The organism is Streptomyces sp. CB00316 (assembly GCF_001905595.1).
GTDB lineage: Bacteria > Actinomycetota > Actinomycetes > Streptomycetales > Streptomycetaceae > Streptomyces.
On sequence record NZ_LIXI01000002.1, the window covers coordinates 169,757 to 226,568 of the forward strand.

The following is a 56,812-nucleotide window of genomic DNA, read 5'->3' on the forward strand; positions in this document are numbered from 1 at the left end:
ATCCTCTACACCTCGGGCACCACGGGTAAGCCGAAGGGCATCCTGCACACCTCCGGCGGCTACCTCACCCAGGCGGCCTACACCCACCACGCGGTCTTCGACCTCAAGCCCGAGACCGACGTCTACTGGTGCACCGCCGACGTCGGCTGGGTCACCGGCCACTCGTACATCGTCTACGGGCCGCTGGCCAACGGCGCGACCCAGGTCATGTACGAGGGCACCCCGGACACCCCGCACCAGGGCCGCTTCTGGGAGATCGTGCAGAAGTACGGCGTCACGATCCTCTACACCGCGCCGACCGCGATCCGTACGTTCATGAAGTGGGGTGACGACATCCCCGCCAAGTTCGACCTGAGCAGCCTCCGCGTCCTCGGTTCGGTCGGTGAACCGATCAACCCCGAGGCGTGGATGTGGTACCGCAAGAACATCGGCGCCGACAAGTGCCCCATCGTGGACACCTGGTGGCAGACCGAGACCGGTGCCATGATGATCTCGCCGCTGCCGGGCGTCACCGAGACCAAGCCGGGCAGCGCCCAGCGCGCCCTGCCGGGCATCGCCGCCACCGTCGTGGACGACGAGGCGAACGAGGTGCCGAACGGCGGGGGCGGCTACCTCGTCCTCACCGAGCCGTGGCCCTCCATGCTCCGCACCATCTGGGGCGACGACCAGCGGTTCCTCGACACCTACTGGTCGCGCTTCGAGGGCAAGTACTTCGCGGGCGACGGCGCCAAGAAGGACGAGGACGGCGACGTCTGGCTGCTCGGCCGGGTCGACGACGTGATGCTCGTCTCCGGGCACAACATCTCGACCACCGAGGTCGAGTCGGCCCTCGTCTCCCACCCGTCGGTCGCCGAGGCGGCCGTGGTCGGGGCGAACGACGAGACGACCGGCCAGGCCATCGTCGCCTTCGTGATCCTGCGCGGCACCGCGACCACCTCCGACGAGCTGGTCGCGGAGCTGCGCGACCATGTCGGCACGACGCTCGGCCCGATCGCCAAGCCCAAGCGCGTCCTGCCGGTAGCCGAGCTGCCCAAGACCCGCTCCGGCAAGATCATGCGCCGCCTGCTGCGCGACGTCGCCGAGAACCGTGAGCTGGGCGACGTCACCACGCTCACCGACTCCTCGGTGATGGACCTGATCACCACCCAGCTGCCGTCCTCGTCCTCCGAGGACTGAGAACACCCTCTGTGACGGTGCCGATGGGCACCCGGCGACATGCCGGGTGCCCATCGGCGTCTACCGGGATGATCAACGGGTAAGGGTTGAAGCACCCCAGGTAGAGTGAGCACTTCCAGTCATAACTTCATACAGATCTCCACAGGGGCGCCGGGAAGTCTGGTCGGCACGTGTCATCACTCATGCCATTTTCGCCGTACAGATCCGGAGGACTCCCTCGTGGCCCCGCCCACCCCCACTCCTTCCCCGCCCAACCGCACCCTCCTGGGACGGCTCCCGCTTCCGGAGCGGAGTTACGTCGCCGAAGCACTGCGCACCGAGACCGTGGGCGGTGTGCTTCTCCTGGTCGCGGCAGTCGCGGCACTCATCTGGGCGAACGCCTTCGGCGGCTCGTACGACTCCGTGAGCGACTTCCACTTCGGTCCGGGCTTTCTCGGCCTGGACCTTTCTGTGGCGCACTGGGCGGCTGACGGACTGCTCGCCGTGTTCTTCTTCGTCGCGGGCGTCGAGCTCAAGCGAGAACTGGTCGCCGGCGAGCTCCGTGACCCCAAGGCCGCCGCCCTGCCGGTGGTGGCGGCCCTGTGCGGCATGGCGGTGCCCGCCCTCGTCTACACACTCACCGTGGTCGTCGGTGGAGGCTCCCTTGCCGGCTGGGCCGTGCCGACCGCCACGGACATCGCCTTCGCGCTCGCCGTCCTCGCGGTGATCGGTGCCTCGCTGCCGTCCGCGCTGCGGGCCTTCCTGCTCACCCTGGCCGTCGTCGACGACTTGTTCGCCATCCTGATCATCGCGGTCTTCTTCACGTCGGACCTGAACTTCCTGGCTCTCGGAGGGGCTGTCGTCGGCCTGGCCGCCTTCTATCTGCTGCTCCGCTTCGAGGTCCGGGGCTGGTACGTGTACGTCCCCCTGGCCCTGACGATCTGGGGTCTGATGTACAACAGCGGCGTCCACGCCACCATCGCCGGTGTCACCATGGGTCTGATGCTGCGCTGCAGCCGCCGCGAGGGCGAATCCCACTCCCCCGGAGAGCACATCGAACACCTCGTCCGCCCGGTGTCGGCCGGGATCGCCGTCCCGCTCTTCGCCCTGTTCGCGGCCGGGGTGACCATGAGCGGAGAAGCTCTGGCGGGCGTATTCACCCGGCCGGAGACCCTCGGTGTCGTCCTCGGGCTGGTCCTCGGCAAGACCTTCGGCATCTTCGGCGGTACGTATCTCGCAGCCCGCTTCACCAAGGCGGAGCTGAACAAGGACCTGGCCTGGGCGGACGTCCTCGCACTCGCCTCTCTGGCGGGCATCGGTTTCACCGTCTCCCTCCTCATCGGCGAACTCGCCTTCTCGGACGATGCGGAAATGACCAACGAGATCAAGGCTGCTGTCCTGATCGGTTCGCTGGTCGCGGCCCTGCTCGCCTGCGTGCTGCTCAGGATGCGCGTACGCCGGTACCGCGCCCTCTTCGACGCCGAGGAGCTGGACGAGGACGGGTCCGGGGTCCCCGATGTCTATGAACAGGACGATCCGGGGTACCACCTGCGGATGGCCGCGATATACGAGGAGAAGGCGGCCAAACACCGCCGCCAAGCCGAAGAGGCGGGCGCAGCGCGCAACAAGCCGGACAGTCCGGCATGATCTGACATCGGATGTGTCGAAGACGGAGAGGGAGTCAGGGATGAGCGACCCCGGCAACTACGTGGGCAGCGCGGACCGCAGCATCGGGCAGTTGGTCGCGTCGGCGACGGCCGAGATGTCCGCGCTGGTGCACGACGAGATCGCCCTGGCGAAGGCGGAGGTGCGCCAGGACGTCAAGCGCGGGGTGATCGGCAGCGTCGCGTTCATCGTGGCGGGCGTGCTGCTCCTGTTCACGATGCCGATGCTGAGCTTCGCGGCCGCTTACGGCATCCACAACCTGGGTCTCGGCCTGGCCTGGTCGTTCCTGATCGTGGCCGGCGGGTTCGTCCTTCTGGCGGCACTGCTCGGGCTGGTCGGCTGGCTGAAGTTCAAGAAGGTCAAGCCGCCGGAGAAGTCCATCGCCTCCGCCAAGCAGACCGCCGCCGTCCTGCAGAAGGCGAAGCCGCACCCCCGCCCGGCCATCGAGGCCGACGCGATCCTCAAGCGCTCCGGCTCCAGCCTCGCGGCGGGTTCGGGCGTCGAGAGCCTTCCCGGTAAGGACAAGCCCGCCGCTGTGGCACGCTCGTCCACATGACGGTTCCCGATTCCAGCACATCCGGCCCGGCGGGCTCGGCGAGCCCGGCCGGCGCCGGAGGCCCCGTACGGCTCGACGGCCCCTGGACCCACCGCGACGTGGCGGCCAACGGGGCACGGTTCCACATCGCCGAGATGGGCGAGGGGCCGCTGGTCCTCCTGCTGCACGGGTTCCCGCAGTTCTGGTGGACCTGGCGCCACCAACTGCCCGCGCTCGCGGAGGCGGGCTTCCGGGCCGTCGCGATGGACCTGCGCGGGGTGGGCGGCAGCGACCGGACGCCGCGCGGTTACGACCCCGCCAACCTGGCCCTCGACGTCACCGGGGTGATCCGCTCCCTCGGTGAACCGGACGCGGCCCTGGTCGGCCACGATCTGGGCGGCTACCTCGCCTGGACGGCCGCCGTGATGCGGCCCAAGCTGGTGCGCCGGCTCGCCGTCTCGTCCATGCCGCACCCGCGCCGCTGGCGCTCCTCGATGCTGTCCGACTTCGCGCAGTCGCGGGCGGGCTCGTACATCTGGGGCTTCCAGCGCCCCTGGCTGCCGGAGCGTCAGCTTCTCGCGGACGGCGCCGCCCTGGTGGGCCGACTGGTCCAGGACTGGGCCGGGCCCCGCACGCCGGAGTTCCCCGACGAGGAGACCCTGGCCGTCTACCGGCGGGCGATGAGCATCCCCTCGACAGCGCACTGCTCGATCGAGCCGTACCGCTGGATGGTCCGTTCGATGGCGCGTCCGGACGGGGTCCAGTTCAACCGGCGGATGAAGCGGCCCGTGCGCGTGCCCACCCTGCACCTGCACGGATCACTCGATCCGGCGGTCCGGACCCGGAGTTCGGCGGGGTCCGGCGAGTACGTCGAGGCGCCCTACCGGTGGCGACTTTTCGACGGTGTCGGTCACTTCCCCCATGAGGAGGATCCGATCGCCTTCTCCACCGAACTCATCAACTGGCTCAAGGATCCTGAGCCCGACCGGTAGCCGCGCAGCCCCCAGGGGCACAGCCGTGCGACGAACAGCCACTTGCCTGCCGCATAAGCCGATTGGCTGACGCGCGCACGATTACCGACCTTGGGTCACGGGCAGACGTCGGGGTATGGGCTGGACGCACGACTTCACTGACGAAGCACGCAACCGCCGCTCCACCGCGACAGCAGGTGCGAGCACTCATGAGGGGGGCGGCCCCCTGGGCCGGGTGCACGATGTGCAGGACCTTCATCATCACCGACTCGGGAATCACCGCCTCGGGATCTCGCGCATCCTCCGCCGTCGGGCCCGCTGGGTCTCGGCGCGGCTGCGCCACCCCCGTAGCTGATCTCTCCGGTATCTCCTGACAACCCCGCCCCCGCCGATCCGCGTGGTGCTGACCGGCGGGGGTCCTTCAGCTCCTGACCGCCTCAGGGCTTCACCCGCCTCAGAGGGCGCAGCCCTGGCTGTCGACCTGCTGGTTGGCCGTGCGGCCGATCTCGATGTCCTCGCGGATCTCGTCGGCCGTCAGCGCGTATCCGGTGTCCGGGTCATCGAGCGACTTGGCGAACACCACTCCGTACACCTTTCCGTCCGGAGTGAGCAGCGGGCCGCCCGAGTTGCCCTGGCGCACGGTCGCGTAGAGGGAGTAGACGTCGCGCAGGACGGTGCCCCGCTGGTAGATGTCGGGGCCGTTGGCGTCGATACGGGCGCGGACCCGGGCGGAGCGTACGTCGTAGGCGCCGTTCTCCGGGAAGCCGGCGACGATCGCGCTGTCGCCGCTCTGCGCGTCGTCGTTCGTGCCGGTGAACTCCAGCGGTGTGGCCTGGAGGTCGGGGACGTCCAGGACCGCGATGTCGCGCTGCCAGTCGTAGAGGACCACCTTGGCGTCGTAGAGACGGCCCTCGCCGCCGATCTGGACGGTCGGCTCGCTGACGCCGCCGACGACGTGGGCGTTGGTCATCACACGGCGGTCGGAGAAGACGAAACCCGTGCCTTCGAGGACCTTGCCGCAGCTCGGGGCCGTACCCACGACCTTGACGATCGACTTCTTGGCGCGGGCGGCCACCGGGCTGCCCACCAGGGCCGGGTCCGGGGGCTTGACCTCGGTGATCGGCTCGTTGGCGAAGGGGCTGAAGACCTGAGGGAAGCCGTTCTGCGCGAGAACGGAGGAGAAGTCCCGGAACCAGGGCGGCGCCTGTTGGGGCATCACCCGGGAGATCCCGAGGAGGACCGAGGAGTTACGGACCTCCTTGCCGAGGGTCGGCAGCGAGGTGCGGGCCAGCGGCAGGGCGATCAGCCAGGCGACCAGCAGCATGGCCACCACATTGACCAGGGCCCCACCGGTGGCGTCCAGCGCGCGGGCGGGCGACCAGGTGATGTGTCTGCGGAGCTTGTTGCCCAGGTGGGTGGTGAAGGCCTGGCCGACCGAGGCGCAGACGATGACGATGACGACCGCGCCGATGGCGGTCGCGGTGGAGACCTCCGCCCCCTCGGTCACCCGGTCCCAGATGATCGGCAGCAGATAGACGGCGACGAGACCGCCCCCGAGGAAGCCGATCACCGACAGGATGCCGACGACGAAACCCTGTCGGTAGCCGATGACCGCGAACCATACGGCGGCGAGCAGCAGCAGGATGTCCAGCACGTTCACCGTCGATAGCCTCGCAGTTTCGTCACCTGGCCCGTCGGGGGTGACGGGGTCCGGGCCGGGCCCGGTACAGCGCAGCAGGACAGCCAGCCTGTCATGCGCGCCAGTCGAGCGGCACCTGTCTGGCCCGGTCCCACGGGCGTTCCCAGCCCGCGTAGTGCAGGATCCGGTCGATCACTCCGGCCGTGAATCCCCAGACCAGGGCCGATTCGACCAGGAAGGCCGGGCCGCTGTGGCCGCTCGGATGGACGGCCGTGGCCCGGTTGGCCGGGTCCGTGAGATCCGCCACGGGAACAGTGAAGACCCGGGCCGTCTCGGCCGGATCGACCACTCCGACCGGGCTGGGCGCACGCCACCAGCCGAGGACGGGCGTCACGACGAAGCTGCTGACGGGGATGTACAGCCGGGGCAGCACGCCGAAGAGCTGGACGCCTCGGGGGTCGAGTCCGGTCTCCTCCTCGGCCTCGCGCAACGCGGCGCGCAGCGGCCCGGTGGTGGCCTGGTCGCCGTCGTCGGGGTCGAGGGAGCCGCCGGGGAAGGACGGCTGGCCGGGGTGCGAGCGCAGGGTGCCGGCGCGCTCCATCAGCAGCAGCTCGGGGCCGCGCACCCCTTCGCCGAAGAGGATCAGGACGGCGGACTGCCTGCCCGCCCCGCTCTCGGGCGGGAGGAATCGACTGAGCTGGTGCGGGCGGACGCTGCGGGCGGCCCGGGCCACGGGGTCGAGCCAGGCGGGCAGGCCCGCGGTGGTCACGTCGACCGCCGTGCGGTCGAGCGCCGCGCGGGTATCCGCGTCCGCGTCTGCCTCCGTGTGCATGTGTGCGTGCGTGTGCGTCATCGGCACCCCCCTCGTTCCCCTGGTCTCACAACGCCTGTCGTCGGCCATTTCGTTCCGAGCCATTCCGTGGTTCGTCGTGGTTCGTCGGGAGGGTGCTCGATGCGGCACTTACTCATACGGCTCCGAGCGCGGGAGCGGGCTTGCCCGGGAAGTCGGGGGGCGGGCTGAGCCGCTGGCCCGGATGACCGCCCATCTCGTACTTCAGGAGCTTCCTGGCCTTCTCGGGGTCGGTCTCCCCCTCACCGTACGAAGGACACAGGGGGGCGATGGGGCAGGCGCCACAGGCCGGTTTCCGGGCGTGGCAGATGCGGCGGCCGTGGAAGATCACCCGGTGGGAGAGCATCGTCCACTCGCTCTTCGGGAAGATGTCGGCGATCACCGCCTCGACCTTCACCGGGTCCTCCTCGTCCGTCCACTTCCAGCGCCGGACCAGGCGGCCGAAGTGCGTGTCCACGGTGATGCCGGGGACCCCGAAGGCGTTGCCCAGCACCACGTTGGCGGTCTTGCGGCCGACGCCGGGGAGCTTGACCAGGTCCTCCAGACGGCCGGGGACCTCGCCGCCGAAGTCGTCCCTCAGGGCGGCGGAGAGGCCGAGGAGCGACTTGGTCTTGGCCCGGAAGAAGCCGGTCGGCCGGATCAGCTCCTCCATCTCCTCCGGGACGGCCGCCGCCATGTCCTCGGGCGTCGGATAGGCGGCGAAGAGCGCGGGGGTGGTCTGGTTGACCCTCAGGTCGGTGGTCTGGGCGGAGAGGACCGTGGCGACGAGCAGCTCGAAGGGGTTGCGGAAGTCCAGCTCGGGGTGGGCGTACGGATAGACCTCGGCGAGCTCCCGGTTGATGCGGCGGGCGCGGCGGACCAGCGCGAGGCGCGATTCGCCCTTCGGGATCTCGGGCGCCTTGAGGCTCTTCGACGCCCTGGACGCTCCGGACGCTGTGGATGCCGCGGTCGCCTTCGAGGCCTTCGGGACCTTCGAGGCCTTCGGCGGTGTCGTTCCGGGCTCTGACGATGTCACTGAGAACCTCCTGGCCGACTTCGAGGCCGGCGTCCCCGGCCCTCCCAGGGAGCCATTTGCGGCACTCTCCGGGCGAACCGGGGAGTGTTCGCCCACAGCGGAATCACGCCTTCCCGACACCCCATCAGCCCCCTCGGCCCGTGTACTCCCCGGCATTCTGGACACCCGGCCAGCCTAGAGCCAGCCACTGACAACCGCCCCGGTCACCGCGGATCCACCCCCGATCGGCCCCCTGCCGTAGGGACCGGCACGCCCGTGCGTCAAACTGGTTTGTGATTGATCGCACTGTTTTACCGTCCGGCATGATGGGGACCACGGTTCCCTGAACAGGCCGACAAGGAGAGAACTCGTGGACGACGTTCTGCGGCGCGCCCCGCTTTTCGCGGCGCTCGATGATGAGCAGGCCGCGGAGCTCCGCGCCTCGATGAGTGAGGTGACCCTCGCGCGCGGCGACGCGCTTTTCCACGAGGGCGACCAGGGTGACCGCCTGTACGTGGTCACCGAGGGCAAGGTGAAGCTCCACCGCACCTCGCCCGACGGGCGCGAGAACATGCTGGCCGTGCTCGGTCCCGGCGAGCTGATCGGTGAGCTCTCGCTCTTCGACCCCGGCCCGCGTACGGCGACCGCCTCCGCGCTGACCGAGGTCAAGCTCCTCGGCCTCGGCCACGGCGACCTGCAGCCCTGGCTCAACGCCCGGCCCGAGGTCGCCACCGCGCTGCTGCGCGCGGTCGCCCGGCGCCTGCGCAAGACCAACGACCAGATGTCCGACCTGGTCTTCTCCGACGTGCCGGGCCGTGTCGCCCGCGCCCTCCTGGACCTGTCGCGCCGCTTCGGCGTCCAGTCGGAGGAGGGCATCCACGTCGTGCACGACCTCACCCAGGAGGAGCTGGCCCAGCTGGTCGGCGCCTCTCGCGAGACGGTCAACAAGGCCCTCGCGGACTTCGCGGGCCGCGGCTGGCTGCGCCTGGAGGCCCGCGCGGTCATCCTGCTGGACGTGGAGCGCCTCGCGAAGCGTTCGCGCTGACCCGGTGATGTGACTGACGCGAAGGGCCCCGCGCCGACCGGAGTACGTCCGGTCGGCGCGGGGCCTTTCCGTTCACGCGGCTCCCTGTACGTTCACGCGGGCGGCTTCAGATGAGCCCGTGCCCCGCGAGGTACTCCAGCTGGGCCCGTACCGACAGCTCGGCAGCCGGCCACAGGGAGCGTTCCACATCGGCGTACACCCGGGCCACCACCTCCGACGGCGTACGGTGTCCCGCCTCCACCGCCGTCTCGACCTGGGCCAGTCGGTGCGCGCGGTGGGCCAGGTAGAACTCCACGGCCCCCTGGGCGTCCTCCAGCACCGGCCCGTGGCCCGGCAGCACCGTGTGCACGCCGTCGTCGACCGTCAGCGAGCGCAGCAGCCGCAGCGAGTCCAGGTAGTCGCCGAGCCGCCCGTCCGGGTGCGCGACCACCGTCGTACCGCGGCCCAGGATCGTGTCGCCCGTCAGCACCGCCCGGTCGGCGGGCAGATGGAACGAGAGCGAGTCGGCGGTGTGGCCCGGCGTCGGGACCACCCTCAGCTCCAGGCCGCCGGTGGTGATCACATCGCCCGCCCCGAGACCCTCGTCCCCCAGCCGCAGGGCCGGATCCAGGGCCCGTACCTTCGTCCGTGTCAGCTCGGCGAACCGCCCCGCGCCCTCCGCGTGATCGGGGTGGCCGTGCGTGAGCAAAGTAAGGGCCACGCGACGACCGGACCGCTCCACCGCGTCGATCACGGTCCTCAGGTGTACGTCGTCGAGCGGCCCCGGGTCGATGACGACGGCGAGATCGGAGCCGGGCTCGGCGACGATCCAGGTGTTCGTGCCGTCGAGCGTCATCGCGGACGGGTTCGGCGCGAGGACGTTGACCGTACGGGCGGTCGCGGGCCCGGAAGCCACCACTCCGCGCGGCTGTCCCGGGAGGGCGGCTGCGTCGCTCATCCCGCTCCACCGCTCGCGCCCGCCGTGGGCACGTGCTTGGTGAACTCGTCGTGCCCCGGCCAGCTCAGCACCAGCTCATCCCCCTCCAGGCGGGCCTGCGCGAGTACGGGAGTCATGTCCTGGACGTCCGCCGCCCCGAGCGCCTCGGCGGCCGTCCTGAACGGCGTCAGGGCCCGCAGCGTCGAGACGGTGGGCGGCATCATCAGCAGCTCGCCCAGATCGTAGCGGCGGGCCGCATCGGCCGGGGCGATCCACACCGTGCGGTCCGCCTCCGTGGAGACGGCCCGGGTGCGCTGCCCTTCGGGGAGCGCGGCGACGAAGAACCAGGTGTCGTACCGCCTCGGTTCGAACTCCGGGGTGATCCAGCGGGCCCAGGCGCCCAGCAGGTCCGAGCGGAGCAGCAGCCCGCGCCGGTCCAGGAACTCCGCGAAGGACAGATCGCGGGCGACCAGCGCCTCACGCTCGGCTTCCCAGTCGGCCCCGGTCGTATCGCCGACCACCGTCCCGGCGGTCTCCCCGGCGAGCAGGACGCCCGCCTCCTCGAAGGTCTCGCGGACCGCCGCACAGACGATGGCCTGCGCCTCGGTGACCGTCGCCACGCCGAGCCGGGCGGCCCAGTGCTCCAGCGAGGGCCCGGCCCACCCGATCAGCCGGTCGTCGTCGCGCGGATCGACGCCTCCACCCGGATAGGCGTACGCGCCTCCGGCGAACGCCATGGAGGTCCGCCGGCGCAGCATGTGCACCACGGGGCCGGGCGTCGCGCCCTGAGGCCCCGGATCGCGGAGCAGCATCACGGTGGCCGCCCGCCGGGGTGCCACGGCCGTCAGCTCACCGGCGGCGAGCGCCCGGATCCGGTCGGGCCATTCCGGGGGGTACCACTGACCTTGGGACATGGCCGGAGGCTATCCGGAACCGCGCCGTTGTTCGAGAGGCTCCGTGTTCATCACAGGGCCCCCACACGCCACGTACACGCCCGGTCCCGCCCGTCATACACCCGATCCCGCCCGGTCGCGGGGACCGGGCGGGATCGGGAGGAAGATCGAAAAGGGCGGGTACGGCTTACGGCTCAGGCCTCGACGAGCTCGACCTGGACCTCGACCTCGACCGGGGCGTCCAGCGGCAGCACGGCGACGCCCACGGCGCTGCGTGCGTGCACACCCTTGTCGCCCAGGACCGCGCCCAGCAGCTCGCTCGCACCGTTGATCACGGCGGGCTGCCCGGTGAAGTCGGAGGCCGAGGCGACGAAGCCCACGACCTTCACGACGCGCTTGATCCGGTCCAGGTCACCGGCGACCGACTTCACGGCGGCCAGGGCGTTGAGCGCGCAGGTCCTCGCGAGCTCCTTCGCCTCGTCCGGCGTGACCTCGGCGCCGACCTTGCCGGTGACGGCGAGCTTGCCGTCCACCATCGGGAGCTGGCCGGAGGTGTACACGTACACCCCGGACTGCACGGCCGGCTGGTACGAGGCCAGCGGCGGCACGACGGCGGGCAGGGTCAGGCCGAGCTCGGCGAGCTGAGCCTCGACGGCGCCCGCCACTAGCCCTTCTCCCGCTTCAGGTAGGCCACGAGCTGCTCGGGGTTGTTCGGGCCGGGAACGACCTGGACCAGCTCCCAGCCGTCCTCGCCCCAGGTGTCCAGAATCTGCTTGGTCGCGTGCACGAGAAGGGGCACGGTCGCGTATTCCCACTTGGTCATGGGCCTGACTGTAACGCCTGGCACCCATGGTCCCGTGCGTAGCCCGGGGCCGGACTGGTTAGGCTCGAATACGTGAGCAGGTTCCAGGTCGTCAGCGGCAAGGGCGGTACCGGTAAGACCACGGTCGCCGCCGCCCTCGCGCTCGCCCTCGCGACCGAGGGCAGGCGCACCCTCCTGGTCGAGGTCGAGGGCAGACAGGGCATCGCCCAGCTCTTCGATTCCGACACGCTTCCCTATGAGGAGCGGAAGATCGCCGTCGCGCCGGGTGGCGGCGAGGTGCACGCGCTGGCGATCGACGCCGAGCAGGCGCTCCTCGACTACCTCCAGATGTTCTACAAGCTCGGCGGCGCGGGCCGGGCGCTCAAGAAGCTCGGCGCGATCGACTTCGCCACCACCATCGCGCCCGGGGTCCGGGACGTCCTGCTGACAGGCAAGGCCTGCGAAGCCGTACGCCGCAAGGACAGGCAGGGCCGGTTCGTCTACGACTACGTGATCATGGACGCCCCGCCGACCGGCCGCATCACTCGCTTCCTGAACGTCAACGACGAGGTCGCCGGGCTGGCCAGGATCGGCCCGATACACAACCAGGCCCAGGCCGTGATGCGGGTCCTGAAGTCCCCGCAGACCGCGGTCCACCTGGTGACCCTGCTGGAGGAGATGCCGGTCCAGGAGACCGCGGACGGCATCGCCGAACTGCGCGCCGCCGACCTGCCCGTGGGCCGCGTCATCGTGAACATGGTGCGCCCGCACCTGGTCGACGAGGAGACCCTGCGCACCGGCGCGACCGGCCGCCGCAAGGAGATCGCCAAGGCGCTGACCCGCGCCGGGGTGGCCGGCTCCGCCGCCCTCGTACGGCCCCTGATCGAGCAGGCCTCCGAACACGCCCAGCGCGTCGGCCTGGAGCGCGAGCAGCGCGCCGTACTCGCCGGGCTCGGCCTGCCGACGGCCGAGCTGCCGCTGGTCGGCGACGGGGTGGATCCCGCCGCGCTGCACGACCTGGCCACGGAGCTCCGTAAACAGGGCGTTGGGGAAGGGGCGGACGCATGACGCGGGCCGCGGACCACATCACTGAGCCGGCCCTCGGGGCGGCCTCCGGGCTGGACACCGACGCGCTGCTCGACGACCCGGGCATCCGGATCATCGTCTGCTGCGGCTCCGGCGGCGTCGGCAAGACCACGACGGCCGCCGCCCTCGGCGTACGGGCGGCCGAGCGCGGCCGGAAAGCCGTGGTCCTCACCATCGACCCGGCCCGCCGGCTCGCGCAGTCCATGGGCATCGACCAGCTGGACAACGTCCCGCGCCGGGTCGAGGGGATCGCGGGCGAAGGCGAACTGCACGCCATGATGCTCGACATGAAGCGGACCTTCGACGAGACCGTGGAGGCGCACGCGGACGCGGAAAGAGCCCGCGCGATCCTGGAGAACCCCTTCTACCAGTCCCTGTCGGCCGGATTCGCCGGTACGCAGGAGTACATGGCGATGGAGAAGCTCGGGCAGCTGCGGGCGCGCGACGAGTGGGACCTGATCATCGTCGACACCCCTCCCTCGCGCTCCGCGCTGGACTTCCTGGACGCGCCGAAGCGGCTCGGCTCGTTCCTGGACGGGAAGTTCATCCGGCTGCTGATGGCGCCCGCGAAGGTGGGCGGCCGGGCCGGGATGAAGTTCCTCAATGTCGGTATGTCGATGATGACCGGGACGCTGGGCAAGCTGCTCGGCGGTGGGTTCCTGCGGGACGTGCAGACGTTCGTCGCCGCGATGGACACCATGTTCGGCGGCTTCCGCAGCCGTGCGGACGCCACGTACAAGCTGCTCCAGGCCCCCGGTACGGCCTTCCTCGTGGTCGCGACCCCGGAGCGGGACGCGCTGCGCGAGGCCGCCTACTTCGTGGAGCGGCTGGCGGCGGAGAACATGCCGCTGGCCGGTCTCGTCCTCAACCGGGCGCACGGCAGCGAGGCCTCCCGGCTCTCCGCCGAGCAGGCGCTGGCCGCCGCAGAAAATCTTGACGACGCCCGCATTGTGGATCAGACGGCCGGGAAGGCTGGCCTTGGTGACCGGGAGGCCCCCGACCCTGCGGTCACCGCCCCCGAAGCCAGCACGACGCCGCTCTCCCCCGACCACGAACCCGACCCCGACCCCGAGCCCGAGCCCGAGAACACCGAAGAACACGACCACGCCCACAAGGACCGGCACGAGCCGCATGCGAAGGGCACGACGGACGGCACCGCCGCAGTCCAGGTGGACATCGACGAACTGACGGCAGGTCTGCTGCGTCTGCACGCCGAGCGCATGCAGGTCGTCGCGCGCGAACAGCACACACGCGACCGCTTCACCGAGCTGCATCCCGAGGTCCTGGTGACCGCGGTGGCCGCACTGCCCGGCGATGTGCACGACCTGGACGGACTGCGGGCCATCGGCGACCGCCTGGCCTCCGGTTCCGCCCCGACTCCGGCCGGAGCGGCCTAGACATCCCGTAGCGCCCTGCCCGAGCGGCCCGAGCGCGCTACCCCACAGCGGCGTACGTCTCGTGCAGTTCGTCGTCCTCCAGCCCGATCACCGCGGGCAGAATGCCGGTGGACCGCTCGTACTCACTGCGTGCGGTCTCCAGCAAACGACGCCAGGACGTGACGGTGGGCCGGCGGCGCAGCAGTGCGCGGCGCTCCCGCTCCGTCATTCCGCCCCACACGCCGAACTCGACGCGATTGTCCAGCGCGTCGGCCAGGCACTCGGTCCGCACCGGGCATCCGGTGCACACCGCCTTGGCCCTGTTCTGCGCTGCCCCTTGTACGAACAGTTCATCCGGATCGGTAGTGCGGCAGGCTGCCTGCGCACTCCAGTCGGTTACCCAGCCCATGCCGGCGCCGTCCTCTCCCGAATCGAGGCTCCCCCACGGCGGTAGCGGCATATTCACCGCTGCCAGTTGAGGACGTTACGGAAGGTGGGGACAGCACAACACCCCCTTCGGGCCCAATCTTGAATGGTCCGAACGGACTATGCGTATGCGGCAGATCACCCAGGGGAGTGAGGGGAAGACATGCGCGACCAACTCCGCGAAAACGGGACAGCACGCCCGAATGGCAACGGACGTTCAGTGACACACGGGGCGATTTCGGGAGCGTCGCAGTGTGCGATTCATCTGTGCGTCGGCCGGGAGAAGAATGACCAGAAGAGGTGCATGGGGCTGCAGGGGGGTTGATACGGAACCGGACTGCTGTGACAGTTGAGAGCAGCTTAGGCCAAGGCCTGTCCGCCTGTCCGGCGAATGAGAACGTAAGCGCCTCATGTGGGTGTGCCCGTTCGCCGTGCCGCCCTGCGCACCCGGGGCCGCGAGCCCACCCGCACCCGGATGTCACGGTCTGGTACGCGAACGCTCCGAGAGGCCCCCGCTCCTACAGAACGCTCATAACTACGGATTAGGCTGCCCTCATGCCAAAGAAGCGCTCGGGCGGGGGTCTCACCACGACCCAGCAGGCCGCCAAGTTCCTCGGTGTCGCCGCACTCTCCGGAGCTGTCCTGGCAGGCATCGCGCTGCCCGCAGCCGGAGCGTTGGGGCTCGCCGCCAAGGGGACGGTCGAAGGGTTCGACGAGATCCCCTCCAACCTGAAGACTCCGCCGCTCAGCCAGCGGACCACGATCCTGGACCGCGACGGCGGGGCGATCGCGACGGTCTACTCGCGCGACCGCACGGTGGTCCCGCTCAAGGACATCTCCCCGTACATGCAGGACGCGATCATCGCGATCGAGGACTCCCGCTTCTACGAGCACGGGGCGGTCGACCTCAAGGGCATCCTGCGCGCGATGAACCGCAACGTACAGACGGGCGGGACCGCGCAGGGCGCGTCGACCCTCACCCAGCAGTACGTGAAGAACGTGTTCGTCGAGGAGGCGGGCGACGACCAGGAGAAGGTCGCGCAGGCCACCCAGCAGACGCTCGGCCGCAAGGTCCGTGAGCTGAAGTACGCGATCCAGGTCGAGGAAGAGCTCGGCAAGAAGAAGATCCTGGAGAACTACCTCAACATCACGTTCTTCGGCCAGCAGGCGTACGGCGTCGAGGCCGCGTCCCAGCGGTACTTCTCCAAGCACGCCAAGGACCTGAAGGTGGAGGAGGCCGCGCTGCTCGCCGGCATCGTCCAGTCGCCGACCCGCTACGACCCGGTCAACGACACGGAGGAGGCCACCAAGCGACGTAACACCGTGCTCGCCCGGATGGCCGCCACCCGCGCCATCACCCAGGCCGAGGCCGACAAGGCCATGGAGACCCCGATCAAGCTGAAGGTCCGCAAGCCGCAGAACGGCTGCATCACGGCCGTCAGCGGCTCCGGGTTCTTCTGCGACTACGTGCGCAAGACGATCCTGACCGACCCGGCGTTCGGGAAGACCGAGGAGGAGCGCTCCAAGCTCTGGAACCTCGGCGGGCTCACCATCAGGACCACACTCGACCCGCGCGCCCAGCGGGCCGCCAACGAGGCCGCGACCGCGAAGGTCAACAAGGACGACAAGTTCGCGGCCGCCGTGGTGCAGGTGCAGCCGGGCAGCGGCAAGATCCTCTCCATGGGCCAGTCCCGCCCGTACGGCCTGGACCAGAAGCAGAACGAGACCGTGCTCAACCTCGCCGTCAGCAACAAGATGGGCGGCAGCACGTACGGCTTCCAGGTCGGCTCCACGTTCAAGCCGTTCACCGCGGCGGCGGCGCTGGAGAAGGGCATCACCCCGGCGACGTCGTTCTCGACGGACTGGAAGATGACCCTGAAGGAACAGGACTTCCGGAACTGCACCGGCTCCCCGGCGGGCTACGCGGACTGGCCCCTGCAGAACGAGCTGGAGTCCGAGAAGGGCTCCTGGGACATGACCAGCGCGCTCGGCAAGTCCATCAACACCTACTTCGCGCTGCTGGAGCAGAAGGCCGGCCTCTGCGAGACCGTGGAGATGGCGAAGAAGGTCGGTTACGAGCGCGGTGACGGCAAGAAGATCGGCGAGTACCCCTCGATCACCCTCGGCGGTGAGGTGAGCACCCCGCTCTCCATGGCCGGCGCGTACGCCGCGTTCGCCAACCGGGGCACGTACTGCACGCCGATCGCCATCGAGTCGATCACCGACCCGAACGGCAGGAAGCTCAAGGTCCCGCAGTCGAAGTGCTCGCGGGCGATGAGCGAGAACACAGCGGACACCATCAACCAGATGCTCAAGGGCGTCGTCGAGGACGGCACCGGTACGCAGGCCGGGCTGAGCGACCGGGACAACGCGGGCAAGACCGGTACGACGAACGACCGCAAGGACGCCTGGTTCGTCGGGTACACGCCGAACCTCTCCACCGCGGTGTGGGTCGGTGACGACATCGGCGACAAGAGCTCGATGTTCAACGTCACCATCGGCGGCCAGTACTACGACAAGGTCTGCGGCGGCTGCCTCCCCGGACCGATCTGGCGGATCGCCATGACCGGCGCGCTCAACGCCTCCGAGACTCCGGCGTTCAACCACGTCTCCGTCCCCCGGGCGAAGGCCAAGGAGGAGAAGGAGGACGGCGACCGCGACGGCGACCGCGACGGTGACCGCGGCGGCGACGAGGACGGCAGGCCCGGCCGCGACCGGCCCGGCAACCAGCTCCCGCCCGGCCTGATCGGCGGCGGCGGCGATGACGACCAGCGGGGCGGCGGCAGGTCCGGCCCCTGATACGGCGGACATACATGAGGGTGGGGCGCCCCGGCCGATGATCGGACCGGGGCGCCCCACCCTTTTCTACATCCGCAGGGGGCTCAGCCCGCTTTTTTCCTCCGTACGGGGCTCAGCCCGCTCTGTACGTCCGTACGTCCGTACGTCTGTACGGGGCTCAGCCCGCGAGGAGCTTCTTCACCACAGCGGCGACCCGGCCGCCCTCGGCGAGGCCCGCCACCTTGGGGTTGACGATCTTCATGACGGCGCCCATGGCGCGCGGCCCCTCGGCTCCGGCGGCCTTCGCCTCCTCGACGGCGGACGCCACGACAGCGTTCAGCTCGTCGTCGGTGAGCTGCTTGGGGAGGTAACCGTCCAGCAGCTCGCCCTCCGCCTTCTCCCGCTCCGCCTGCTCGGTCCGGCCGCCCTGGGCGAACGCCTCGGCCGCCTCGCGGCGCTTCTTCGCCTCCTTGGCGATCACCTTCTGCACCTCGTCGTCGGAGAGCTCGCGCGCCGACTTGCCGCTGACCTCTTCCTTGGTGATCGCGGTGAGGGTGAGCCGAAGGGTGGACGAGGTCAGCTCGTCACGCGCCTTCATGGCTGTGTGGAGGTCTTCCTTGAGCTTGGACTTGAGCGTGGTCATGCCGTGATTGTGACAGGTGCGGGGTGCCCGCCGCCCTCCGGTTTTCCGCTCCAGGCACCGTGTCTGCGACGATGGACAGATGCGCGCACGCTACGGAGTACCCCTGAAAGTCACGGCAGTCGGTGCGGCGATCGGTGCCGCCGGCCTCGCCTACGCCGCCGGATTCGAGGCCCGCTCGTTCCGCCTGCGGCGGGTCACCGTTCCCGTACTCCCGCACGGCGCACGTCCGTTGCGCGTCCTCCAGGTGTCCGACATCCACATGGTGAGCGGCCAGCGCAAGAAGCGCGCCTGGCTCCAGTCGCTGGCGGGCCTGCGCCCGGACTTCGTCGTGAACACGGGCGACAACCTCTCCGACCCGGAGGCCGTGCCCGAGGTGCTGGACGCGCTCGGCCCGCTGATGGAGTTCCCGGGGGTGTACGTCTTCGGCTCCAACGACTACTACGGGCCCAAGCTGCGCAACCCGGGCCGCTACCTCCTGGAGAAGGTCCAGGGCAAGCACGGCCTCAACGGCAACGAGCCCGCGGTCGGTGTCGTGCACAACCCGTGGGAGCCGATGCGCGACGCCTTCGACGAGGCGGGCTGGCTGAACCTGACGAACACCCGGGGCCGGCTCAAGTTGGACGGCGCGGAGATCGCGTTCACGGGCCTGGACGACCCGCACATCAAGCGCGACCGCTACGCCGAGGTCCAGGGCGGCCCTACCAGCGGCGCCGACCTCTCGATCGGCGTGGTCCACGCCCCGTACCTGCGCTCACTGGACGCCTTCACGGCCGACGGCTACCCCCTGATCCTGGCGGGCCACACGCACGGCGGCCAGCTGTGCATCCCCTTCTACGGGGCCCTGGTCACCAACTGCGACCTGGACACCGACCGGGTCAAGGGCCTGTCCACCCACACGGCAGGCGACCACCGCGCCTACCTCCACGTCTCCGCGGGCTGCGGCACCAACCGCTACACCCCTGTCCGCTTCGCCTGCCCGCCGGAGGCCACGCTGCTGACGCTGGTGGGGCGGGACTGAGGGGCGGGGCCGGGGCGGGGGCCGGAGAAAGCGGATTTCGCCTCCGGCCGCAGGTGGGCTAAAGTAATCGATGTCGCCGGGAGACCGGTGGGCATCGGGGTGTAGCGCAGCTTGGCAGCGCGCTTCGTTCGGGACGAAGAGGTCGTGGGTTCAAATCCCGCCACCCCGACAGTTGAAATAGCAGGTCAGGGGCCTGATCCACTCAGTGGATCAGGCCCCTGACTCGTTTCTGGGGGCATCTTGGGAGCCGTTTGGGAGCCGATCTCGGAATCCGGCTCTCAAACGGCTGCTCCGCAAGATCCCATACATGGCCGCGCTGAGCGCTCAAAGCACCGCCGCCCTCGCCCCTGGCACCCTGTAGGCCGGGGGCCGCGCGAGCGTGCCTGCTGTCAGCCCAGCGCACCACGGCCACCGCGATTCGTGGCAGGCTGAAGGGCGGGGCGGTGACCGTTACCCGCGGTCACTGTCGGTGCCGGTAGCTGATCCGCATCGCGTAACGCCGACTGGCATCAGTCACAGGGGACCGTGCAGTTGAGTTCCCGGCAGGAACGCTAGACATGGAGGGCGTGGCGCCCTCACCTGCAGGGCGCGGACGCGCAGCGCAGTCTTGACGACATCCACGCGATGGCCGGTGGGGCTGCCCCCATCGGGCGGCGTCTCGCTCGGAGGGCCAGAGCATGGGGCGCCGTCACCGAAGAATTCGACGCAGCGGTCGAAGACAGCAGCGCCCTCCCGAACGGGGGCCCGGCTTCATCGCACGGGAGTACTGCTCAGCAGGCAGGGGCACACAGGAGCCGGTCCCGTGAGCTCTCCGGCAACACCCGGCGTAGAACCGGTGCGGTGGAGCTGAGCGAGGAGGCGAACGCGGCAACGAGGCCGTGCGGCACGCTGGAACTGAACGACGCAGCCCACAAGCACGGAGCGCCAGCGCCGAGCTCGGCCCACGCCTGCCAGCCCGCCACCCCTGGCACATCGCCCTCGACGATCAGGGCACAGGGATCGGCATCCTGGATGAGCGGTGGCAGCTCGCCAAGACCGAGGCGTGAGGTGAAGGTGGGATGCATCGCCGCCGCATGCGGTTGGTCGGCGTCGCGGAGCCAACCATGCGCGGACGCCGCATCGAGAACGGTCTCGGGACTGGCGGCCGCGTCGGTGGGATCACCGTATACATCAAGCGCGAGAAGGAAGTCGGCGATGGCCTCGCCGGGGATGCCGGAGGTGAAGTAGGCGGACCAGTCCGCGAGCGACCTGCTCGCATCCGAGCGGGCAGAGATCTGCCACGCGATCGGCAGCCCACCGAGGTGAAACGGCTCGTCCGACAGCGTCCACTGAGCCCACCGACGGGCGTCGGGACTGATGTACAGGACGGTGCTGCGCAGGACCTGGCGGTCCTCCAGCGACTCGTCGAGCTCACGCCGCCCGCAGACGGTTGTCAGGCACGTCCAGCCGAAGCCGGCGAGAGTGTCCGCGACGACGTCGTAGAGACATCCGTCATCGCTGGCCAGGTGCCGGGGACGGACCCAGTACGCAGGCAGAGCGCCCCGGTTCGGGGTGGGCGGGTTGAGCCGAGGGTTGGAATACAGGGCGCCTCCAAGGGCAGGGTGCGGGGCTACTGACAACGTCTTGCTTCCGGGCAGTCGGCTGCGGGCTCGGATCGCCACCCGTCCATGAGCCAGGCGGAGCCGAGTCGGCTGACGCCGACTGCCCTGCCTACCGAGAATGGGCGGTTTCCAGCACGCGCGTCACAGCGACGGCGACGATGTCGGCCGGCGTCTCGGCGTCGAAGGAGATGCTGTAGCCAGGCACCTTCGTGGTACCGGTGACGGCGATCTTCCAGCCTTCGCCGTCACCCCCGGGACGGCCGAGCGGAAACCAGCCCAAGTAGAACCGCCCGTCCTTCGAATTGACGTGGACGTCAGCGCGGTCGTCCACAACCATGTGGAAATCCTCGGCAGAGAACTGATCCATCACGAGCGTGGGCTGGCCCGGGCCAAGCTGCCAGGTGTGCACTTTCAGGGCCTCGGCGGCGGTGGAGAAACCGGAGCTCGTGGATGCGAAGATCACGGCAAATACCTCTCTGACCTGGGAATCCGGAAGGTCGTCTACGTTGACATCCGTCTGCGCTCGCTGGCCAGTCCTTCGCGACTCTTTCCTGTCTGCCCCCGGCGAACTTGTCCGGTGACATCGAACCCAGTCGTCTTGCCATCGAACCGAGCCCTGCCGAATCCGGCACGCCCCCACCGGCAAAGTACTGACGCCCCATAGACCGCTACGTCATCTCTATAGACAACCCAGGCCCCACTCCGTAACACTATCTATAGCGATCGATAGAGGTGACATAGAGTGCTGAGGGGGTTCTTGTGCGGCTCACCATTGAAGGCGCGAGCGAGGAGTTCGAGCGCAAACTCCTCGCCCTGCTCGCCGAGCACCGAGACGAACTGGCCGTGTCCGTCGACACCGCATGGGGTGCCGACCGGGCGATGGTCTTCCTGAACACACTCAATGAGGACGCCCGCCAGTTTGTGCGCCTGGTCGTCGAGTCCGACGGCAATCTGGAGGCCGCCGTGCTGCGCGAGGCATTCCCGCGCGGACTGCGCGGCCCCACCGTGGCCCTGACCTACGCCCTCAAGCGCGGCTACAAACACGGCTGGTGGCCCGAAGGCACCGAGGCGCCAGTCACAGTCGTTTACGGCGGCGGCCCGCAGGACGGATGGCGGCAGGCATCGGCCTACGAGATGTCCGGTGAGAATCTACCCGTCTTCCGCTCCGCCCTAGCTCACTACGCCGCCACCACATCCCGGCCCTCTTGGGACGAGGAGGCACCCTCCGCGTTCGCCGTGCATCCAGGCTGGGCGGCCGACGCTGACGCACCGAGGGCGCTGTACGACGATCCGCCGACCGCACCCAACTTCAGCAACGGAGGCGCAAAATGATCGGGGGTTGCGCGGCTAACCCCCGCCTGTCGCATCCTCGGCGCGGCCCGTCGCAGTGACGGGTCCTACCCGCCTCGCAGGAGTGATGCCGCCGTGTCCGCGCTTTTCGACAAGTTTCTGATCCCGACTGCAGTTGGCTTGGTCGTCACCGTTCTCGCTGCCGCAGCCAGCTGGCTCTACCGGCGTCGCCGGACCACCCCGACACCACCCCGCGTGCTGCGCCGCTTCAGTCTGCTTGGAACCGCCGGCGCCGACGGCACTCCCCTGCACTACGAGACCACCCGGGCTCCCGGCAGCGTCGTCACCCGCCGGGTCGGCAGCCTGCCCCAACGCTTCGAACTAACCGATGCCCCGCTCGGCGACGGCACGTACGCCGCCGAACCCCTCGACCACCTGTAGGACGGCCAGTGCATGGAGGGTGTGTGACCGCGATCGCCCTCGTCCTGAGCTGCCCAACAGCACTGTCACCGCACGCGATTCCGTTATGGCGTGGGTGGGCGACATGACGTGGGGATGGGACTTCGCGGCCCGATGTCTGCTCATCTCGGCGGCCTACGCAGTGACGGGCCCCTGGTAGCACGGTCTCGGTGGCATGCTGCGGAGCAGGATCGCCAGCACATGCGGGCCATCCGGGAAGCGCGGCGCGATCGGCACTGGCCCACAGCCTCGGGCCAACCAGTCGCGACTATCGCGGTCATGACGTCGATGACGAATGCCTTCCGCCATACCCTGCAGACTGCCAGCGGAGCGCAGACGCCAGACCTTCCAAGAGCACGGGCACTTCACCACGCATCGGCAGCCGCTCGCCGGAGATAGAACTGCATGTGCCTCAAGAAATCCCGGTGCGCACGGTGGACAGAATGCTGATAGTTGCTGCATGGATGCGATCGCCGCCGCGCGTGCCGTTGTAGAGGAATACCACCCTGCCGCTCAGGCTGCGTTCCTGGGAGGCAGCGCCGTGACGGCCCGCCGCACGCCGATGTCGGACCTCGACATCGTGGTGATCCTCCACGGATCCCCGGCCCCATACCGGTCGAGCTTCCGGAGCGGTGAGTGGCTGGTGGAGATGTTCGTGCACACCGAAGCGACGTGGCACTCGTACGTAGACCGCGAAGTACGCAAGCGCCGGTCGCCGCTGCTCTGGATGTGTTCTGCCGGGCTGTTGCTCTTCGACACCGATGGGGTCGGGGCGCGCATCGCCACGGAGGCTCGGGCACTGACCTCTGGGTCGGCTACAAGCGTGGTGGAACTCTGTGAACGAGGTCAGCACGCGGCAGCAGGGGCGCATCGGAAGGTCGAGCGCCGCGCATCCATGGCTCTGCCTCGCGGAGGGGGATCAGGAAGGCAGGACTGCATCAAGGTGTTCCTGCACCGGCTCGAACAGGCCGTAAGGCACGTACTGCGGGATGTCTCCGTGGGTTACCCAAGCCACCTCAGCTACCTCCTCGGTGGACGTGACGTGGGCGACTCCACCCTCCACTTCACAGGCCGTATAGGAGATCAGTCGGCCCGTCATGGGGTGAATCCGCTCACCGAGCAACTTCACCGCAGCCACGTGCAGTCCTGTCTCCTCACGGGCCTCCCGCACAGCGGCGTCCTCTCGCGACTCACCCGGCTCAACCTTGCCGGCCGGGAACTGCCAGGAGAGCTGGCCCTCCCCGACCCGGCGGCGCACCATGAGGACTCGTCCCTCTTGGACGATTACAGCTGCGGCGACGCTCGATACCTTCGTCATGCTCTGTGTCATCACGTTCCCCCTTCACGGACGCCAGGACTTTCATCACAGACGTGTCGAGTAGAGCCCTCGCTCAGCTGAGGGAAAGCAGCTCTCGAGTCACCTCGGCGCACCCCCACGACAGCGTGACGCCGGCGCCTCCATGCCCGTAGTTGTGTACGACCAGGACTCCGTCCTGTCGCTCCGCCTCCACGCGGACAACGGAACGAGTCGGCCGAGCACCGATCCGGTGCTCCAGAACCCGGGCAAGGACGAGGCGGGGTTCGACCTCGGTGCATCGGGCGAGGATGCGGGCCGCCGCTGTGTCGTCCGGGGCAAGGTCGCCTTCGTCGTCGATGGCTGTGCCGCCCAGGACGACGGTCTCTCCATGCGGATAGAAGCACAGCAGATCCGGCGAAGTGCCGGTGTCCTCGGAGAAGAACTCGGTCAGCCCCGGGTTGGCGACGACTACGTGCTGGCCACGAATCGGCCGCAGGTCTGAATCCACGGCCAGGTCACGGGCGCCCAAGCCCGCGCAATTGACGATCAGAGGGGCCGGGCCGACGTCCGCGAGCGAGGTCAGACGTCGCTGCTCGACCGTTCCGCCGCCCGCTCGCAGCCGTCGCAGGAGATAGTCGAGATAGGCGGGCATGTCGATCAGCGGCACCGTGAACCGGTAACCGGCCGTGAACCCGTCCGGCAGTTCGGTCGACTCGCACGGTCGGAACCCGGGCAGCGTGGTGGCCCAGTCCGGTGGGGCCTCGGCAGTACGGGATGCCTCGATGCCGCTGGTGAGCCGGACGCCTGTGGCCTGGTCCTGGGCCAACTCCCGGAAGACTTCCAGGGACCGCTGTCCCCACCGGTCGACCTCGTCCTTCGGCTCGACCAGGTACGAGCCCCACATCGCGCCGGCGGCCAGCGAGGTGACACCGGGCACCTGCTCGGCGATCACGTGCACCGATACCCCGGCCTCGGCGAGAACAACGGCGGAGGTCAGCCCTGCCACCCCAGCGCCGACAACGACAACGCGCTCCCCTGCGGTCATGATCTCGACCCTAACGGCCGGGTGGCGTCGACGGAGCATGTCGGGCGAGTGCGTCTTCGAGGACCGGCAGGAAGCTGCGGACGTGCGGGTTGCGCTGGCGGCGGCGGAGGTCCGCCGCAAGCTGGTGGAGCAGTGCCGCGCTCCTCGGCGAACGTACGGCGTCAAGGCGGTCAGCGGCGATCTGGCCGATCTCGCAAGCCGCCTCCAGGTCTCCGTGGGCGCTGTGTCCCAAGGCCAGCCAGGCCCCTTCGAACATGGCTCTGCGCTGGCTGGGGTCACCACGCGGAACGTAGTACGCCCCGGAACGGAGCATCTCGGTCCCTTGAGCGAGAAAGCGACGGCCCTTGTTACCGCCGTCCTCCTTCTGCCGGGCGCGCCCCATCTGAACGAGGCCATAGCCGGCTTGGCAGTCGAGGTGGTTGTCGGTGAGGAAGTACATCCAGCGGGGCTCCTCCTGGCTGCCGTCCCGACCCGCGATCAGTTCTCGCGCGGAGCCGCGGGTGTGGGCGAAGTCGTTGTCACGGCCGGCGGCCGCATACGCGTAGGCGAGCCGGGAAAGGACGGATGCCCGGGCGGCAGGCGGAGCGGCTTCGCTGGCGCGGCGGGCTGCCTCGCCGAGGGCGATGGCATCCGCTGGATGTCCCCGGCTCGCCGCCTGGAAGGAGAGGTCGCCGAGAATGTGCGCGCACAGGGGCAGGTCGTTGACCTGATGTGCGGCTCGCAGGGCAGTGGCGAAGTAGCGCTGGGCCAGACCGTGATCTGCCGCGTCGAAGGCCATCCAGCCGGCGAGCTGACCGATCTCCGCCAGCGCGCGGATGAGCCTGCTCGCCACAGCGGGCGGATGCCCGCCCTCGTGAATCAAGAGCCCCACAGCACGGAACTGGGCACCGACGTAGGGGAGATGTCTCGCACCTCCATGCTCGTCGTCGAGCAGCTGGAGCATGGGCAAGTGCTGCTCGACCTGGTCGACGAGCGGATCAGCGCCGAGCGGCGGGGCCATCCGGGACGTGTACTGGCCTCGCCCCGCGGTTCCGTCGAGGTACTGGGCGACGATCGCCAGAAGCCCCGCGCCTGAGATCGCGAGGAATCGACGCCGGTCGACAAGCCCTCCCATCACCCAGTCCTCCACGATCGCCTCCATGCCCTGCACGGTCCAGGGCCGTGCGAGATCCGTGTCCGCCGGGACGAGCGCCGAGGAGTCACCCGCGCGGCCCTGCCACAGTTCGGCTACGGAGACAGCTCTACCCAGTTCCTGGGAGAGCACATAGGCAGCCATCATCGGTAACGGCGAACGCGGCAGCGAGCCGCCGTCCCTCCAGTGGTACGGCGCCGACTCGGCGACGGTCCCCGCTCCGAACACCCTGTTGAGCTTTCGCGCGAGCGCCTTGGGGCTCCATCCGAGTTCGTCGAGGCACCGCGACAGCGCGGCGTTGGGTCCCCCTGCTTGTTGCCCCACGTGTGCCCACCTCACGTCCCCAGCGGTTTGTCGGCCGCCCCGCCCTCCTCATGGTGATGCAGACCGCAGCCGAATCACCTGCCTGTCAAAGAAGTTGACCGAGTTGACCGACTGATCGGGTGCTGCCCGACCGGCCTCCTCCGGTGTTCTTGAGTCACGACGGAAGGCGCCGCCTTCGACGCCGGCGGAGAAAGAGGTGGGCCTTGAGACACCACACGAGCACCTCCCGAGACCGTCCGGGCAGCGTGTTGGAGCGCGGCACCGGGAGCCCGGGCTCAGCGCCACCACCCAAGCACTCCGACTGCGGCGGCACGACCACGCTGATCACGGATCTGCCGTACGGACTGAGGGCGGCCGAGGTTACTCGGGAAGCCGTCGCGGTGGCACTCCACGGCACCGAGACTGATCTCCTCGACGACGCCCGACTCATCGGGTCGGAACTCGCAACGAACGCCTTCGCCTCGGGAAACCCACCTCTGGTCCTGTGCGTAGACGTCAAGACCTCGGCCGTCGACGGCCTGGAGGTCGAGATCACCGTCACCGACGGAGGCTGCCCTGACCTGGCACCTACGTCTCCCCCGGGTCCCCAGGAGGAAGCCGAATCGGGACGAGGCTTGGTCATCGTCGACGCACTGGCCGATGCCTGGTCCTTGAGCACCGGTACCCACGGAACCCGTGCCTGGTGCCGGCTGAAGCGCCAGGCCAGCCCGTCGCCTCCCAGTACGCACTGATGCTCACGCCCACGAGACCCGTCTTCCAAGGAGGCACCACACGGTGCGCATCGACCATGCGACCCCGCCCTCGCCCATTGACGCGCCGGCGGCCGGTCGCCAGCCCCGCATCGTCGTAGCTGTCCACGAGGGCGTCTACGGTGCCGCGTCGGGCACCGGCTTCAGCAACCGCGCCTTCCTGACAGCCCTCGCCCGCATCCTGCCGACGGGCCGCCTCTCCGTGATCACCCCGCACGTCCCCGAAACAGCGGGAACGCACGATCGGCGGTGGACCCGCGAGGTCCAGCAGATGCTGAAGAAGGCCCAAGCCCAGGTGATCACGATCCCTTGGGTCCCAGCGCCGCCGGGCTCGGTCCACGGCGCCATGCAACTGGGTGACCTGGCCGGCGAGGCTGCCTTACGCGTCGCCCATCGCACCAGCCGCTGCCTGCTCGTCGGCCTCGACGCCCCCCTCCTCGGCCTCGCCCCGTACACGTCCCCCACCATGGACCTGCTCCTCGTCCCGCGCTCTGCGGCGGCACTCACGCGGCCAGGAGACCGGTCGCGGATCCGCTGGGAACGGGAAGCCCTGCAAGCGGCGATCGCCCGGGGCGGGCGTATCGGCGCCATCTCCACCCACATGCGAGACCACCTCGTCACGAGCTGCGGTGTCCCTCGGGCGAGCATCGTGAACATCCCGAACGGACTGATCCGGGAGGAGCTGACCAGGCCGACGGTTGTTCGCCCCTTGCCGCTCAAGGCCCGAGGAGGATTCCTGCTTGCCATGGGGCGCGCGGTGCCCACCAAGGGCTTCGAAGACCTGCTGGAAGCACTGCACGTCCTGAAGGAGCGTGGGGTTCGTATTCCGCACTTGCTCCTGGCGGCCGTCACTTCGGAGGGGCACGAGCGCCTCACCTCTCATCAGAAGGACCTGGCAGCAGGCATCCGCGCCTACGGCTTGGACGCGACGCTCATCACCCGCTTCACCCCCTCCGTCCGCTCCTGGCTGCACAGTCCGGCGCTGCGCGCGGTCGTCATTCCCTCACGCGAGGAGCCTTTCGGCCGGATACCCCTGGAGGCGTTCGCGGCAGGCGCGGGGCCGGTGGTCGCGACCAGCGCCGGCGGACTGGCCCAGACCGTCATCGAGGGCGAGACCGGCTTCACCTCCGCACCCCGGGACGCCAAGTCTCTGGCATCCGCCCTGCACCGAGCCCTGACCGTGCTACCCCGAGAGCGCGAGCGACTCCGAAACGCCGGAGCGACTCTGGTGCGTTCGCGCCACGACTACGAGGCCAGCATCGGCTCCGTCATCGGCCGCATCGCCCCGTGGGCTCTGGCTACGTCGTCCGCCGGGGAAGGCAGGACCCGATGAGCAAGCCGGTAGTGCTCATCAGCTTGAATTCCCCTCACCCCTTTTGGCGGCTGTCCGCCGAGCACGAAAGTTCCCTACGTGCCGCCTTCCCAGGTGTCGTCTTCCGTACGGCCGCCGAGGAGGACGTGCCGTACCGGCTGGCCGAGGCACACGTCTACCTGGGCTGGCGGTTCGAACCGCCGTGGCTGACCAACGCGCCTTACCTGAACTGGATCGCTTCCCCGGCCGCCGGCACCGACCATCTGCCCGTCGCCGAGGCCCACTCCGCCGGAGTGGCGCTGACACGCTCGTACGGGTTCCACGGCCGTCCCATGGCCGAGCACGCCATGGGGCTGGTCCTTGGCTTCTCCCGCGGGTTGTTCATGAGCCAGCGCATCCAGCGAAACCGGACGTGGTGGAAGGACGACCTCGCCACAGAGTTCTTCGACCTTGCCGGGGCGACGATGACCATCGTCGGTTGCGGCAGCATCGGAGGCCATCTCGCTCGCGCCGCCCGCGCTTTCGGCATGAACGTGATCGGAGTGCGCCGGACACCGCCTGCGGCACCCAGGGCTGGGATCACCTGGATGCACGCCTCGGCCGTCCACCAAGCCGTCGCCGTCGCAGACGTGGTGGTCAACCTGCTGCCCGCCACCCGTGCCACGGGCCGCCTCTTCGACCACGGCCTCTTCACGGCCTGCAAGCCCGGAGCGCTGTTCCTCAACCTCGGTCGTGCGACGACCGTCGACCAGCAGGCCCTCTTGGCCGCCCTCAACGCCGACCACCTACGCGGCGCCGCCTTGGACGTCTCGGACCCGAAACCGCTGCCGGCTCGCCACCCACTCCGCCTCCACCCACGGGTCGTGCTCACACCGAAGAGCTCGACGCTCTGCCGCACGTACATGAACGAGGCGGTCGACTTCTTCGCCGCCAACCTGCGCCGGTACCTCGCCGGTCAGCCGCTCGACGGCCTGGCCGAAGTGCCCGACGCCCACTCTCCCCTCGACGGAGGCTGACCGATGCCCACCACCCGCCACGACCTGGCCGCCGCTTTCGCGGCGACCGGCCGCAACCACCCCTACCTGGCCTTCACCCTGAACTCGCTGTGCAACCTGGACTGCGTGTTCTGCAAGCCCCGTTGCATGCCGGACTACGGGCACAAGGACCGTCCTCTGACGATCACCGACTACGCGGCCATCGCCGCCGAAGCCGGCACCTGGAAGATCCGGAAGGCGCACTGCTCCGGAGGCGAGCCGACCCTGAGGGCGGACATCCTCGACGTGATCGCGGGACTCGCAGACGGCCTCGGGTCCGGTGCCGCGATCGGCATGACGAGCCACGGCAACCTGCGCCGCGGGCTGAGCGTCGAGAAGCTCCGTGACGCCGGCCTGACGTACCTCAACCTCAGCCTGCACAGCCTCGACCCGGAACGGTCCGCCACGATCATGGGAGGCGGCGACCCACGCACCACCCTGAGCACCCTCGACGACGCCCTCTCCCTCGGCCTGCAGGTGAAGATCAACTGCGTTCTCCAGCGCACCTACCTGGACGACGCCTTCGCCGTGGCCGAGCTCGCCCGCGAGCTTCCTGTCGCCGTCCGCCTGATCGAACTCCAGAACATAGGGCCCGCGCAGGCGCTGTTCGACACCGAGTTCATCAGCGAGGCGGACGTCCGCGACCGTCTCCACGAGTGGTTCGCGGGCGCGGGGGAGGTCTCTCGTGACCAGCTCGGGGTCCGTAGCCCCGGGCAGTACTTCCGCCCCGACGGCTGGGCGGGCTCGATCGGCTTCATCTCCAACTCCAGCTGCGCCACATGCTCCGACGCCAACCGGATCAAGATCACGCCCACCGGTGTGGCCCGCCCCTGCATCCTCCACAACCGCGACATCCCTCTGAAGTCCCACCTCGCCGACGACACCCTCGATGACGCCTTCGCCCACCTCTTCCAGGCCATGCTCGACCGCAACACGAACGACGCCTGGCAGGGCTTCCACTACGTCGACTACGACCTGCGCTGGGACCGGATGGAGCGCCCCGAGGGCGCCCCGGTCCTGCCCCTGCTCCCCGTCCTGACCACGGGCACGACTCAGTCCTCCTGCACCCGAGCCTCCGCTGGGGAGCAGTGATGGTCGTGGCCGAAGCGCCGCCCCTCTACCAAGGACTCGGAGCGCTGTACGAACGCGAGCTGGACGCCCACGGTGTCGGGGCTGTGATGCTCACCCACAAGTGGCAGTCGGCCGACCTGCTGAGTCCCCACTCGGACATCGACGTGCGTGTCCTCCTGCCGGAGGTGCCAGAGGACTGGGAGGAGTGGAACCACCACCTGGCCTCCGCGCACAGGTCCGCGGTCCGCCGGGAGGTCTCCCACGGACGGCTTCTGGAGCATCCGCCAGGATTCGCGTTCACCGTGGCCGAGGCGGACGGACGACTCATCTCCGCACCCGAGCTCGCAACCTGGTCGCGGATCAGCGGGAGCGCCCGGGACCTCCAACGCTGGAGGTCCCGGGCCCAGATGGCGCCCTGGTGCGAGGTCGACGAACGCTTTTACCGAGGGATCCTCCAGGCGCGGCTCAGCGGCCGGTACCAGCTGGCGGCGGACAGTACGGACAACGTGGTCGAGGACATCACGGCGTACCGGCGCCACTGCGTGGCCTGGCACTACCTCGCCCCCTGCTGGTTCGCCGCCGCCGCGCTCGCGACACGGACCCGCTGTCCCGGCAAGACAGCCGCGCTCACCCAGTGGCACCCGGACGGGCTGGACGCCTACGCCGAGCTGTTCCTCCGGCACTCAGAGAGCGGGCCCGACGGGCGACCCCGCAGCCCGCGCCACCTTCTCCGCGCGGCACATGTCTCCCTGGAAGCAGCCATGCGCCGCATTCCTGATGCGAGCCGCCCTCCCGACACGGGCAAGGAGTCCACGGGGACCGACTGGGTCATGACCGCCGGAATGCTCCGCGTACGCGTCGCCCGCTGGCTGTACTACCTCGATCCGCCGTCCGGCGTCGCGACTGAGTACTTGATCCGGCGGGAGGCGAAAGAGCTTCGCTCCGCCGCCCAGACCCTGTACACGCTCGCGGAGGACGGGACCAGTCCCGCCCAACGTCTGGCCGCCCGGATGGCCGGACTGATCCCCACCGGCCCCACGACCGCCGACACCCTGCGCGCCACCCTCGCCCACTGGCATAGGCAGAAGCCCATCGTGCGGGACTTCCTCAGCCTCACGCCCGATGACGTCAACCCCTGACACAAGGAGCCTCGCCATGCCCGCGCGCGCGTCTCAGCCCCGCGTCCTGAAAACGGCGAAGATCAAGATCACGACGAAATGCAACCGGTCCTGCGACTTCTGCATCTTCGCCGACGGCGCTCAGGGCGAGAACATGTCCCTGGATCTGTTCTCCACCATCCTGGCCCGGCTGGAGACCATTCCGTTCCAGCAGCTGCACATCAACGGCGGCGAGCCCACCGTGCACCGCGACTTCCCCGCGCTCAGCGACGCCGCCCGCACACGCCTGCCGGACAAGGTCATGGTCCTGGGCACAAACGCCATCACCCTTGCTCGCAACAAGCGGATCATGGAAGCCACCCTCCGCTCGTACGACCAGATCCTCATCGGCTGCGACGACGAGCACGAAAACTACGCCGAAGTACACGCCGTCGTACCCCGACTCCGCGAAGCCGGCAAGACCGTCGTCATCAACAGCGTTCTGGAAGGCATCAGCTCCTCCCGACTGGTGGAGCTCACGAGCCTGTGCGACGCGTACGGCGCGATCCACGTCACCAACCACGTGCACCACGTCGACGTCGGCCAGCCGTCGAACGACCTGCGCGGCATCTGCGACCGCTACCTCGACCAGCACCTCATGATCGAGATGGATGGGTCCTGCTACCGCTGCTTCAACGCCATGGCGAAGGACGACAGCGAGTTCAGCATCTGGGACCAGGACTTCGCGGCCAAAGTGTTCGCCCCCCGAGGCCACCACTTCCGGTTCTGCTTGCGCTGCCACGAGTACGCCGACTCCGGCGCCGCTCTCCTACCCGCCCGCATTCCGACCGCCTGACCCCAGACCGGAGGTACACGACCATGCCCGCAGTCCTCGGGCTGAACTTCCATCACGACACTGCCGCCGCCTTGATAGTCGACGGCCGCCTCTACGCGGCCGAAGAAGAACGCTGGAGCGGTGTCAAGCACAATCACCCCACCCGCAAGGGCACGCTCGCCGCACCGGTCCGCGCGCTTCAGTGGTGCCTGGAGGCAGCCAGCATCGAACCGCAAGACGTCGACGCCGTCTGGGCCGCCTCCATGCGCCCCAACCCTGCAGCTGGTTGGTGGCTCACCGAGGAGCGGGACGAACTCGCAGCTCTCCTACCTGCCCCGCTCGGTGACCATCTCCGCCTCCTCTCCCACCACACCGCCCATGTGCTCTCCGGGTACCTGCTCTCCGGACACGACCACGCAGCGGGCCTCGTCATTGACGCCGGCGGCTCCTCCCTCGGCTCCGACTTCGGTCCGGGGCGGGAACGCATCACCGGCTACGACCTGCGACCGGATCGCATCGACCGCGTCCACCAGAGCATGCCGACCGTGATTCCCGGCCCTGTCGGCCCTCGGCGCGTTCACTCCTCCCTCGGGCACTTCTACCGAAACCTCGCCCGCAGAGTGATCCCACCGGGCAACGAACCCGAGGGCAGCATGATGGCGCTTGCAGCGTTCGGGGACCCCCGGCGTTACGGGCCGCAGATCCGCGGACTCGTACAACTCGGCGACGACGGCGAGGTCCGAATCGGCCACCCCTGGGGCTCGGCGGATAGCAGCACACCGCTGATGCTCCGCAGCCATGTCTGGACCGCCGCCAACGTCTTGGAGCAGCCCGAACACGAACGGGCCGACCTGGCCGCCGCAGTCCAGGATGTCTTCTCCGAATCGGCCATCCACATCGCACGCCATCTACAACGGCTCACGAGGTCGTCGGCGTTGGTTTTCTCGGGCGGATGCGCCCTGAACTCCCACCTCAACGGCCGGCTGGCCGCCGACAGCGGCTTCGACAGCCTCTTCGTGGCGCCGGCGCCACACGACGCGGGCACCGCCGTGGGCGCCGCCTTGTACGCCTGGCATTACCAGCTCGGGCAGGAACGCCTCCCAGTACCGACCGATGCGGCCTGGGGCCCGCATCCTGGCGCGGTCAAGGAGGGGGCGGTGCCATCCGGGTACCGCACTCTGACCGGCCTCGGGGCGGGCCTGGCATCCGCAGCCGCCGCTCTGCTCTCTGAGCACCGGATTGTCGGCTGGGTACAGGGGCCGCTCGAATTCGGGCCTCGCGCCCTCGGCCACCGCTCGATCCTCGCCCACCCGGGCCACGTCGCCACCCGGGACCGGCTCAACGCCATCAAGCAACGAGCCGAGTACCGCCCGTTCGCCCCAGCCGTTCTCGCCGAGCACGCCACAGAGTGGTTCATGTCGGACGGCGACCCCTTCATGAACCGTGTCGCCCACGTCCGCCGGTGCCGAGCCGACCGCATAGCCGCAGTCACCCACCACGACGGCACCGCCCGCGTCCAGTCCGTGGCCGCCGACCACCAGGGCCTGCACGAACTCCTCCAGCAGTTCCACGAGCACACCGGACTGCCGCTGCTCCTGAACACCTCCTTCAACCGCAAAGGCATCCCGATCCTGCGGACCTCCCAGCAGGCCGTACAGGCGGCGGCAGGCCTCGGTCTCGACGCCCTCGCTGTCGGAGACAACCTCCTGATCGCCGACCACATCCCCGATCCCCGTTCGCAGTCCCAGCCGTCCTTACGAGAGGGATGACGGAGATGGCCGCCACCGACCTGCCACACGTCCTGACCAAGCTCGGCGCCACCGCATGGCCTGCCGGCGAAAGTTCCCGCGCCCGTGTAGCCGCTGGCCTGGCCCTCACGATCTATGCCCGCCATACGCGGGATCAGGGCACCCCGTACCTCCAGCACCCACTCGCCGTCGTCGCGATCCTGCGGCATGAGCTCGGCGTCACGCAGCCCGAGACTCTCCTACTCGGCCTTCTGCACGATGCCCTGGAGGTCGACCCGAGCTCAGAGGCCCTCGTTACCCACCAGCTGGGGACGGCCTTCGCCGAACGCCTACGTGCGATGACGCCCGACCATCGGCTCGAACACCGCCCCAAAGCTCCCGGTGACGAGACCCGATGGCGTACGAAGACGGCGGCCCTCCCCGCAGAGGAACTCCTGGTACGGCTCACCGACCGCATCCACAACCTGCGCGACCTGGCCGCCTCGCCGAACCACGAACGCCGGCGGAAGTTCGTACGGAACCTCACCAACTTCCATCTCCCCCTCGCCGATGCCGCACGCCACCTCAGCCCCCACCTGGAAGCCGCGCACACGCTGCTCAACGCCGAGTACGTCCACCACCAACAGGAGGTACGTCCGTGAGACAGATCGTGTACTCGATGGAGCCGGTCGGCAGAACCGGCGGTCGGGTCTACCTACGAATGCTTCACGAGGTGACCGCCGACGACGTGGAATGGCGCACGGTCCCGGACCACAAGCGCACCTACCGTGTCCGCCGCTGGCGGAAGCTCCGCCACCTCGCGCAGCTGGCCCCAACCGTCCGGGCGCTGAGTTCTGCCCCAGGCACCTTCGTGTGGGACGACATCAGCCTGCTGATCTTCACGCCGGAGATGCGGGCCCGCACGGTGTTCCTGCTGCACCACTATGAGCCGTTGCAACACGACTCCGCCCCCGTCGAGGCCATGCTCTGGGAGCGGCTGTTCCGGGTGCTGCCGCAGTGTGCGGCCGTGGTCTGCGTATCCCCGTACTGGGCTGACTTCCTCCGAGCCCGCGGCGTCCGCAACATACGGGTGATCTACAACGCTTTCGACATGGCCGAGGTCGAGCGGGCACGCGGCTTCGACCGGGCCGAGTGCCGCGCCGAATTCGGCCTGGCCCCGGACACGATCGGCGTGTACGCGGGCAAGGCCGTCCACTGGAAGGGCACCGAGGAGGTCACAGCGGCCCTGACCGGCGTACCCGGGCTACGGGTGATCACCAGCGGTAGCAACACCATCGGCCTCGACGGCGCGCACTTCGAAGTGGAGCGCGAACGGTACCTACGGCTGCTGCGGGCGTGCGACGTCGGCGTCTTCCTGCCCCGCATGCGGGAGGGCTGGAGCCGCTGCGCGGCCGAGGCCATGCTGCTGGGCCTACCCTGCCTGATCCGTCCGATCGCGGGCCTCGGCGACCTCGCCGCCCTGACCGGCCAGCCCACGCCGGATCTCGACCGTCTGCCGGCGCAGGTCCGGGAACACGCTGCGGCACGCCGGACCGAAGCCAAGGCGGCGTACGAGACCCTGGCTCGGTTCGACCTGAACTACTTCGGAAACGCCTGGGGCGACCTTCTCGCACAGGTCGCCTGACCAGAGCGACTACGCCTGGGCGGCCAACTTCTCGGCCGCGGCGTCCAGACGGGCCAGTACACGGTCCCGGCCGAGCAGCTCCATGGACTCGAACAGCGGGAGTCCGATCGTTCGGCCGGTGACCGCGACCCGGATGGGTGCCTGGGCCTTGCCCAGCTTGAGCCCGTGCTTCTCTCCCACGGCGAGCGTGATGGCCTTCAGACCGTCCGCCTCCCAGCCCGCGACGGTGGCGAACTCGGCGCGAGCGTCGGCGAGGATATTTTCGGCACCGGCCTTCATGGCCTTGTTCCACGACGCCTCGTCCTCGACGGGCGCGTCAAGGAACAGGAAGTCCACGTTGTTGGTGATTTCGGACAGCAGCGCCAGCCGGGTCTGGGCCAGCGGTGCCACCGTCTCGAAGACGGCCTGGTCGAACGCCTCCGGCTGCCACGGCGCGTACGGGGCGACGAGCCACGGCGCGCAGGCGGCTGCGAACTGCGCGGGTGCCAGGGCACGGATGTAGTCGCCGTTGAACGCCGTCAGCTTCTTCACGTCGAAGAACGCCGGGGCGGTGTTGACGTCCTCGATTCGGAAGAGCTGCTCCAGCTCCTCGTACGGCATGAGTTCCCGGTCACCGCCGGGGCCCCAGCCGAGGAGCATCAGGTAGTTCACCATCGCCTCGGGAAGGAAGCCCTCGGCGAGGTAGTCCTCCAGCGCGACCTTGTCCCGGCGCTTGGAGAGCTTCTGCCGCTTCTCGTTCACGATCACCGGCAGGTGCGCCCACACCGGCGGCTGGGCACCGAGCGCCTCCCACAGCAGCTGCTGCTTCGGCGTGTTCGACAGGTGCTCCTCGCCGCGGATGACCTGCGTGATGCCCTCATCCAGGTCATCGACCACGTTCGCGATCAGGAAGACAGGGGACCCGTCACCGCGGGCGATCACGAAGTCCTCGATCGCACTGTTCGGGAACGCCGGCTCCCCGCGGATCAGGTCGACCACGACGGTCTCGCCCTCATCCGGTGTCTGGAACCGCAGCGCCCGCCCCGCCTCGAAGGCCAGCCCCCGGTCCCGGCAGAACCCGTCGTACCCGAGGTGCTCCGACCCGGTGCGCTCCTTCAGCTGCTCCCGGGTGCAGTCGCAGTAGTACGCCTTGCCCGCCGAGTACAGCTGCTGGGCGGCCTCGCTGTGCCGGGCCGCGTTGTGCGACTGGAAGTACGGCCCCTCGAAGGACGCGTCCTCGCCATGAATGCCGATCGCCGCGAGCGCGTTGATGATGCCGTCGATCCACTCCGGCTTGTTCCGGGCCGCGTCGGTGTCCTCGATCCGCAGGACGAACGTGCCGCCGGACTGTCGTGCCACGGCCCAGTTGTAGAGAGCGGACCGCGCCCCGCCGACATGGAACATGCCGGTCGGAGACGGGGCGAAACGAACGCGAACCGGGGCAGTAGACATGTGGTCCAGGGTACCGACGCTGGGCGCTCGCCCCGGCCACTCCACGTACCGAAGGCGTCGACCATTTCCGGCCGTCCTCCACTCCCACGTCCGACGCGCCCGGGTGTGTGAAGCTCATGCTGGACGAGGCTGAAGGCGCCCAATGGGTCTCATGGCGCAGCCGGTGGGTCCGGCTTCCGACCGAGGCAGGTGGGCCGGCCGAGCCCGACTTCGAAGCAGTGCTGCCCCTGCTGGATGAACCAAAAACGTCTGGTTCGTGGACACGATCTTATGACCGCACCGAACCACCGTGGCGGCAGCGACTGCTCTCCGCTAGCGGAGGATGAAATTGGGAGCTCGCTGCCTCCGGCCTGAGCAAAACATCTCGCACCCTAGTGCCCGCCGTCAGCAGGACAACTGACCCCAGTCCCCGGCGCACCGGCTGCCGTTCTGACTCACGGAATGTCGAGATCTAGGTACGTATCCGTAGGGGGGTGGGGCCATGGGAGTTCTTCGTAGTCGCTCACCTGCTGCGCGATGTGAGCCTTGGCCTCTTTCGCCAGCTTTTCAATGTCATGAACGACACCACCATGAGTGCGCCGACGCCCATCATGCACCGTGTCCCACTTACTCTTCTTGCTCTGGCGGGTCGTCGCCCCCTGCTCTTTGCTGCCGAAGCCCTTGAGCTTGCTGTTCCAGACTGGCGTGTATCCGACCCTCAGCGCGTTCTCCCCCAGATCGGCGTGAACATCAGGCAGCAGGAGAGCCCGAAACCGGAACTCCGCGATCGGTAGGCTGCCTTCCATGATCGATAGGCGGTGTTGCTTAAGCCTGCTGTGAAGGGGGTATCGTTCCCGAACCCTCTCCCCAGTAGCGCTGTTACTGGAAAGGGCCTGCCCCGCGTAAACGGGGATTTGGAGGCTGGCGAGGGGCAGGTACAGGTCCACGCTCGCACCGCGGTAGTACAGGGCATACAGCCCTGAACCCTCGAACCTCGAGATCTCGTGGGTCATGGAGACCAGGGGTTGCCGCTCAAAGGTCTCGCAGATGGTGTTCGCGATCTGCTCGGTTGACAGAGGGTCGAACCACGCTGGGGCGTACTCGGCAGGCATGGCTTCCTGATCGGTGATCGGCCCGTCTGCGGGAAGACCCCGCTGGAGCGGACTATGTCGACTACTACGTGTCCTGCTCACCCGTCGGCGACGAAGAGGTCATCCTCGGCGATCCCCGGGCGGCGTCTCGGTAACTCTGCCAGACCGGCAGTACCGCCAGGCACTCTTGTGCTCGTTCGGGAACTCCGGGTACCCGCGAAGCCTCACTGCGCGGGCCAGTCGATCACCAAGGGCCTTGGTGATGCTCAGCCGAAAATCATCGTGGTAGGCGCCTGGACCGACCGACCTGGCCGCCTGCGCCATCCCCCTGACCCCCTCCGCCGTGTTGATCACCACGAACTCTATGGTCTTGCTCACTTATAGGCGACCCATTCGAGTGAAGGTTCGCCATGATCACCAACTCCGCGGTATGGTTTCGCCATGGTTGACCTGCCTGAAGAAGCAAAGAAGCCGCGGACCAGCGTTGAACTGTTCGCGGGTGGAGGCGGCCTTGCCATGGCGGTCCACCAAGCAGGCTTCCGCCCGCTCCTGTTCAACGAGTTCAACAACCGCGCCTGCGAGACACTCATCTCGAGTGCGCGAAAGACCCTCGGTGTCGACGGCTTGAAGCGCACCGAGGAGAAGAACCCTCAGCCGCCAAAACCGGGGCAGCCCGCCCCCCTCTACCCGGGCGACGTGCGCGACCTGGACCTCAGCGCCTTCCAGGGCGAGGTCGATGTCCTGGCAGGAGGCCCTCCGTGTCAGCCGTTCAGCGCCGGCGGGGTCGCCAAGGGTGATGAAGACAAGCGCAACATGTTCCCGGCCATGTTCAAGGCAGTGCAAGAGATGCGGCCGAAGGTGGTTATCTGCGAAAACGTCCGCGGCCTCCTGCGGCCGTCTTTCGTCGACTATTTCCAATACATCCAGAACGAGCTGAGTCTCCCGTTCGAGAAGCGCGACGATGAGGTCAAGTGGCAGGATCACAACGCTCACCTGACGCGCATTCTCGATCAACTATCTGACGACGACAGCAACCCGGATCACTACAGAGTCGTGATGGTGCCGGTCAACGCCGCCAGCTATGGCGTCCCACAGGTACGCAACCGGGTCGTAATCGTGGCCTTCCGGGCCGACCTCGGCGTGGACGTCGACGGCTTCGAGAAGTACGTGAAAACGGAGAGATTTTCCGAGGCGGCCCTGTTCCGGTCCATGCGCGACGAGGACGGACCCTACTGGAAGCGCCACCCAACCGTAGAGGACCACGTTCGCGACCGAGTACGTGCGCGCCTCCCAAAGGTGATCAAGGAAGACGACTGCCAGCCGTGGCGCACAATGCGCGACGCCATTCAGGGATACGGCACGGACGTGAAACTCCCGGCACTGCCCCCTGTCGATAGGAACCGACTTTCGGAGAAGTTCGACTTCGGTGAAGAGATCGGAGCCGTCGGTCACGTCGGTTGGCCTGGAGCCCGTATCTACAAGGGGCACACCCCGAACGAACTCGATCGTCCCGCGAAAACGGTCAAGGCCGGCGTTCACGGCGTGCCAGGCGGCGAGTCCGTGATGCTGCTGGACGAGCGGGTCCGCGACGTCTCAGCACCGGGTGGTTTTACCTACTTGCACCGCTACATGACCGTGCGCGAAACCGCCCGGGTAATGACGTTCCCGGATGAATGGCATGGCTCAGGCCCTCGAGGCGAGCAAATGCGGCAGTTGGGCAACGCCGTGCCGGTCGCTCTCGGTGAGTTCTTCGCCAAGGCCGTCTCCGACGCCCTGGCTGCGGCGGGACACTAGCTTCATGCCGCAGACAGGGGTCGGGGGGCGCTGGAAGGACAGGCTGCCTCCGGAACGCGCGTATAAGCGTCGAGCTGGCGCGGCCACGCCAGCAGTTGAGCAAGACCGCGCCGCCGGCGGTCCCAATCGGCGCAACGTCGACCTGGGTGACGGGCGTCGCGCACGCGCCTCCATCACGCTCCGCCTCTACCGGAGCACACGTCGCGTTCGCGCCTATCTACGGTGGTCACAAAACGGCAAGACTGAGGAGCGCTACGTCTGCGAAGTCGAGTTCGACTCACGCAAGCAGAACCTTGCTGAGGCATGGCGACAAGCCCGAACAAAGGGGCTCTTGGCGCAAGAGACGCTGCCGCCCGAGTCGACCGCGTCGTCGCTCGAGGTTCGAGCCTCAATGCGCGGCAACCGCGGCAAGGACACCAAACCAGAACTGCTGCTCCGCAGCCTGCTCCATCGCCGCGGCATGCGCTATCGGGTCGACACCCGGCCAATCGCCGACGTCCGGCGGAGAGCCGACCTCGTGTTCCCCGGCGATCGCATCGCGGTATTCGTGGATGGCTGCTTCTGGCATGGCTGCCCGGACCATTACAGGCCCGCAACGAAGAACGCAGACTTCTGGCGGGAAAAGATCAACGGCAACAGGGCGAGGGACACTCAGACCAACGACACACTGACGGCGGCTGGTTGGACAGTCATCCGAGTTTGGGAACACGACGACCTCGCCCGAGCAGCGACCCGAATCGAGAACGCCGTCCGGCGAAAGCGCGGTGCAGCGCCTCTCGTCGCTACAGCGGGCGACCACTGATCAGATCACTGACAGCTTCTTCTAGACGGCGCAGGACAATCTGGCCATCCCCGTCGCTGAAAGCCAGCAGTGTCTCACCGGGGTTGATCCCGGCCTCGGCCAAGATACTCATGGGTAAGGCAACCAGGCCGTCGGCGCCTACGGTGACTTCGGATGGGCTTCGAATCATGACCCCAGTTTTCCACGCGGGGATGAGCGGGACCGGGCGCATCGGGGACGCAGCGGCAGCGGCGAGCGAGGCAGCTCTCACACATGGCCATAGCCGACGCGGACGTGGATGGCCGCGGCTTGGGTCTACGGGCGGGCATAGGAGCTGTCGAAGGAGCGACCGTTGGCGGTCGCACCGTGGGCGTCATCGTCCTCGATAATGCTCACGATGCGCAGCGATTACGGCAAGGACATGACGCCAGAGAAGACCATACGTCACTGCTCCACTGGCGGAGTCTGCGCTGCAAGTCACCGCGCGACCCGCGCCAACACCGCGACGGAGGCCGACCTCGCTTCCAGGAGGACAGCACCCCATTCTTCGTAGACGGCGTTTGTCTGCGGCTGGTTACGACCAGCGCGTGACGCGACAGGATCGCAGCCAACTGCATCCAGGAAGCCGAGGCGAACCAGCTACTCGCCGAGGAGGGCTGGGCGTCCCGCGGTTCTGGAAACACGAGGCCCCGGAGGCCGCTGTGGAACGAAGCACGGACCTGGTGCGGGTCAGGGTTCCGGGCCGCGACCTCCACCCGCTCCCCTGGCCAGCCGTGGCGGGACCATCAGTGCTCGCGAGGTTCAACACCTTCGTCCCGTACCGGTGACTGCACGATTCGCCGGGGTTCGCAAACTCCGGCCGGATTGTCAGTGGCTCCCTATACGCTCGAGATCGAACGCTCGACTCATGCGAGTTGGGCGGCTTCGGCGTGTCCACGCGCGCCGCGGGCCGCCGTCACAGCGTTCCGATCCTTCAGGAGGGTTCCGCCGGAGTGAAGATCACCCCTTCCGCCCGCGTGCTGAGCATGCTGGGCGAGATCGATTTCGACGAGTGGCAGTGTGTCGCCGAACTCGTCGACAACCCCTTCGACGACTTCCTCGACATCCTCCGCTCAGGGACGGAGTGGCCGGACGGCTTCACTGTCAGCGTCACCTTGCCGTCGTCCCCACAAGGGGTCCTGGAGGTTCGCGACACCGGGCGGGGCATGTCGTACGACCGGCTGACGCGCGCGGTGCGGGCTGGCTGGTCCGGGAACGACATGCACGACAAACTAGGTCTGTTCGGCATGGGCTTCAACATCTCGACCGCCCGCCTCGGCAGGCGCACCCGCATCCTGACGACACGCGCGGGCGACACGGAATGGATCGGCGTCGAGATCGACCTTGACCAGATCAAGGACGACTTCGAGGCAAAGGACATCACAGAGCCGAAGAGCGACCCGACCCAACACGGCACGAGAATCATCGTCGACCGTCTGCACCGGACGCGTGCCGAGTGGCTGCGCCGCAACGGCGCCTCGCTCCGCAACACCCTGGGCTCGGTGTACTCATGGATCCTCACCGAGCACCCCTTCGACCTCTACGTGGGCGGGACCCGCGTCAAGCCGGTCCGCCACTGCCGCTGGGGCGAAGAGCGTTACGTGCTCTTCAACGGCAAGGAGCGGATTCCCGCCTACATCCCGATCAATGAAAGGCTCCAGGACGGGATCGCCTGTCGGGACTGCGGGGAGTGGCAGATTGGTTCGGGCGATGTCTGCTCGGTCTGCGGCAGCGTCAACCTGTCCGTGCGCGAGCGCCGGATCCACGGCTGGCTCGGCGTCCAGCGCTACCTGGACAAGACCGAGTACGGGATCGACTTCCTACGCAATGGCCGGAAGATCAGGCGCTGGGACAAACAGCTCTTCACCTGGAACAACCCCGATGGGGTCGCGGGGAACGAGGAGCCCGAATACCCAGTCGAGCTCGCCCACCAGGGCGGCCGCCTCATCGGTGAGATCCACCTCGACCATGTCCCCGTCACCTATCAGAAGGACGCCTTCGAGTACGGAGACCGCAGCTGGCTCACCGCCATGGAGTTGCTGCGCGGCTTGGCGCCACTCCAGCCTCAGCGTGCCCGCAAGCTCGGCTACCCGGAGAACGAGAGTCCGCTGGCTCTGCTGTTCAAGGGCTTCCGCCGCAACGACGCGGGCTTGCGCTACCTCGTCCCCGGCGACGGCCACAAGCCGGTCCACGCGGATACCCGGGACTGGGGCCGGAAGTTCCAGGCAGGCGTCTCTGAGTTCCAAACCGACGAACACTGGTGGCAGGCGGTACTGCGGCACGAGGAAATCAAGAAGCGGGGCAAGGAGGCCAGGACTACCACCAGTGTGCCGGCCCAGCCCGACGAGCAGGCTGTCTTGGGCGCCCTCGGCCTGCCCGTCGACATCCCCGCCTCCGGCGCCGCCCAGCTTGGTACCGAGTCCCGGGCTGTCTCCACCGTGCCCGCCCAGGCCACCATGGCGGTCAAGGAGACGACTGAGACCCGTGGCGAGCGCTTGGCACGGTACGAGAGCGCGGCATCTCCGCACGCGTACCTGAGCCGGTCGTTCGGGCACCCTGAGCTCGGCTACGTGAAGGTGCGGACCCTGCTGTTGAAGCCGGGCGAGCGGCTCCTTGACGACCACGGGCTGTCCGCCCCGGTCCTCCTCGACCAGAGGTCCGGGAACGAGCTCACCGCCCTCGTCGATCCCGAGCACTACGCGTTCCGGCGGTTCGGCGCGGACTACGCCGACCTCCTTTTGGTCGAACTGGCCGCTGTCCTGAAGGTCCGGGCGCGCTCCGACTGGAACCCGTCCCAGCTCGTCGCCGCGATCCGCGCCGAGTCCCTGCAGGACAGCGTGCTCGACGGCACCACCGTCGGCGCGGAGGCTCGCGACCTCCTCTCGGAGATCCGCGAGCGTGTGGCCGAGGTCCTCGACGAGAGCGGCGGCTACACCGCCGCCTACGGCCACCTCTCAGACGAGCAGAAAATCGCGACCGAGGAGGCGATGATCGCTGCCGGACGTGTCGGCCTCGTCGGTCGTCTCGGCCTGGACTCCGGGTTCGTCCACCACGTTCCCGCGCTGGCCCTGGTCCGCCTCGTCGAGGTGATGCCCGCCTCATTCATGGACGGCACCGTCTTTCGTGGCCCGTACGTCGGGGTGTCCTCACCGTCCGGGAAAGCCCTGAGTCTGGCCCGGGTCACGGGTTGCCTCGCGGACGTCGCGACGCTCGGAACCTTCGCCGGGGAGGCCACCGCGCCGCAACTGCGGCGCGCCCGCCTCAGCATCGCCCTCCTGCGCGACGAACTGGCGGGGGAGGAGTGAGCGCCGCGTTCCTGACGGCCGCCGAACTGAGAGACGGTGGCCCAGAGGGGCTGACCAAGGCGCTCGAACGGACCCTGTGGCACCTGGGGTTCCAGGACGTCCGCGTCATCGACGGCGCCCACGACCATGGTGCCGACCTGCTCGCGGTCCGCGACCGCGAGCAGTGGGTGTTCCAGAGCAAGTGGAAGGCGCACGGCACAGCCGACCACGCGGGCGTCGACGACCTTGAGCGCGCCCGCACTCACTACCGCGCCGATAAGGCCGTCTTGGTGACCAACACGAACATCACCGCATCGGCTGAGGCACGACGCCGGGCGCTGGCGGGGATCGGCGTCGATATCAGCCTGTGGCACGGGGCCACCTTGGAGGCCATCGGCCAGAGGATGCCCGACCATGTGCCCGCCCCCTACAACCTGCGGCCTTACCAGGAGTTGGCCGTGTCCGCGATCGAGCGGGACCTCGACGCCGCAGGAACGGCGCTGCTGGTCCTGGCGACAGGGCTGGGTAAGACGGTCGTCGGCGGCGAGGTCATCGGCAATCTCCTCGCCTCGAGTCCGGACGCGCGCGTCCTGGTCGTCGCGCACATGCGCGACCTGGTCGGCCAGCTGGAGAAGGCGCTGTGGCGGCACCTCTCGAAGGGCGTGCCCACCCGGCTCCTCACCGGTGAGAGCAAGCCCGAGGCCCTCAACGGTGTCGTGGTCGCGACCGTCGAGTCGGCACTGTCCGCCGTACGCGTGGGCTACGCACCCGATCTCATCATGATCGATGAGACCCATCACGTGGCTGAGACCGGCAGGTTTGCGGAACTTCTCGATCTGTGTGGGGCTGCGGGGCGATTCGGAGTCACCGCCACCCCTTGGCGTGGCGACAAGTTCGACATCACCGCCCGCTTCGGTCAACCCAGCTTCAAGATGGGCATCGCCGAGGGCATGGCGGCGGGTTATCTGTCGGCCGTCGACTACAAGCTGTACGCGGATGGTGTCGACTGGGACGCCGTCCAAGACATCAGCCGTCACGGCTACTCGATCAAGGACCTTAACCGGCGTCTGTTCCTCCCCCAGCGAGACGAGGAGATCGTCGAGCACCTGCGGGCGGCGTGGCGGGAGACCGCCGAGCCCCGCGCCATCGTGTTCTGCCAGACAATCGAGCACGCCGAGCACATGGCGGGCCTCCTCGCCGTCTCAGACCCGGCGTGGGTCAATGCCTCCCACTTGCATAGCGGTCTGTCGAAGCGTCACCGCGACGTCCTTCTCAACGAGTTCCGTCTCGGCCGTGTCCCGGTGATCACCTGCGTGGACGTGTTCAATGAGGGCGTCGACGTGCCGGACGTGAACCTGATCGCCTTCCTGCGCGTCACTCACAGCCGGAGGATCTTCGTGCAGCAGCTCGGCCGCGGGCTGCGACTGAGCCCCGGCAAGAAGGCTTTGAAGGTCCTCGACTTCGTAACCGATATCCGCCGCGCCGCAGCGGTACTGAACCTGCGCCGCACGCTAGAGGCTGAAGACACCGAGCACCTGGAACTCCCGCACGTCTCCCGGATCGAGTTTCAGGACGAGACGGTCGGCTCCCTGATGGACATGTGGATCCAGGACGCCGCCGACCTTGAGACCGCGGCAGACGAAGTCCGCCTCCAGTTCCCCCTGCCGAAAGGAATTCTGTGACCGACTACAAGATCCCGCCCGTCGTCGAGAAGGCCGTGGTCACACGGATCTACGCCCAGGCCGACGATGCACAGTGGCCACACCTTCAGGACACGGACCGCACCCGCCTGTACCGGGAGTGGACGGAGGACCCGGATATCGGCGGCCGCCTCCTCGACTTCGTGGGGCAGCGGGCCAACATCCGCCCCTGGCTGAAGGACTGTCCCATGAAGGAGTACGAACGGGCACGGCGAGGCGAGGGCAAGTACGCCAAGTACGTGTCGCGACCGGCCGCGACGCTCGAGCAGATGGTCGCAGCGACCCTCGGCCCTGACTGGGAGGTCATCCCGGGGACCACCCAGCAGAAGCCGATGCGCGCCAAAATCCGCGAGGTCGGGACGGAGGACGAGGAGCAACACTTCGTGGCCGGCACTGCGGCGAATCTCAAGCACCTCGCGTGGCCCGCGATCCTCGATCGGTCCACCGGGGAGACCTGGCCCTGGACGATCTGCGTCGTCGATCCGTTCCGCGCGCCCGTGCCGCCCGAGAAGAAGGGGGAACACCGGCGCGTGGCCGAGTTCCTCGGCGTGCGGGTCGTCTATTTCAACGAGATGTAGGGGGATTCGATGGGGGACGAGTGGTCGATGGGCGAGTGGCTCGCCAGGGTGTGGGAGACCGGAGCCCTCGACGAGCGCGAGCGGGCCGTCATCGTGGGCCGGTCTGAGGGCCAGACGCTGGACGAGGTCGGGGCTGCGCTCGGGCTGAGCCGCGAGCGCGCACGCCAGATCCAAAACCGAGCGCGGAAACGGCTCGCCGGGATGGCAGACATCGTCCAGGACGGCTGGCGTGAGTCGGCCCGCACCGCAGGCGAAGGCCCGGCCGTCTCGCGAGACGCCGTCGCCACCGCGCTCGGAGTCATCGACCACGTAGCGCTTGAGGAACTGCTGACCGCAGCGGGGCTGGCCGCGCCACGGACGTGGGCGGGGCCCCTGCGCGGCTGGTGGAGTACCGACCCCTGCGCGCTAGGTGGAGCCCTGCGCCGTCTCGTCGACGCCGCGCCCTTCCGTGGCGACGACCTCGGGCGGGCAGCCTCCGAGGCCGGACTACCTGCAGATATCCCCCTGATCTGGCTCCTGAGCCACTCCGAGTCTCGGCTAGCCCTGAGCACTGACGGGCACTGGGTCCGCCGAAAGGCGCGAGGGCGCGACGCCGCGTATCTGTGGCTATTGGAGACTGGACGCGCCTGCCGGCCAAACGAGTTGCTTGCCCCGATGGCCGCGACGACTGTCGCTGCCGTGCGGGAGGCGCTACGACGTGACGACCGGTTTCGGCAGATCCGTCCCGAGGGCACCTGGGCCCTGGCCGAGTGGACGCACCTACGCGCGTCCACATATGCCACCGCTGTGGACGCGGTGGTCGCGGTGGTCACGGAGTCGGGGCCCCTATCCCGGGCGCGGCTCTTCTCCAAGGTGACGGAGCTTTACCCGGTCACCCCGTGGCGTCTGAAACAGTGCCTGCTCAGTAGCCAGCTCGGCGAGACCAGCAACGGCCTCGTCGACCTCGTTTCCCGCGGCGCTCGCCCCTTCGAGGAGGAAGAACCGCCCCGGCCAAACACGATCGCCGCCGAAGGCGAAATCGTGGGCGTGCGGGTTCTTGTGAACCCGGACGTCCTGCGCGGCAGTGGCGTCACTGTACACACCTGGCTGACCTGGCGACTTGGGCTGCGCCGGGCCCCGATGAGCCGCACGTTCACGACGTCCGGCGACTACTCGCCGCTCATCGTCCGCCGCGGCACCAGCAGCGCCCAGCTCTCCAGCCTCCGCCGCCACGCGCTCGAACTCAAGGTCGTCGACGGCTGCGTACTTGCCGTCCTCCTCCGCCTCGACGACGGCACCGCGCGCGTCGGACACGGCTGCGTGCCGGACACCTGCCCCGCACGGCAGACGCAGGCAGCGACTCCGTCGACGGCGAACGTCTGATGCGACTGGGCACCGATGACCGCACCCCCTCGAAGTGGCAAAGCGCCAGAGGGGTCACAGACCGAGCAGTTACCTCAAAGCGGCTCCCAATGACGAGGGGAACATGAATCAACTCGAACTGCGCGGCGTAGAGCACCAGCTCCGCGGAGCGCTACAAGACACTGCCCTGAGTTGGGTGCTCGACGATGTAGACGCGGCAATCGCCGCAGGAGTGCCCGAGGAGAAGATCCTCCGCCGACGCCAGCAGCGCCGCGGTGATGACTCCCCTGCCGCGAGCCCGGCCGCAGCAGCAGCTCGATACGAGGTCGTGGACCGCAGCGTGCTTGGCCTCGGCGAGTACGAGGCATCGCGCAAGCGGGGGACGCTGGTCATCGCCACGCGATCCATGACGGATGAGGAGCGCGTCCAGCTCCTCCTGGATGCCGTGAGGCGAGTTCTCGTTGAACTGCCTGAAATTGAACTGGAGGTGCTGAAGACGCTCCGGACCGAGCCCGAGGGTGACACTGGCAGCCGGAACATCGTCGAGGCGGTCGTGTTCGAGCCGGACGAAAGCGCTCGATCGCGCCGTAGTCGAACAGAGTTCCAGGGAAATCGGACGCCGACTGAACGACGCATCCACGTCAGCCAACTGCTGGCCGACGTGACGAGGGAGGTTGTCAGTTGAGCACGGTCGACCGCCTAGTCAACGAAATCAAGAGCCTTCTGGCGGCAGGGGCCGTGTCGTACGACTCTGCTTCGAAGCCGTCCGACGCCTATGAGGGCTTCATCTTCTCCCTGATCGTCGCCACAGCCAGTCGGCACGGTGCCACTGTCACTTACGACGATGTCTACGGGGTGAAGGCCAGCAGCCTTGTCTTCCGGACGGGGCCCGGCCACCTGTACAGCAGAAGCCAGCCCTTCACTCACGCTGTGATCGAGTTCGACGGCGCTCCCGCCCTTGAAGTCCACCTCGGCGTCTACGTGACCGGCTCGTCGGGCGTCCTGCACGAGTGCGATGTGCTGGTGTTGCCAGCCGAGGAAGCCGCCCTGAGCCGGGCACAGGGCATCGCACCACGAGGCAGTCAGAGCGTCCTCGTCGTCGAGTGCAAGTACTACGTCTCCAACCTCGGCATCGGTCTCGCGCGGAACTTCGAGGGACTACGCGCCGACATTCGCACCCAGAACGAACTCTTCGTCGCCAACACCCGATCATCGAGCATCGTGCGGTACCTCGATGCCCGAAAGAGAGGCTTCGAACCGGACGTGGTACCCAACTCGCCGCAGGCAGGCTATCTACAGGCGGAGATCAGGAAAACCTTCAAGAGCTACCTGAGCAAGCACTCACCCTCAACGGTGATCTGAGCCCGCCGATCGAGCGTCGCGCGCCAAGGATTCCACGCAAGCCGATACTGAGGGACATGCGGCCTCAGCCGTCGGCTGGGAGCCAACCCGCTCCCCGAGCCCCTTCGACACCAACCGAGACCACCTCACCTCAACGCCTTGACCAGGCAAAACGACAAACCAACCGGTGATGATCCCGCCCGAACCTCATTCGGGACGAAGAGGTCGTGGGTTCAAATCCCGCCACGCCGACAGTGAAGTACCAGGTCAGGGCCGGTTTTCCTTGAGACCGGCCCTGACTGCGTTGTATCTGGGTGCCATCTGGGTGTGATCTTGAAACGGGGTGTCACCGCTCGGCGGCGCGCTGCTGCAAGAGCCGGTCGAGGATCGGGGCCGGGGAGCGCGGGGACGAGGAGCAGCCGGTCGTCCAGGGACTCGTGCCAGACCTCGGTGAGCTGGTCCATGAGGAGCCCGTGCATGGTGTCCGTCACGTGGGTATACCGGGCGCTGACCGATCGGTCCTCGTGGCCCAGGCGCTCGTCCGCGAGAACCTTCGGGCAGCCCAGCCCCTCCAGGAGCGTGCGGTGGCCGTGTCGGAGCCCGTGACGGGTCAGCCGGTCCTTGATCGGCAGCCAGCACGCCTCAGCTGCCCCTCAGCGCGAACGCACCGCGGCCCCGGAGCCCAGGAAACTGGGCCCGGGGCAGCGGCATTCCCCGGCCCGGTCTCAGGTGGCGGGGCGCTCGGCCGTGACGAGGAGGGTGGCGGCGGGCCGGGGGCCGTCGCCAGCGGGCAGCTCCTCGACGCGGATGTCGGTGAACCCGGCCTGGTCCAGGACCTTGGTCCACACGTGCTCCTGCAGTACCCACCGGTGCATGGTGGCGCTCTCGCCCTCCGCGGTCTTCGCCGGCACCTCGGCGGCCGTGACATCCGGCTGCGCGGGCTTGCCGGACAGGTAGTGGGCGAGAGTGGAGAAGACCAGGCGCCCACCGGGGCGGAGCGCGTCAGCGGCGGCCGGGAGCAGCTCGCGGGGTTCGGTGAAGTCCACCGCCCCGAAGTGGCTGTAAAGCACGTCGTAGGCGCCCGGGTTCGCGCGGAGGTGGGCGACGACGTCAGCGTGTACGAAGTGCAGGCGCGGGGCGAGGTCGGCGTACAGGGCGGTGGCCATGCTGTGCTGGGCCGGGGACGCGTCCACGGCGTCGATCCGGTTCGGGGCGTGGTGCACGGCCAGGTGCGCGGCGTGGCGGGCGGCACCGGCGCCGAGGTCTGCCACGGTCTTGCCGGTGAGGTCGCCGAGGACTTCCGGGCCCGGCCCGTCCTGCTGGTCCCAGGCCCAGCGGAAGGAGTCGGGGACGGCGTGGTCCTGCGCGGCGCGGGCCCGGCCGTAGTGGTGCCATAGGTCTGTGGTCGTGGTCGTCACCCGGGTCATCCTGGCGGCACCTCGCGGGGGCTGCTGCAGGTTCGGGCGAAACCCACCCGGGCGTGCCTCGGCGGCCCGAGCCGTGGGCCCGGACCGCCGAGGGCGTCCGTGGGGGTCAGTGCGAGTCGTTGCCCGGGTGGCAGGGGCCGCAGTCGGCGGCGTCCTCCCACAGCGGGAGGTCCACCTCCCAACCGGCGCGGGCGACGAGGTGGGCGGTCTTGATGACCGACCCGTCGTTCTTCATCTCGACCTTGGGCACGTGGTGCAGGAAGTGCCCGCCGTTGTACTTGTCGCACAGCTCGGCGTAGGCGACGGTGTCCAGGATGATCGTGTGGGCGCCGATGTCGACCAGCTTGCTCGGGGCGAGTCCCAGGCCCTGCCCCCGGAGGGACATGGCGGTGAGCAGGTAGGCGTAGCCCTGGCCGAGGACGCGGGCGGCCATGACGGAGTCGTACGGGTAGTCCCGCATCAGCAGGCAGACCTGCTTCTCCCAGAGGTCCGCCGGCACGATGTCACGGGGGGAGCGGGCCGGTCCGGTCACCGGGTCGGTGGCGACGGGGGTGTCGGCTGCGGTTGCCATGGTGCCTCCCTTGGATGGTGCCCCACGAGGTGCGGGGGCGATGTAACGAGAAGACCGCATCCGACACCAAGCCGGTGATCAACTGGCTTTCCTTGCAAGGCGTTTGCACGTTGTGCAAACGGTCTCGTCGGGCGCAGTCCCGCGCCCGTACCGTGGTGGCCCCCGGTTGTGTAGCAGGGGGAGGGACCAGTGCCCGGTGACCCGCTCTGGAACAGTGCGAAGGTCAGAGAGCTAGTACGGTTGGGCCGTGAGCACCGAGGATGGACGCTCGCCGCACTCGGCGAGCACCTGGGGTGCTCGGCGGCGACGGTCTCGCGGATGGAACGCCGGACCCAGGTCACCGACCTGACGCTCATTCACCGGGCCGCCTCCACGGTGGGCGTTCCTCGACACGTCCTGGTGAGTTCTCTGGCGCCCCCCGCTCCTTCCGGACCGGCCAGCACTAGAGTGTCGGCCAGTCCGCACGCCGAGGAGGACCCGATGCGCCGCCGCTCGTTGCTCGCCGCCACGGCGACCGTCCCGGCCGCCATGCTCCTCGGCATGGACCGGGCCTTGGCCGACACCCCGCCAGCGACGGGCAGGGGTGCCCTGGACGCCCGTGTGGCCTCCGCCCGCGACCTCTACGACAAGGGGGCCCACACGCAGCTCCTCGGGCTACTGCCGGGCCTCCTGGCCGACGGGCACGCCGCTGCCTCCTCGCGCCGCGAGCTGGACCAGGCCCGGCTGTCCTCCGTCTACAGCCTGAGCGCCGCCCTGCTGATCAAACTCGGCTCGTACGAACAGGCCCGCCTCACCGCCGACCGCGCGCACACCTGGGCCGAGGTGTCCGGGTCCCCGCTCGCCGCAGCTGCTGCCTCCCGCGAGCTCGCAATCGTGCTGCGCCACCAGGACCGGGGCGAGGAAGCCCAAACCCTCATGGAGTCGACTGCCGCCCGGGTGGAGGTGACTGGGCTGCGGACGGACGCGGCCTCGTCGGCCTACGCGCAGATGCTGTGCACCCTGGCCTACACCGCCGCCCGGGGAGGCCGGCGCGCGGAGGCCCTGGCCATGGCCGAGGAGACACGGCGGGCCGCACGGCACCTGCCACTCCGGGCACCTGCCGGGCGTCTCTTCCCCATCAGCCCGGCCGCCGTGGACCTCTACGCCGTCGGCGTCCACTGGGCCCTTGGCGACGCCGGCACCGCCCTGGAGGCGGGGCGGAACCTTCGGCCCGAGCACTTCCCCACGGCTGAGCGGAAGGCACGCCTGGGCACAGACATGGCCCGTGCCTGGTGGGCGTGGGGCCGCCCTGAGCAGACCGCCCGCGCCTTGCTCGACGCCCACCGTGCGAGCCCCGGCGAGGTGAGAGACCGCCCCGCGATCCGGAGCATCGTGACCGAGTTGGCGCAGCGGCACCCTCGTGCCGTTGGCGTGCGGGAGCTGCACGCCGCCGTGTCCGCCCCGCCGAGCTGAGACCGCCGCCCGTCGGGTTCCACCGGGTCCGGACATGCCTCGGTCCCGGCACCAGGGGGTCCCGGCCAGCCGTCGACCCGGCCTGAGCCGGCGCTCGCCTGGGTGCGACACCCACTTCTGGAGGCAACACCCGGGTGTCGGGGGCAGCCCCAGCGTTGCACCCTCTCCAACCTGGGCACACGTCTGCGGCACTTCTACCGATTCTGGGTGTGAACTGGGTGTGAGTCTCCGGAGCTGAGGGGTGCCGGAGAGGTGTCGCAGAGGTACCGCAGATGCACGGCTGGGGGGCACGGGCCTTGAACTCGCGCCTCTGAACTGGGCTTATGCGGTGCTACAGCGCAGGTCAGAGGGTCGCGGGTCCTGGACTGGTTTCACAGCCTCCCTGATTCGGGACGAAGAGGTCGTGGGTTCGAATCCCGCCACCCCGACAGCTGTAAGACCAGGTCAGGGGCCTGATCCGCTTAGCGGGTCGGGCCCCTGACCTGGTCCTGGCGCCATCAGAGCACCCAGAAGCGCAGCCCCGGGCCGCACGCCGGACCCGCCGCCGTGCCGACATGGAACAGGCCGTTATCGTCGGGTTCCCGGTCCTGGTACTCGGTGCCGGCGGCCAGCGCGAGGCAGCAGCCGAGGAGGTCCACGCGCAGGCCGACGGCCGGATCGCGGCGGAGGAACACCAGTGGGTGTGCCAACCCCTCATCGTCGTAGCGGGCGGCGGCAACGGCGCCCAGCCCCTCGGGCACCGGGTACATCTCCTCTGCGGATATCCAGCACGACGCCCTTCAGGTGGAGGGTGGCGTGCTCCAGAAGCTCCGTGAGGACCGCCCAGTTCCCTTGCCCGTGGAGATGACGGACATCGGCCGTCACGTCCGGCGGGGTCTTCCAGCACCTGCGAAGCCGACCCGCTCCGTACTCCCCGCCTTCAGCGTGCCCGAGGCCGATGCGCCGGTTGCCCGGAGGCCAGTTCCGGCCACCCCGCACCGCCTGTCGGACCCTCCACGTAACCTCGCGGACATGGAGGAACCAGCACCCGGCACACCGCCGGGCCCCGGCGACGCGCCCTCGGCACGCGACGCCGACGAGACGCGCCGCCGCCTCGACGCGTACGCGTACCTCAGCGCGCCGGAGCGGCTGGAGTACCTCGCGATCATGCGGGTCTTCTGCGGCACTCTCCTGGCTGACCTGGCCGTCCCGGACGTGATGACGAAGCTGCGCGAGGGCGGCGGGCCCGCCGCCGGACTCGAAGCCGACCCCCTCACGGCGCGGCTGGAACAGCTCGTGAAGTGGGGGAACCTGCTGCGCGGCAGCCACACCGTGAAGGCGTCCAGCATCACGGAGTACCAGCGTTCGCGGGCCCGCTACCAGCTGTCGCGGCTGGGCGAGCGCGTCCAGCGGGACGCCGACGGGGTGCTGGCCGAGGCCGACGCCGCCCGCGAGGTGAGCAACGAACTGCTGGCCCTGGTCGAGCGGGGGCTGCGGGAGCTGGCCGAGCTGGTCGCCGAGCCGGGCGGCATGGCCCCGCAGGACGGGCTGGAGCGGGTCAGTACGGCGTTCGTACAGTTTGCCGGGTTCGCGGACTCCGTCCGGGACTTCTACGCCTATCTCGGCCAGGTGCTCGCCCGGTACGACTTGAACAGTGGCGAGTACCAGGGCTTCAAGGAGCTCCTCCTGGACTACGTCGAGGCGATCACGGAGGACGTGTCCTTCCGCGCCCCCCGCATCTCGGCAGCCCTGGACGCGCTCTGGCCCCACCTCCCTGGCCTGTTGGAGCAACTGGACGCTCACGCGCAGGGGCTCGCCGGGCTGCCGACGCGGAGCGAGAGCCGTACGGAGGCCCGCGTACAGCGCAGCCGGGGTCGCGAGCTCGCGGACTGGGAGGGGCTGCGGGGCTGGTTCCGGGACACCGACGGGCAGGGCAGCCAGGTCGACCAGCTGCGCGACGCCACCCTGCGGGCCCTTCAGTCGCTGCTGGCCAACGCCAAGCGGATGCTGCGCTCGGCCACCGGTGAGATGTCGCGGCGCCGGGACCTGTTGCGGCTGGCCCGGTGGTTCGACGAGGCCGCGCCGCAGGACGCGCACGACATCGCCGTCGCCGCCTTCGGGCTGTACGGCGCGCGCCACCTGGGCATCGCGCCCGCCGCGGACGAGGTGGTGCCCGCCTACACCAGCTGGTGGACCGGCCCGGTGGTCGAGGTGCCGGTCGCGCTGCGCGAGAGGGGCAGCCGCGCCCAGCGAGGCCGGACGGCGTCGGTGGAGGACCATTCCGCGCAGAAGGAACGGCTGCGGGAGGCGGCGCGTCAGCGGGTCGCTGAAAGAAGCGCTGCGGCGGACGAGCTGTGCAGCGCGTCCCCCCGTTTCGGGGGCGTACGGCTCACTTCGGCGGCGCTCAGCCTGCTCCTGGAGCTGCTGGCCACGGCACTCGGGAACGCGCAGCTCAGGCGGCGCGCCGCGGCGGACGAGCGGGAGGAGCGGGGCTTCGGGCTGGACGCCGCGTGGAGCGAGGACGCCGATCTGGGCATCCGGCTCACGGTGCAGCGTACGACGGGAGCGCGCACGCTTCTGCGCTCGGCCGACGGGGATCTGCTGCTGGACGACCTGGAGCTGGCTGTCCACAGGACGGCCGTCTCGGCGGAAGGAGCGGAGCCGACCGGCAGCGAGACTCCTCCCCCTCGGTCGCACAGCGCGCCCGTCGGCGGTGCGGAGATGAGCGTGTCATGACGCTTCCCTCCGCCCACGACGTGGCTCTGGCCACGGAACGCCGCACCGCGGCACGGCTGTTGCTCGCCCATCCGCTGGTCACATCGGACGGCCCGCACGCCGACCTCTTTCCGCTGGTCCGCAGGCACGCCGACTGGCTGGGCGGCCGGTTCCAGCAAGTGCTCGGCTACCGCCTCCTGGTCGACAGCTCCTATGCCCGGTTGTTCAAGGCCGGGCTCGGAGCACGGTCGGGGCACCGGCTCGTACGGTCCACCGGCACGCCCTTCACCCCGCACACCTACGCCTGTCTGGCTCTGGCCCTGTCGGTGCTGGTCACCGCACCGGAGCAGTTGCTGTTGTCCCAGCTCGTCGCCGACATCCGGGCCGCGGCGGCCGACGCGGACGTCGAGCTGGAGGAGACCGGACGGGCGGCCGGTAAGCGGACGTTGGTCGCGGCTCTGCGGCAGCTCGTCGAGTGGGGTGTCCTGATCGAGACCCACGGCCACGTGGGCGTCATCGCCCAGGAGGCCGACGGGGAGGCGCTGATCACGGTCGACCGGGAGCTCGCCCGCGTCATCGTGGCCGGACCGCTCGCCCAGTCGCGGGACGGCGCCGACCTGGTCCGGCGGGCGGCGGATCCGGGGTTCGGAGGGCCGCGCACCTACGTGCGCCGGATGCTTGTCGAGACCCCTGTCGTCCACCTCGACGAACTGACCGACACCGAACGCGACTGGCTCCGCACCCGCCAGCGCCGGGAGGCCCAGGCGTTCCTCGAACTCCTCGGTCTGGAGACGGAGATCCGCGCCGAGGGAGTGGCCCTGGTCGACCCCGAGGAGGAGCTGACCGACATCCACCTGCCCGGGACGGGGACCGTCGCCCAGGCCGCGTTGCTGCTGGTGGAACGTTTGGTGGAGCGGCTCCGACCGGCGGAGCCCGGACACCCCGCGACGGGCGGTGTTCTCGTCGTCGGGGTCGCCGTTCCGGACGGTGCGGTGGATGAGCTTCTGGCGGACCTGGTCGCCGAGTACGGGCAGCGCAGCAACTGGCAGCGCGGCTACCTCGAAGACCCCGATGCCCTGCGTGAAGCCGTGCTGGACCTGCTCTCCCGCATGCGCCTGATCGCCCCTGCCGGCCCGCTGCGATCCGAGGGGGCGGGGCTGCCGGAACAGTACGCCGGCGAGCTGCCGGAGGGACGCCAGGTCACCGACGTCCGGGCGGCCCGGCCCAGCGACGGCGAGGGCTGGGTCCTGCTCGCCTCAGCGGCCCGCTACGCCACCCGGGTCACCGTGCGGGCGACCGGCGAGCGGCACGAACCCACCGACACACAGCAGGAGTTGCCGCTATGACCGCCGATGCCCGTGGTCTCGTTCCGCTTCCGCGTCCAGGTCACGCGCCGACGGCGAGCACCCGCTTCCGGCTGCACCGGGCGGGCATCCAGAACGTCTGGCAGTACGACGAGCAGGAGTTCGCCTTCGGTGACGGGCGGCTGCTGCTGCGCGGCAAGAACGGGGCGGGCAAGTCCAAGGCCCTGGAGATGCTGCTCCCGTACCTCCTGGACGGCGATTCCCGGGCCCTCGATGCCACCGGCACCGGGCGGACGACGCTCGCCTGGCTGATGCTGGACGGCTTCGAGCAGACCAACCGCCTCGGCTATCTGTGGGTGGAGTTCCGAGGGACGGACGAGGCCGGCGACCACCGCTGTCTGACGCTCGGCGCCGCGATCCGTGCCTCGAAGTCGGCGCAGAAGGCGGTGCCGACCTTCTTCGTCACTCCGCTGCGCGTCGGCGAGGACCTGCACCTGGTCGAGGCGGGCAGACCCCTTGCCGTCGACCGGCTCAAGGAGATCGTCGGCTCCGGCAACACGACGGACCGAGCGGTCGAGCACCGTGCCCGCGTGGC

53 protein-coding genes, 1 tRNA gene and 1 pseudogene (2 of these 55 cut by a window edge) are annotated in these 56,812 nt (G+C 69.0%); 35 read left to right on the plus strand and 20 right to left on the minus strand.

Annotated features, from left to right (window positions below; genetic code table 11):
- The 5 genes from acs to AMK21_RS35750 form a co-directional block, all read left to right on the plus strand.
- Positions 1 to 1,176: the 3' portion of an acetate--CoA ligase gene (acs, locus tag AMK21_RS04895; protein ID WP_073874558.1), read on the plus strand. Its footprint begins 822 nt before the window's first position; only the last 1,176 of its 1,998 coding nucleotides appear in the window; the start codon falls outside the window, past its left edge; its stop codon occupies positions 1,174 to 1,176.
- Positions 1,177 to 1,395: 219 nt separating this feature from the next.
- Entirely contained in the window at positions 1,396 to 2,802 is a 1,407-nt protein-coding gene (nhaA, locus tag AMK21_RS04900; protein ID WP_073874560.1) for a Na+/H+ antiporter NhaA, read from the plus strand.
- Between the two features lie 40 nt (positions 2,803 to 2,842).
- Positions 2,843 to 3,376 (plus strand): phage holin family protein, encoded by a 534-nt coding sequence (locus AMK21_RS04905; RefSeq protein WP_073874563.1) that lies wholly within the window; start codon positions 2,843 to 2,845, stop codon positions 3,374 to 3,376.
- On the plus strand, positions 3,373 to 4,347 hold the full coding sequence (locus AMK21_RS04910) for an alpha/beta fold hydrolase (RefSeq protein WP_073874564.1): 975 nt from the start codon (positions 3,373 to 3,375) through the stop codon (positions 4,345 to 4,347). Before AMK21_RS04905 ends, AMK21_RS04910 begins: the two co-directional genes overlap by 4 nt.
- A gap of 115 nt (positions 4,348 to 4,462) precedes the next feature.
- Positions 4,463 to 4,681, plus strand: coding sequence for a hypothetical protein (locus AMK21_RS35750; protein WP_073874567.1), 219 nt, complete (start codon positions 4,463 to 4,465; stop codon positions 4,679 to 4,681).
- 99 nt (positions 4,682 to 4,780) lie between these two features.
- Here the strand turns inward: AMK21_RS35750 and AMK21_RS04920 are convergent, their stop codons facing one another.
- The 3 genes from AMK21_RS04920 to nth form a co-directional block, all read right to left on the minus strand.
- Positions 4,781 to 5,986 (minus strand): MarP family serine protease, encoded by a 1,206-nt coding sequence (locus tag AMK21_RS04920; protein WP_073874569.1) that lies wholly within the window; start codon positions 5,984 to 5,986, stop codon positions 4,781 to 4,783.
- 91 nt (positions 5,987 to 6,077) lie between these two features.
- Complete coding sequence (locus AMK21_RS04925) at positions 6,078 to 6,797, minus strand: NUDIX hydrolase (protein WP_234421829.1); 720 nt, start codon at positions 6,795 to 6,797, stop codon at positions 6,078 to 6,080.
- A gap of 133 nt (positions 6,798 to 6,930) precedes the next feature.
- Positions 6,931 to 7,830, minus strand: a complete 900-nt coding sequence (gene nth / locus AMK21_RS04930) for an endonuclease III (protein WP_234421830.1) — start codon at positions 7,828 to 7,830, stop codon at positions 6,931 to 6,933.
- Between the two features lie 349 nt (positions 7,831 to 8,179).
- On the opposite strand from nth, the gene AMK21_RS04935 reads away from it, so the two are divergent.
- Entirely contained in the window at positions 8,180 to 8,854 is a 675-nt protein-coding gene (locus AMK21_RS04935) for a Crp/Fnr family transcriptional regulator (RefSeq protein ID WP_003967450.1), read from the plus strand.
- Between the two features lie 106 nt (positions 8,855 to 8,960).
- Here AMK21_RS04935 and AMK21_RS04940 read toward each other — a convergent pair whose 3' ends face one another.
- From AMK21_RS04940 to AMK21_RS34105, 4 genes are all read right to left on the minus strand, one after another.
- Positions 8,961 to 9,791 (minus strand): MBL fold metallo-hydrolase, encoded by an 831-nt coding sequence (locus tag AMK21_RS04940; RefSeq protein WP_073874573.1) that lies wholly within the window; start codon positions 9,789 to 9,791, stop codon positions 8,961 to 8,963.
- Positions 9,788 to 10,684 (minus strand): NUDIX hydrolase, encoded by an 897-nt coding sequence (locus tag AMK21_RS04945; RefSeq protein WP_073874575.1) that lies wholly within the window; start codon positions 10,682 to 10,684, stop codon positions 9,788 to 9,790. The genes AMK21_RS04940 and AMK21_RS04945 overlap by 4 nt, the downstream gene beginning before the upstream one ends.
- Positions 10,685 to 10,857: 173 nt before the next feature.
- Entirely contained in the window at positions 10,858 to 11,328 is a 471-nt protein-coding gene (locus AMK21_RS04950) for a RidA family protein (RefSeq protein ID WP_073874577.1), read from the minus strand.
- Positions 11,328 to 11,486 carry a DUF4177 domain-containing protein gene (locus tag AMK21_RS34105; protein ID WP_019888269.1) on the minus strand — a complete coding sequence of 53 codons (159 nt, stop codon included), beginning with the start codon at positions 11,484 to 11,486 and terminating at the stop codon, positions 11,328 to 11,330. The genes AMK21_RS04950 and AMK21_RS34105 overlap by 1 nt, the downstream gene beginning before the upstream one ends.
- 72 nt (positions 11,487 to 11,558) lie before the next feature.
- Here AMK21_RS34105 and AMK21_RS04955 point away from each other — a divergent pair, with 72 nt between their 5' ends.
- Positions 11,559 to 12,533, plus strand: coding sequence for an ArsA family ATPase (locus tag AMK21_RS04955; protein WP_073874583.1), 975 nt, complete (start codon positions 11,559 to 11,561; stop codon positions 12,531 to 12,533).
- A complete protein-coding gene (locus tag AMK21_RS04960; RefSeq protein ID WP_073874585.1) occupies positions 12,530 to 13,948 on the plus strand; it encodes an ArsA family ATPase in 1,419 nt (472 codons plus the stop codon). Before AMK21_RS04955 ends, AMK21_RS04960 begins: the two co-directional genes overlap by 4 nt.
- Positions 13,949 to 13,985: 37 nt before the next feature.
- Here the strand turns inward: AMK21_RS04960 and AMK21_RS04965 are convergent, their stop codons facing one another.
- Entirely contained in the window at positions 13,986 to 14,336 is a 351-nt protein-coding gene (locus tag AMK21_RS04965; RefSeq protein WP_015609457.1) for a WhiB family transcriptional regulator, read from the minus strand.
- Positions 14,337 to 14,908: 572 nt separating this feature from the next.
- On the opposite strand from AMK21_RS04965, the gene AMK21_RS04975 reads away from it, so the two are divergent.
- Entirely contained in the window at positions 14,909 to 17,152 is a 2,244-nt protein-coding gene (locus tag AMK21_RS04975) for a transglycosylase domain-containing protein (protein ID WP_073874587.1), read from the plus strand.
- A 157-nt stretch (positions 17,153 to 17,309) separates the two neighbouring features.
- Here AMK21_RS04975 and AMK21_RS04980 read toward each other — a convergent pair whose 3' ends face one another.
- A complete protein-coding gene (locus AMK21_RS04980) occupies positions 17,310 to 17,774 on the minus strand; it encodes a GatB/YqeY domain-containing protein (protein WP_073874589.1) in 465 nt (154 codons plus the stop codon).
- A gap of 79 nt (positions 17,775 to 17,853) precedes the next feature.
- Here AMK21_RS04980 and AMK21_RS04985 point away from each other — a divergent pair, with 79 nt between their 5' ends.
- Both AMK21_RS04985 and AMK21_RS04990 read left to right on the plus strand, forming a co-directional pair.
- A complete protein-coding gene (locus AMK21_RS04985; protein WP_073874591.1) occupies positions 17,854 to 18,792 on the plus strand; it encodes a metallophosphoesterase in 939 nt (312 codons plus the stop codon).
- Positions 18,793 to 18,887: 95 nt separating this feature from the next.
- A tRNA-Pro gene (locus AMK21_RS04990) sits at positions 18,888 to 18,961 on the plus strand.
- 601 nt (positions 18,962 to 19,562) lie between these two features.
- Here the strand turns inward: AMK21_RS04990 and AMK21_RS04995 are convergent.
- Positions 19,563 to 20,375, minus strand: a complete 813-nt coding sequence (locus AMK21_RS04995) for a DUF317 domain-containing protein (protein WP_073875566.1) — start codon at positions 20,373 to 20,375, stop codon at positions 19,563 to 19,565.
- Between the two features lie 127 nt (positions 20,376 to 20,502).
- The gene (locus AMK21_RS05000; RefSeq protein WP_073874593.1) at positions 20,503 to 20,856 is read right to left on the minus strand and encodes a DUF317 domain-containing protein; all 354 of its coding nucleotides are present in this window, start codon (positions 20,854 to 20,856) and stop codon (positions 20,503 to 20,505) included.
- Positions 20,857 to 21,152: 296 nt separating this feature from the next.
- Between AMK21_RS05000 and AMK21_RS05005 the strand changes: the two genes are divergently transcribed.
- A complete protein-coding gene (locus tag AMK21_RS05005; protein ID WP_073874595.1) occupies positions 21,153 to 21,725 on the plus strand; it encodes a hypothetical protein in 573 nt (190 codons plus the stop codon).
- 138 nt (positions 21,726 to 21,863) lie between these two features.
- Complete coding sequence (locus tag AMK21_RS05010) at positions 21,864 to 22,124, plus strand: hypothetical protein (RefSeq protein ID WP_234421831.1); 261 nt, start codon at positions 21,864 to 21,866, stop codon at positions 22,122 to 22,124.
- A gap of 430 nt (positions 22,125 to 22,554) precedes the next feature.
- On the opposite strand, the gene AMK21_RS35290 is transcribed toward AMK21_RS05010, so the two are convergent.
- The gene (locus AMK21_RS35290) at positions 22,555 to 22,737 is read right to left on the minus strand and encodes a hypothetical protein (protein ID WP_199863109.1); all 183 of its coding nucleotides are present in this window, start codon (positions 22,735 to 22,737) and stop codon (positions 22,555 to 22,557) included.
- Here AMK21_RS35290 and AMK21_RS35755 point away from each other — a divergent pair.
- Positions 22,705 to 22,968: pseudogene (locus AMK21_RS35755) on the plus strand (nucleotidyltransferase domain-containing protein); the annotation flags it as partial. The gene AMK21_RS35290 and the pseudogene AMK21_RS35755 overlap by 33 nt on opposite strands.
- Positions 22,969 to 23,061: 93 nt before the next feature.
- On the opposite strand, the gene AMK21_RS05020 reads toward AMK21_RS35755, so the two are convergent.
- From AMK21_RS05020 to AMK21_RS05030, 3 genes are all read right to left on the minus strand, one after another.
- A complete protein-coding gene (locus AMK21_RS05020) occupies positions 23,062 to 23,472 on the minus strand; it encodes an NUDIX hydrolase (protein WP_073874599.1) in 411 nt (136 codons plus the stop codon).
- A 61-nt stretch (positions 23,473 to 23,533) separates the two neighbouring features.
- Positions 23,534 to 24,484, minus strand: coding sequence for an FAD-dependent oxidoreductase (locus tag AMK21_RS05025; RefSeq protein ID WP_073875568.1), 951 nt, complete (start codon positions 24,482 to 24,484; stop codon positions 23,534 to 23,536).
- A 10-nt stretch (positions 24,485 to 24,494) separates the two neighbouring features.
- Complete coding sequence (locus tag AMK21_RS05030; RefSeq protein WP_073875570.1) at positions 24,495 to 25,940, minus strand: carph-isopro domain-containing protein; 1,446 nt, start codon at positions 25,938 to 25,940, stop codon at positions 24,495 to 24,497.
- A gap of 380 nt (positions 25,941 to 26,320) precedes the next feature.
- Here AMK21_RS05030 and AMK21_RS05035 point away from each other — a divergent pair, with 380 nt between their 5' ends.
- The 9 genes from AMK21_RS05035 to AMK21_RS05075 are packed head-to-tail and all read left to right on the plus strand — an operon-like array spanning position 26,321 to position 35,410.
- On the plus strand, positions 26,321 to 26,671 hold the full coding sequence (locus AMK21_RS05035) for an ATP-binding protein (protein WP_234421864.1): 351 nt from the start codon (positions 26,321 to 26,323) through the stop codon (positions 26,669 to 26,671).
- 43 nt (positions 26,672 to 26,714) lie between these two features.
- On the plus strand, positions 26,715 to 28,022 hold the full coding sequence (locus AMK21_RS05040) for a glycosyltransferase family 4 protein (protein WP_073874603.1): 1,308 nt from the start codon (positions 26,715 to 26,717) through the stop codon (positions 28,020 to 28,022).
- Positions 28,019 to 29,017 (plus strand): D-2-hydroxyacid dehydrogenase, encoded by a 999-nt coding sequence (locus tag AMK21_RS05045; protein WP_073874605.1) that lies wholly within the window; start codon positions 28,019 to 28,021, stop codon positions 29,015 to 29,017. Before AMK21_RS05040 ends, AMK21_RS05045 begins: the two co-directional genes overlap by 4 nt.
- Positions 29,018 to 29,020: 3 nt before the next feature.
- Positions 29,021 to 30,127, plus strand: coding sequence for a radical SAM protein (locus AMK21_RS05050; protein ID WP_073874607.1), 1,107 nt, complete (start codon positions 29,021 to 29,023; stop codon positions 30,125 to 30,127).
- Positions 30,127 to 31,245, plus strand: coding sequence for a hypothetical protein (locus AMK21_RS05055; RefSeq protein ID WP_073874609.1), 1,119 nt, complete (start codon positions 30,127 to 30,129; stop codon positions 31,243 to 31,245). Before AMK21_RS05050 ends, AMK21_RS05055 begins: the two co-directional genes overlap by 1 nt.
- A 16-nt stretch (positions 31,246 to 31,261) precedes the next feature.
- Positions 31,262 to 32,059 carry a radical SAM protein gene (locus tag AMK21_RS05060; RefSeq protein WP_073874611.1) on the plus strand — a complete coding sequence of 266 codons (798 nt, stop codon included), beginning with the start codon at positions 31,262 to 31,264 and terminating at the stop codon, positions 32,057 to 32,059.
- Positions 32,060 to 32,082: 23 nt separating this feature from the next.
- The gene (locus tag AMK21_RS05065; protein ID WP_073874613.1) at positions 32,083 to 33,807 is read left to right on the plus strand and encodes a carbamoyltransferase C-terminal domain-containing protein; all 1,725 of its coding nucleotides are present in this window, start codon (positions 32,083 to 32,085) and stop codon (positions 33,805 to 33,807) included.
- A gap of 5 nt (positions 33,808 to 33,812) precedes the next feature.
- Complete coding sequence (locus AMK21_RS05070) at positions 33,813 to 34,427, plus strand: HD domain-containing protein (protein WP_073874615.1); 615 nt, start codon at positions 33,813 to 33,815, stop codon at positions 34,425 to 34,427.
- Positions 34,424 to 35,410, plus strand: a complete 987-nt coding sequence (locus AMK21_RS05075; RefSeq protein ID WP_073874617.1) for a glycosyltransferase — start codon at positions 34,424 to 34,426, stop codon at positions 35,408 to 35,410. Before AMK21_RS05070 ends, AMK21_RS05075 begins: the two co-directional genes overlap by 4 nt.
- A gap of 9 nt (positions 35,411 to 35,419) precedes the next feature.
- On the opposite strand, the gene gltX is transcribed toward AMK21_RS05075, so the two are convergent.
- A complete protein-coding gene (gene gltX, locus AMK21_RS05080; RefSeq protein WP_234421865.1) occupies positions 35,420 to 36,793 on the minus strand; it encodes a glutamate--tRNA ligase in 1,374 nt (457 codons plus the stop codon).
- Positions 36,794 to 37,275: 482 nt separating this feature from the next.
- Complete coding sequence (locus AMK21_RS05085; protein ID WP_073874619.1) at positions 37,276 to 37,932, minus strand: Eco29kI family restriction endonuclease; 657 nt, start codon at positions 37,930 to 37,932, stop codon at positions 37,276 to 37,278.
- 420 nt (positions 37,933 to 38,352) lie between these two features.
- Here AMK21_RS05085 and AMK21_RS05090 point away from each other — a divergent pair, with 420 nt between their 5' ends.
- The 8 genes from AMK21_RS05090 (at position 38,353) to AMK21_RS05130 (ending at position 48,790) form a co-directional block, all read left to right on the plus strand.
- The gene (locus AMK21_RS05090) at positions 38,353 to 39,705 is read left to right on the plus strand and encodes a DNA cytosine methyltransferase (protein WP_073874621.1); all 1,353 of its coding nucleotides are present in this window, start codon (positions 38,353 to 38,355) and stop codon (positions 39,703 to 39,705) included.
- A 4-nt stretch (positions 39,706 to 39,709) separates the two neighbouring features.
- Positions 39,710 to 40,507, plus strand: a complete 798-nt coding sequence (locus tag AMK21_RS35760; RefSeq protein WP_073874623.1) for a very short patch repair endonuclease — start codon at positions 39,710 to 39,712, stop codon at positions 40,505 to 40,507.
- Between the two features lie 971 nt (positions 40,508 to 41,478).
- A complete protein-coding gene (locus AMK21_RS05105) occupies positions 41,479 to 43,830 on the plus strand; it encodes an ATP-binding protein (protein WP_073874627.1) in 2,352 nt (783 codons plus the stop codon).
- Entirely contained in the window at positions 43,827 to 45,491 is a 1,665-nt protein-coding gene (locus tag AMK21_RS05110; protein ID WP_073874631.1) for a DEAD/DEAH box helicase family protein, read from the plus strand. The genes AMK21_RS05105 and AMK21_RS05110 overlap by 4 nt, the downstream gene beginning before the upstream one ends.
- Entirely contained in the window at positions 45,488 to 46,087 is a 600-nt protein-coding gene (locus tag AMK21_RS05115; RefSeq protein WP_073874633.1) for a hypothetical protein, read from the plus strand. Before AMK21_RS05110 ends, AMK21_RS05115 begins: the two co-directional genes overlap by 4 nt.
- A 9-nt stretch (positions 46,088 to 46,096) precedes the next feature.
- The gene (locus AMK21_RS05120; protein WP_073874635.1) at positions 46,097 to 47,449 is read left to right on the plus strand and encodes a sigma factor-like helix-turn-helix DNA-binding protein; all 1,353 of its coding nucleotides are present in this window, start codon (positions 46,097 to 46,099) and stop codon (positions 47,447 to 47,449) included.
- Between the two features lie 103 nt (positions 47,450 to 47,552).
- On the plus strand, positions 47,553 to 48,113 hold the full coding sequence (locus AMK21_RS05125) for a hypothetical protein (protein ID WP_073874637.1): 561 nt from the start codon (positions 47,553 to 47,555) through the stop codon (positions 48,111 to 48,113).
- Positions 48,110 to 48,790 (plus strand): hypothetical protein, encoded by a 681-nt coding sequence (locus AMK21_RS05130; protein ID WP_073874639.1) that lies wholly within the window; start codon positions 48,110 to 48,112, stop codon positions 48,788 to 48,790. The genes AMK21_RS05125 and AMK21_RS05130 overlap by 4 nt, the downstream gene beginning before the upstream one ends.
- Before the next feature lie 704 nt (positions 48,791 to 49,494).
- Here AMK21_RS05130 and AMK21_RS05135 read toward each other — a convergent pair.
- On the minus strand, positions 49,495 to 50,196 hold the full coding sequence (locus AMK21_RS05135) for a class I SAM-dependent methyltransferase (RefSeq protein ID WP_073874641.1): 702 nt from the start codon (positions 50,194 to 50,196) through the stop codon (positions 49,495 to 49,497).
- Between the two features lie 106 nt (positions 50,197 to 50,302).
- The gene (locus AMK21_RS05140; RefSeq protein WP_073874643.1) at positions 50,303 to 50,767 is read right to left on the minus strand and encodes a hypothetical protein; all 465 of its coding nucleotides are present in this window, start codon (positions 50,765 to 50,767) and stop codon (positions 50,303 to 50,305) included.
- Positions 50,768 to 50,956: 189 nt separating this feature from the next.
- Here AMK21_RS05140 and AMK21_RS05145 point away from each other — a divergent pair, with 189 nt between their 5' ends.
- On the plus strand, positions 50,957 to 52,219 hold the full coding sequence (locus tag AMK21_RS05145; protein WP_073874644.1) for a helix-turn-helix domain-containing protein: 1,263 nt from the start codon (positions 50,957 to 50,959) through the stop codon (positions 52,217 to 52,219).
- 497 nt (positions 52,220 to 52,716) lie between these two features.
- Here AMK21_RS05145 and AMK21_RS35765 read toward each other — a convergent pair whose 3' ends face one another.
- Positions 52,717 to 52,959 (minus strand): hypothetical protein, encoded by a 243-nt coding sequence (locus AMK21_RS35765; RefSeq protein WP_234421834.1) that lies wholly within the window; start codon positions 52,957 to 52,959, stop codon positions 52,717 to 52,719.
- Positions 52,960 to 53,230: 271 nt separating this feature from the next.
- On the opposite strand from AMK21_RS35765, the gene AMK21_RS05155 reads away from it, so the two are divergent.
- The 3 genes in view from AMK21_RS05155 to AMK21_RS05165 are tightly spaced (each overlapping or abutting the next) and all read left to right on the plus strand, a layout consistent with a single transcriptional unit that may run on beyond the window.
- On the plus strand, positions 53,231 to 54,934 hold the full coding sequence (locus AMK21_RS05155; protein WP_073874646.1) for a TIGR02677 family protein: 1,704 nt from the start codon (positions 53,231 to 53,233) through the stop codon (positions 54,932 to 54,934).
- The gene (locus AMK21_RS05160) at positions 54,931 to 56,259 is read left to right on the plus strand and encodes a TIGR02678 family protein (protein WP_073874647.1); all 1,329 of its coding nucleotides are present in this window, start codon (positions 54,931 to 54,933) and stop codon (positions 56,257 to 56,259) included. The genes AMK21_RS05155 and AMK21_RS05160 overlap by 4 nt, the downstream gene beginning before the upstream one ends.
- On the plus strand, positions 56,256 to 56,812 hold the start of the coding sequence (locus tag AMK21_RS05165) for a TIGR02680 family protein (protein WP_073874648.1). It continues 3,691 nt past the right edge of the window; 557 of the gene's 4,248 nt are visible here — the first part of the coding sequence; the start codon lies at positions 56,256 to 56,258; the stop codon falls past the right edge of the window. The genes AMK21_RS05160 and AMK21_RS05165 overlap by 4 nt, the downstream gene beginning before the upstream one ends.

Coding starts and splice junctions, on each gene's coding strand:
- AMK21_RS04980 (WP_073874589.1), bottom strand. CDS start 17,774: ATGACCACGCTCAAGTCCAAGCTCAAGGAAGACCTCCACACAGCCATG.
- AMK21_RS05060 (WP_073874611.1), top strand. CDS start 31,262: ATGCCCGCGCGCGCGTCTCAGCCCCGCGTCCTGAAAACGGCGAAGATC.
- AMK21_RS04975 (WP_073874587.1), top strand. CDS start 14,909: ATGCCAAAGAAGCGCTCGGGCGGGGGTCTCACCACGACCCAGCAGGCC.
- AMK21_RS05085 (WP_073874619.1), bottom strand. CDS start 37,932: ATGCCTGCCGAGTACGCCCCAGCGTGGTTCGACCCTCTGTCAACCGAG.
- AMK21_RS05020 (WP_073874599.1), bottom strand. CDS start 23,472: ATGACACAGAGCATGACGAAGGTATCGAGCGTCGCCGCAGCTGTAATC.
- AMK21_RS04985 (WP_073874591.1), top strand. CDS start 17,854: ATGCGCGCACGCTACGGAGTACCCCTGAAAGTCACGGCAGTCGGTGCG.
- AMK21_RS05055 (WP_073874609.1), top strand. CDS start 30,127: ATGGTCGTGGCCGAAGCGCCGCCCCTCTACCAAGGACTCGGAGCGCTG.
- AMK21_RS05120 (WP_073874635.1), top strand. CDS start 46,097: ATGGGGGACGAGTGGTCGATGGGCGAGTGGCTCGCCAGGGTGTGGGAG.
- AMK21_RS05155 (WP_073874646.1), top strand. CDS start 53,231: ATGGAGGAACCAGCACCCGGCACACCGCCGGGCCCCGGCGACGCGCCC.
- AMK21_RS05025 (WP_073875568.1), bottom strand. CDS start 24,484: ATGACCGCAGGGGAGCGCGTTGTCGTTGTCGGCGCTGGGGTGGCAGGG.
- AMK21_RS04910 (WP_073874564.1), top strand. CDS start 3,373: ATGACGGTTCCCGATTCCAGCACATCCGGCCCGGCGGGCTCGGCGAGC.
- AMK21_RS35750 (WP_073874567.1), top strand. CDS start 4,463: ATGGGCTGGACGCACGACTTCACTGACGAAGCACGCAACCGCCGCTCC.
- AMK21_RS05050 (WP_073874607.1), top strand. CDS start 29,021: ATGCCCACCACCCGCCACGACCTGGCCGCCGCTTTCGCGGCGACCGGC.
- AMK21_RS04965 (WP_015609457.1), bottom strand. CDS start 14,336: ATGGGCTGGGTAACCGACTGGAGTGCGCAGGCAGCCTGCCGCACTACC.
- AMK21_RS04940 (WP_073874573.1), bottom strand. CDS start 9,791: ATGAGCGACGCAGCCGCCCTCCCGGGACAGCCGCGCGGAGTGGTGGCT.
- AMK21_RS05065 (WP_073874613.1), top strand. CDS start 32,083: ATGCCCGCAGTCCTCGGGCTGAACTTCCATCACGACACTGCCGCCGCC.
- AMK21_RS04945 (WP_073874575.1), bottom strand. CDS start 10,684: ATGTCCCAAGGTCAGTGGTACCCCCCGGAATGGCCCGACCGGATCCGG.
- AMK21_RS05070 (WP_073874615.1), top strand. CDS start 33,813: ATGGCCGCCACCGACCTGCCACACGTCCTGACCAAGCTCGGCGCCACC.
- AMK21_RS05125 (WP_073874637.1), top strand. CDS start 47,553: ATGAATCAACTCGAACTGCGCGGCGTAGAGCACCAGCTCCGCGGAGCG.
- AMK21_RS04905 (WP_073874563.1), top strand. CDS start 2,843: ATGAGCGACCCCGGCAACTACGTGGGCAGCGCGGACCGCAGCATCGGG.
- AMK21_RS34105 (WP_019888269.1), bottom strand. CDS start 11,486: ATGACCAAGTGGGAATACGCGACCGTGCCCCTTCTCGTGCACGCGACC.
- AMK21_RS05135 (WP_073874641.1), bottom strand. CDS start 50,196: ATGACCCGGGTGACGACCACGACCACAGACCTATGGCACCACTACGGC.
- AMK21_RS05090 (WP_073874621.1), top strand. CDS start 38,353: ATGGTTGACCTGCCTGAAGAAGCAAAGAAGCCGCGGACCAGCGTTGAA.
- AMK21_RS04960 (WP_073874585.1), top strand. CDS start 12,530: ATGACGCGGGCCGCGGACCACATCACTGAGCCGGCCCTCGGGGCGGCC.
- AMK21_RS05045 (WP_073874605.1), top strand. CDS start 28,019: ATGAGCAAGCCGGTAGTGCTCATCAGCTTGAATTCCCCTCACCCCTTT.
- AMK21_RS05140 (WP_073874643.1), bottom strand. CDS start 50,767: ATGGCAACCGCAGCCGACACCCCCGTCGCCACCGACCCGGTGACCGGA.
- AMK21_RS05160 (WP_073874647.1), top strand. CDS start 54,931: ATGACGCTTCCCTCCGCCCACGACGTGGCTCTGGCCACGGAACGCCGC.
- AMK21_RS04925 (WP_234421829.1), bottom strand. CDS start 6,797: ATGCACACGGAGGCAGACGCGGACGCGGATACCCGCGCGGCGCTCGAC.
- AMK21_RS35760 (WP_073874623.1), top strand. CDS start 39,710: ATGCCGCAGACAGGGGTCGGGGGGCGCTGGAAGGACAGGCTGCCTCCG.
- gltX (WP_234421865.1), bottom strand. CDS start 36,793: ATGTTCCATGTCGGCGGGGCGCGGTCCGCTCTCTACAACTGGGCCGTG.